The sequence below is a fragment of the Planococcus halocryophilus genome, from assembly GCF_022489025.1.
In the GTDB taxonomy this organism is placed as follows: domain Bacteria; phylum Bacillota; class Bacilli; order Bacillales_A; family Planococcaceae; genus Planococcus; species Planococcus halocryophilus_A.
Genome location: NZ_JAKVTG010000021.1, coordinates 1 through 40,474, shown reverse-complemented (window position 1 = coordinate 40,474; position 40,474 = coordinate 1). Strand labels below are relative to the sequence as shown.

Genomic DNA, 40,474 nt, shown 5'->3' with positions numbered 1-40,474 from the left:
CCAAGATCAAGTTCAACACAATGTCGCATTTAAATAAACTGGATGGGTGTTTCCCTATTTTATCTAAGCAGCACGGGCACAAGTTTCAAGTTGCCTGTGCTGTTTCATTTTCACTAAGAATTCCGGAATACCGGCAAGGAGGAAATACCCGCATGAATATGAAAATTGAAAAGAAATATATCCCTTTAGCAAATTATTTTTCAGCAACGAAAAATCCAACCGTTACTTTACAATTTACAGAAATCGAAAAAATTATGGGTCAAAGTCTTCCGAATGCTGCTTATTTGAGCTACAGTTGGTGGAAAAAAACTAAAGCACCAGCCAAGCATTACCTAGCCTGGACCGCTGCAGGATATGCCGTTAAGTACGTTGAGCCTAAACGCTATGTTGTTTTCGATAGAATAGAACCAACGAACGATAAAGGAAATGCTAAAGCTAATGAAAACATCTTATTAATTCGAACTGCCGCGCATGGTGATGCAAGTTCTCTTTCAAACTTGCAGAAAAAAATTGAAGGCGAATCAGATTTCTTTCTATACGGACATGGTGAACGATTATTGTCTACACAAAAAACAAGAAAACAAATCATTGAATGGAATCAAAGTGGGCATTCACTCATCCTTTTGGCTATTTTAAATGGACAGCATGTAGGTTATTTAATGATTGAAGGATATAAAGCTCATCGAGCCAGCCATCGTGCAACTTTGCGAATTGGCGTTAAAAAAGAGTCTCAACACAAAGGAATCGGATCTTTACTTCTGAAAAAAGCAGAGGCTTGGGCATCGGAGAAAGGCATACATCGCCTTGAAGTCACTGTACTAGAAACAAATTCACCCGCTCTAACTTTTTTACATGAGCATGGCTATGAATCTGAAGGTATTCGCCGTAAAGCGTTAATGATTCAACACAACGCTTATGATGAAGTTTACCTTGCTAAGATTTCAATCAACTAAAGTGACATGCACGCTATGTGTTTGCCGTTGGTCTTTTGGTCAATTTGCGATTACGTGATTCGCTTTATCAAAAGGTGAATAAACTTAATCAAACTGGCAAATGGAAGTAACAGCTCTGTTGACGAACAAAATCATGGAGAACGAGGGGTTTTACAACTCGTTTAAAGAATAACTGATTTATCATAGTTTCAAAAGATATTGATTTTATTATGAAATATCAGCAAAAAGATTTTACCAATGAGCTTCAGACGAATATTCAAGAGATGGAATTTGCCTTAAGGACATATCGGGATATTCTAGTAAAGGAGAATACATCCATTTTTGAAAATAGAAATCTTGAATTTTATGTTAAGTTTGATGGTTCGAATCATTTCCAGCCAGGTTACTGCTCTACAATTTATATCGGGATAACAGATAAAATCGATTCAGCTAAGGAACTGATAAATCTACATGTTATTACGATTTGGAAATGCGAACGAATCACCTTTGGCTTGCCTGTTTTGAAAAACATACTTAGGAGCAAAATTATAGGAGAACTTGTGGATAAATCCCTTAAAGAAATAAAAAAGGAATTTAAGGAAACCATCGAGGAATTTTTAAGCGAAGAGTACTGAATTTGAATGTAACTCAATTAGCATCAAGTTACATTTAGTTCCTGTTTTTTTCAAATCGTCCAGATCACGCTGAACTTGCTGGATTAAAGCTAAAAGTAGCTCTTCTCGTTACTGACTCTTTTTCAATTTTTTTTTAATAAACTACTTCCATATGTCCACGGGTTTTCTCTCCTAATTCTCCTATCACATATGCTAATTTTTCTTTTAATATTCAGTATAAAAAAATTGGTATGATGTATCTTGGACTACTAAAAACACCATATATCATACATACCCTGTATATAATTCAGCGTTTACAATTAGAAATCAAAAACCGTGGTATCAGAGCGCTACAGACAGTACAGAGCTTGTCTTTTAGGAAACGTCACCAGACTTGCAGGTATTAGCCTCTTTGTACCGTTGTTCTGGTGCCGTATCACATAGTGGTGGTATCATAATCTCAAGAGCTGACATAAAAGAAGAAGATGAAGCCCTATTTGATTAACAGAAAATTTTTTATAGGAGAGTTTATATGGATAAAACAGTTACTTTTTCAGTAGGTACAAATGGACCTGAATCTAAGGTTGAGAAGACATTTACACTTGAAGAATTAAATATTGAATCAAATCTTAGTAATGAGGTAATTGAGAAGAAAGTTAATGAACTTTTTAAGATATGGGTATGGAATACAATTTCTCATTCTATTACGATTGATAATATCCACTCGTCAAATGATAAATAAAATTAATTTAATCAACCGAGTATTACTTTAAAGTGATACTCGGCTTTGTTGTACTTTTTAAATTCCTTTAAGACACTTAATTCTCTTTTAAAGAGTTTCGACATTTGATTTCAAGAAAAGTAGAATGAAGGCATATCTGATTTTTTCTTTTATGTGTCAGGCTCTCGATCCTCGTTGTTGATGAACCACGAGGATCTTTGGATCGATTTCGAAACGGGCATCGTCCTGTCTCCTAATCGGAAATAAGGGATTTTTTCATGTCTTTTTTTAGTTGTTATATCGAATAATCCATGAACAAGACCTGCTGGTTTCCGTCGACTTCTTGAAGACCCTCTAAAAAAGAAACTGAATGTAACTTAATTACTATTAAGTTACATTCAGTACCCTTATTATTTAGAATTAGAAATTTTTCTGAGTAAAAATGGACCTTAGTCCATTTGAGTTCCCCTACAAATCAAATTTCACTTTCATAATAACCATCCTCATCATCTTTAACTTCTTTATAACCTTCGATGGCTACCTCGTCCGGAATGGCTAACCCCCATTCAGTTTGAATATTTCTGTTAGCAGAAAGAGGAATCCACTTGTAATAGTCACTATCCCTGTTAAAGAATTCGTTAAAATAATCCTCCCCCTTTGAAGATGATGATTTGTGAATTCCATAAACCAGGCAAGTCAATTAAGACAACTACACGATATTTCTCGTCATCATGTGGCTGCAATGCTTTCAGATGTTCTGAACGATCCAATAGCTTTTGAATGCACAGCCGTTGGACCTTCCGAGGAGTTTTATCTGAACTGATAAAGCCTTGTGCAACCGGTAAGCGCATATGCCAATAATCATTGTAAAATTCTGTTGGAAATACCATCGTGTATTCTTCAATCCGGTTGACCATATCCTCCGCTTTCCGTTTAATTCCTCGATTTTTTCCTCACGCATCTTTAATTTCTCCCCACTTTCCGTATCAAGCATAGTCATGTGCTAGAATTCATACGAACCAAATTTATTAGAACTGAATATAACTTATTTCATATTAAGTTACATTGTATTTAAATTTAAAATCTATTTTGAACATATAAATATAAAAAAATATTTTCATTCGTTTTTTAAAGTTAAGTTTTCTTTTTTACCATTCCATGTAATTTCTACTTCCATTTCTTCATCTTCTTGAGTTATTGCACAGCCTCTACAAGATCCTTTTGAAATAGTTGTACTACCTTCTTCCAAGGAAATATTTTTACCCGATTTTTCATCTGATTCCGACTTTATAATATAATTTATTTCTTTAGGAGAGGGTTCGGCCCCTTTGTACATAATTGAACCAAAGGTTTCTTCACTTGTTTCGTCATATATAATTGCTTCGTATTCAACTCGCCAATTTTCACTTTCACCTGAGAATACGAATCTGTCTCCATCCCCACAGCCACTCAAAGTAATTAATATAAATATAGATAACCCTATTATTTTCTTCATTTAAAAATCGCTCCTTTTATTGAATTTGATACTCATACATTAAATATACTCAGAACTAAAAACAATAGTTGGATAATTTTGTAAATTAAACCATTCGCAAAAGTAAACTTTCACAGACACAAAAAAAGAGAAAAAGCTGCTTTTCGCTTTTTCTCTTCCGATAATAGTTGCCATCTTAATCTAGAGGTTTTTCATACTTTTTCTAATATTAAACTTACAATCCTAGCTACTGATTGGGATCCGTCTATAATGAAGTCAGCATCTGGCTTGATTGTAGATAACATCTCTAGATATGCCTGTCTGCCTTGCGAGTTATAATGTGCCATAGCCTCAATAATATCTTCTTTAGAGCCGTCTTGAAAATCTCGGATTGTTCGACGTACTAATGCAATATCCAATGGCGTATCGATAAAGAAAGAAAAATTGATGAAAGAATGCGTTTGTGCATGTTGGTAGGAAAATGGAAAATCCAATAGAATGTAATCGATAGGTTTAGTCACTAATTTCTCTAAGTCTTTTACAATAGGAGTAAGACTCCATTCATTGTAATTAGCTCCTCGATTCATCCAATCAATTACATTTTCTGGGCCTTCCAAATCATACTCATCAAAGTAAAGCGCTTCAGAATTTGGTAGTTCTTCATTCAATTTTTCAACAATAGTTGTTTTTCCGCCACCTGAAATACTAGCAATTGCGATGACAATAGGTCTTTTCATTTTTTCCAATACATCACCCTCTTTTTAAGTTACTTTTGATGACTGACGATATATAAACCTAATATTGAATACGTGAGAGACTCGGAATAAAAAAATGGTTGTTCCGAGTCTTCCCCCCTAACCTGTACTTTAGTTATCTAGTAACGCTTTGTTTCTTAACCTAAAGGTAACTTAACCACACTTAAGTTACACTCACTTCCTAATCTTTTCCCTAAGTACTAATTATTTGAGGTCAATCTATCCTCAAAATATACTTTTCTTTTTTGGGGCATAACTGTCTGAAATGCCATAATCCCTAGCAACAAGAAAGTAAACGAACCTATTAAGCCTACAGGTCTTATTGAAGTCAATTCTGCTGCCAAACCAATTATTACAGTTAGAATGATGATAAATATTGCTTCTACCATACTGAATAAACTGCTAAACCTTCCCATCATGTTTACCGGCACGTTGTTCTGATAGAACGTCAAATAACCGGTATTGGCAAACGTAATGGCAAATCCAATCATAAAAGTTCCAATGGCAGCACTCGTAAAACCTTGCGAACTGTAAAGAGCGATATAACCGATTGCGGTAAAAACAGAACCGCTTCCTATTAGGAAGTTGACTGCTAATTGCTTGGAAAATATGGTATTGATGACTGAACCCAAAATAATTCCTGTTCCAAATACACTTAGCAAGAACCCATAATTGGTGTCGGATATCCCAATAACTTCTTTCGCAAAAGCAGCTTCTAATGAATCCAAGGCCGTCATAAATATTGTCATTCCAACAAACAATAAATAGACTTTTAACATAAACGTATGGGTTTGACTAAACTTGTAAACCATTTTAAAGTCATTTTTTATCAGTTTCCAAGAAAGCTTTTCCGTTTCGGATAAAACTGTTTGAGAATCCAGATTAGGCAACAACAGAATGATAAAAGCTGACAACATCAAAGCTACTGAGTTTATATAGATGGCCGTATAAGGTGTGCCCATCCAAAACAATAGACCCGCTATGGCAGGGCCGATTAATGTTCCGCAAGAATTGATAAAGCTTCTTAACGCATTGAATCGTTGACGATCCTTCTCTGGTATGAGTTTTGTCATGTACACCATTGACGTGGGTTCAAACATGGCACTTCCGATATTAATGAAAAATACGATGATATACACATAGAACAGTGAAGGAAGCACAGGGATTAATGCAATACAAAATGCGCGTGTAATATCTAACCCAATCATAAATTTCTTTGTATTAATGCGATCAATCAGGCTCCCTGCCCATGAGTTAGAACAAATAGTCGCGATCGGTCCTAAAATGTATAGCAAAGAGATTGCCAAAGGAGAACCTGTTTCATTCAGGATAATTAAATTCAAGGCAATCAGATAAACCCAGCTGCCTATATTCGAAATACCGATACCACCTAACAGTAATAAAGAATACTTCCAGCTTTTCATGGTAACCTCTCCCCACTGCATTTTAGCTAAATAAAAAATCCCACCCCCAAGACAGTTGTCTTGGGGACGAGATTACTAAAATCGTGGTGCCACCCCTGTTTGTTCTTACGTCACCGTAAGAACCTTATTTGGTACAGCCGTAATAAAGACGAATACCTTAGCTCTGTAACGGGAGCTCCCGTCCCAACATCCCCAAGATCAGGTTCCGTTGTGATGCTCAGAGGCTTGTTTCGATAACATACTCCTACTCCTTTCCACCAACCGGAGCTCTCTAGAAAAAGTGTTTGGTTATCTACTGTTCTCTTCAACGCTTTTATTTTTTTAATTCCCGTAACATTACCACAACTTAACAAATCTAGTAAATGACATTTTTTTGACAAGTAATCCTATCACTTAGTGGGTAGTTAAATATGAACGAACTTCACCCCAGCAATTTCAGATAGACCATAAAATACTTCAAAAGTTATAAACTATACTGTCAGATAGTATTCCACTCCTTCTTTATTTTTCACCAACAATCGTGCAGGTCGCATTTTCATCTGTCATTTCGGGGTGAATCCCAATCGCTTTAATTATCATAAATGAAACTTATTAACCATAACTTCGTTTAATAAAGTACTTATGAAAGAGATTTAATTATTTAGTTAGTAAGGAATCTTTCAATACAACCGGAAAGAGAACTAATGAAAAAAGATAAGAATACGAAGGGGATAATGATGACAGAAAGTTTCGGGAAACTCATTGAGCGAAAACTGAAGGCCGCGTTCCTTGCCACATTTATTGTTGCCATGGCCTGGGTCTGTTGGAATATCAATACAGACGAAGAAATTATTTATCACTTGGGAACTCATTTTTACAGTATGACATTGACTTACTTTTTCTACATCGGATTCTTTGTCTTGATTTATGGTCTCTTTGCATCCTTTATAGTCGAGTTTTTTCAACGGGAATGGTTTGAACGGGCGGACTGGTTATATGTGCTAATTCTCGGGGTATGTGGCTCAGCAATCGGGTTAGTGTTCCCATTCAAATCCTTCATCATTGCTGGAATATTGATTGCTGTCCTTTATGGCATTTTTGATAAATGGCTACAGAAAAGGTGGTTGCAAGACAAAGGAAGCAAAGCACTTTTCATCGCTCCGTTTCTTGCCTTCGTATTACTTGGAGGGTTCTTTCAATTCACTTCACCCTCCCTTCCTTCAGTTACTGCAGAAGATGCGGTCGAATTTGCCACTACCGATAAGGGGACAAAAATTGATGATTTCCCGAATAAAGCAGGAACTTGGGAAGGTAAGGTTGATGGGTACGAGGTGGAAAGAACAACAGCTGTCGAACAATTGGAGGAGAATTTATATCTTGTGACTTTTACGGAAAGTTGGCAAAACTCAATGGAGAATGGAACTTGGATGACTTCTTATCAAGTAGATCGAGGAAGTATGACGCTGTATGACGAAAAAGGCGATATGCCACCCTATGACATGATAGAAACGCCAAAGTGAATAACAGAAGCAAAAATACTTTGATTTCTTTAATATGGCATCTCATAAATTAGGGTATTAATGTATATGAAATATATGAAACGAGGAGAATTAACTCATGCCATTCCATTTAGGTTTACATCTTATGGAGAAATCAGGTGGATTAAAACTAACAAGAGAAAATTATATAAGAGCAAGCAATAAAAGCTCATTTGGTACAGGAGAAATTTACCCTGAATCATATATGAAGTTGCATACTAAAGACTGCTTTGAAAACTTTGACTTGAATATGGAGTATTATAATTTATTGTCTAAACAGGAATTTAACGAAGAGCTTACGCGGTTTCTTGATAAAACCAAAGTATTTAAAGAATTTACCAACCTTTCTCTTTTAAAAGGTTCTCCTGGATACTACGTCATGGTACTGGATGAATACTCTCAAGTATATATCGGTATAAGTGGAGATATAACAAGACGTCTCCGAGTGCATTGGAGTGCACAAAAGCAATTCGACCGTTTAATATTCGGAGGAATAGACGACTCAATTTTATCAATAGACAGTTTCAGAGCCTACGATACTACTAGAATATTTGCCTATGTAACTGATGACTTTCAAAGTTTCGAAAACGAGTACATCAACTATTTCGATCCAGAGTACATGTTAAACAGAACTGTCGGTGGAACATTAAGTGGTTTAACCGAGGCTATACTTCATAGAAAAACAAGAAAACTCCAATAAGTCGCTTCTGATTATGAGAGTCCGATCAATCATGTATTTTCTTTTTTACTTTCTTTTAGGACTGCCGATATTCATCCATTCTGCTATTTCTACATCGGTATGAATATAAATATTTGGTTCTATTTCTAAATCAATTGCTAGAAGAAAGATGATATTTTTATGTATTTCATCTTCAGTCGAAGACAATTGAAGTATATTGTCAAAGTTCTCTAGCCAACGGTATGCCCATAGGTTAAATTCTTCCCTAGACATACTTCGATTTAACACACTTTCCAATTTGTCTATATTATCACTTGGGTTGGTTGTTTTTCAGATGAGATCATAACCACCCCCGACTTTGGGGTGGTGTATAACTGGGCACTGCGGAACTTTTGCTCCTGGATTTTGTTGATACTTTCTTAAATTGGAATGAATACAAAACTCCAGGTTAAGGAAGTAATAATATAAACAAATGAGATCGTTGCCCATATCGTATTCTTTTGGGTACTTATTTTCTCATCTCGATTACCTTTTTTAATAATTGAAATCAAATTCAAACAAAAAATGACTGCAAGAATCGGATTTAGAAAAATTCCAATAACAATTATGAATTCCATAACACTTCACCTCTTCTTTTTTATATAACAAATAATACCAAATATCCAAGAATTAGCCTACTGTAAGTTAAAAGGGAATAAAAGAATTTTTTATCTTATTATTCTTTTTCTCCTTCTGTTTTCACGAAATGCATCAGGCTTTGAACAATAAGGATGACATAGAGCGTCACTGCAGAAAATACAACAAGTGCGCCCATCATGATTTTTATTCAGACGCCATTGTATATATCGACCCGGCATACAAAAATAATAAACGGTATAACGATAAAGAACATACCTAAAAAGTAGCCCAAGGGTGATAAGTACAACCAAATCCGACCGTCTCCCGGTTCTTCTTTTATACTCCAAAACAAAATTAAGCAAAATCCTGTTAAGGCAAAAACTATGATAAGAATTAAGGACAAATTAAACATACTGTATCACCCGCTTTCAAACGTAACCTTTCATCCTGTTTATAACTTTTGACATGCTCTTGAATTTTGTGACACTTTTTGCAGGTTCCTTCTAGAAGTCAAATAGGTTTTTAACTCATTATCACTTTTAATCAGTTGAACAAGGGATTCAGACTTTGAGATAAGTTGTTCAAATCTATACTTTATTCTCCCAAGAATTTACTTCAAAATCTTCCAAAGACTTTTGTACCAACATCTATGACCATTCTTATTTACCATTTTCTATTTATTTTCCTTAAATCTGAATGTAACTTAATTCAGAATAAGTTACATTCGAGTCAGAATAAATATCTTTAAGTGTCACATATAGAGCGCCTTTATTTTCTTTTAGAACTGCGCATTTTTCTAAAAAAATCAGTTACGTGGCTTTTTAAGTCATTGTGGTGTTGAAGCACAGGGAATTCTGACAGTACTTCATCTAATTCCTTAATTAATTGATTTAAATAGCTTTGATCCGAACCAAAGTCAAAAGTGAGAACAGCTCCGGTGCTAATTGGATACCGAGTGCTCACTTCCCAATAAATCCCTCCACAAGAATCCATCACGGCTTTTGCTTTGATAGCATTCTCTATTGAAATCAAGGAGGCTGTTCCTTCTAACTCTTGATTCATGGCAGCTAATTGATCACGAAATTCTTTGAATTCTTCAGCTCTTAAATCCGCAAGAAAATTAGCGGAATATCCCGGGATTTCAACTCTTATGTCCCCCTTAACCCAGTCGCCTTCCCATGAACCAATTGATTCTGGATAAAGCCTTCCCAATATTTTAATTTCAATTTTGGTTTCTGACCCTAATATATCTAGCTGTTTCATGTGACACCCTCTTTTTCTAAAGCGATGAAATGTTTCAGTCTTTATAAGAACTTAGAAACATACTTTCTAATTCAAGAACTATTAACCCGGTGATTTCAGTGAAACTATCTTCAAAATTTCGAGTTTCATCCACTGACTCGATAATTTTTTTAATCACTTCTTCCCCATATTCCATTGTTAGAAACTCGAAAGCATAATAGCTTTGCAAATATGGATCACCCATAAGGTTTTTCCGAGCTTCCTGCCATTGTTTGGTACTTTTTAGTTGCTCAAATGAAATCTTCTCAAAATATGGGAAGTGGACTTCTTTAGGGTCACTTCCTACGTATTCAGCTGCCCCTTCTATAAACCACATGGGATAATCAGCTGAATTTTTCACTTTCCGATCAAATACGTAATGTGTGTATTCATGCAACACCATTTTTTGAAAAGCGTATAAGGCATATTTGTCCTCTGCTAGTATCAAGTCCTTCTCAGAGTTGTGAAAAGCCAACACTTTGTGGAAATCAGAATAAAATCCATCTACATCATTAAGTTCAGAGAATCCTCTCAACTCCTTCAGATCCTCAAAGACCAGCAAATCTATCGGTTCCAAAATGGTTTCACCGAAGAGTTTTTCATTTTTTGAAATGGCCAAGTCCAGTGTTTCTTTGGTAATTGGCAAAAGGGGAGAGAAATTGTTTTCGTAATAGATGGAAATGTGTCGATAGTCTTCACGCATGGAAGATTCTTTTAATTCCTTTTCACTTTCTCCATTCGCATTTTGAGTTAGCAATGCCCTCACAGATTCAGTATATGTGAAGTTTGTATCAAGTGTTTCTTCTAAAAACTTATGTAAAAAGAAACTTCCACCTAGTAGCAATAGGAAAATGAAGATAAAAATAAGAGCCGTAATGAGAAAGAAAATTTTAATCGGTTTCTTCATTGAATCCCCCTTTGTATAATAATTATTTCACTTTTTCTTTTTTCTATTGTATTATACACTTGAGAAAAAATGGTGCTATTTGTAAATAATATTAACTCTCGAAATGACAAGGAATAGTCCAAGTGAAATTCATAAACTTTCTAAAGTATCCGTTCGTAAAAGTACACTTTCGCAAACAAAAAAGAGAAAAGATGCGCTACGTACAACCTCTTCTCTCCTTTTCACTATAAGTAGCTTCCGATAAATTTTCATATGTAAACTTTTATCAACTCATAAAAACGATCTTAAATCCCAATAACATAGCCTTTTAAATGTATCGTTTCCCCTCTTAATCACTTGCTGAATGCAACTTACTTAGTATTAAGCTATATTCAAAAAAACCACCCAAATTCCAGATGGTTTTCTTACATTTAAATAGGTTCGTTCATTTTCAAATCACTGATAAAAGCAAGGCTATTACAACAGCTTGCGCAAATATAATCGCCAGATTCTTTGTATTAATTATTTTCTTCTCAGGCAAGAGAAGTTTATAGGCAACATAAAAAATCACTAACAAAATTACAAAAGTAAAAAGTAGAGCTAATAGGAACTCAGTCACTAGATCCCTCCTTAAAAATCCGCATTAATTTTGACCTCATAAAAAGATCAATATGAAGAATTATATTCGTTTTGAGCGTAACATAATTAGGATTACGTTACACTCACTCTCATTGCTATCCTTGTCTGTTTATTTTTTGCTTTCTCTTATCAATTACAACCCAAGCATAGTAAATGCTTAATCCAACAATTAATAAGAGGGTTGAAATGAATTGAAATTCGAGTGGAAGAAAAATATATAGCAGCGCGACAAGTAAAGTTAGAGGTAAAACAAAGGCAAACCAAACCCTAACTTTTTTGTTTTGAAAGCTCATATCAAAACGGTCCATCTCTTACACCCTTTCTGAGAAACTGAAGTTTAGCTTCAAAAAATTTGGTTTCTTGTTTTACAGAGAACTTATAGAATGCTTTAGTTTATCCATTCCTCCAACATCTCTTCTGAAAGTTCTCCTTCGTGAACTTGTTCAATTATCCCGTCTTCATCTACTAAAAAAGAAGCCGGCAATTTACCTACGTGATAGGCTTCTTTAATCGATCCATCCTGATCGATTAAGACTGGAAAAGTCAGATTATACTGTTTCACAAATTGTTGTGTAACAAAATTGGATTGTCCCAAATTGATGGAGATTACGTTAAATCCGTCGGCTTTGTGATTAGAATAAGCCGTTTCTAGAGCTGGCATTTCGCGTTTACATGGCTCACACCAAGTTCCCCAGAAGTTGATTAAAGTCTTTTTTTGATTTTCATCTGTTAAAACAAATCGATCCCCTGTTAAGGTTTCCCCTGAGAAATTGGGAGCTTCCTCTTGTAGGGTTGTTAATGCAGTTTCAGGCTCATCATTTACACCTTGATAAACGGCATAGAGCACCATCACTGCCAAAACCCCTAAAATTGACGTTCGGTAAATTAATCGCTTTTTCTTTTTATCCATTTTTTGCCCACCTTGTTCATAATTTCGTAATATGAGTTGGAAATTATGGGAATATCCGTTAGTTCTCTATGCTAGAATATCATAGAGGTGTTACTAATGGAAAATGTATCCTTACTTATTGCGTTAGCTGGCGGTTTCTTAGCCTTTATTTCTCCCTGCTGCTTGCCCTTATATCCATCCTTTATTTCGTACATTACCGGCGTTTCCGTAAATGAATTAAAAGAAAACAAAGATGCTTCTTTTAGGAAAAAGGTACTGATTCACTCGATTTTCTTTTCTTTAGGGTTCTCTGTCATCTACTACATTCTCGGATTTTCGTTAAGCACAATTGGCGGTTTGTTTACGACCAACCAAAAGCTCATTCAAATGCTGGGTGGTATTTTTCTGGTGTTTATGGGATTATTTTTAATGGGCATCATCAAGCCTGAGTTCATGTTTAAAGAAAAAAGATTGAACTACAAGAAAAAATCAGCGACTTATCTCAATTCATTCGTAGTCGGTTTTATTTTTTCGGCTGGGTGGACCCCCTGCATCGGACCAATTTTCGGGGCGATAATCACTTATGGAAGCTTGGTGAATCCAGCTCAAACGATTGCTGTAGTGACGGCTTATTCGATCGGATTTTGTGTTCCTTTTATAATCATGGCGTTCTTTATTGGAAAAACAAAATTGATCTTAAAATATTCGGCTGGATTGATGAAGTTTGGCGGGGCTATAATCGTGGTTTTAGGCATCATGATTTATTTCGACAAGATGTATTATTTGAATATCTGGACAGCTGATCTTCAGTATTTAATTGAATCTTGGCTGACTTAAAAAGGAACCATGCGGAAGGATTTTTTATTCTTTCCGCATGGTTCTTTTACTGTTTTGAATGTAACTTAATTAGGATTAAGTTACATTCAAACAATCCGATATTCTCAAGCAATTACTCCAATAAATCTATAATTTATGGATGACTTCAAACCGTTCACATACTAGAAGCATGGTTTCTGAGTATGGTAAATTATGTACTTTTAGTTCGCTTTTAAAAAATTTTTCATGAGCATTCCACCAATAGGTGTAATCGCCTTCACCTTCTGCTAAGGCAAAGTCAATTGGAACTTCATTCATAGGTAAAATCGATACATCTGTCACTCTAATAATTGCAACGGGTAACTCCTTTGAATTTAATACAATGTTATATTGACCAACGTGTGGTAACGGTTCTTTCTCGAATTCATACCATACGTGAGCTGAACATGTAGCTGTTTTTTTCCCTTCGACTACTAAACTAGCTAACCAATCTGCATCAGCGCCGAATTGAAATGCTTCTACTTCTTTTGTTTGGATTTGGCCTTGGCTTGTCCAGTAATCATTCCAAAATTTCAACGTTTGTTCGTTCATCAAAAAAACCTCGATCCCTAAATAATTTTGTCATTCAATATCGTTAAAAACGCTGTAAACGAATGTAACTTAATTCACAATAAGTTACATTCAGATAAAGATCGCAAAATTTTTGAAACCTAACAACAGCTATTTTTTAGTCGTCAGTATTAATCTTTCTTGCTGGTTATCCCACATAATTTCCACTTCAAGCTCATCGTCTTCTTGAAAAGTTGTGCAACCTCCACAACCATTTCCAATTTCGGCTTTTCCGTCTGTTAATGTTGTTCCTGTGTTCCCCATTCTGGTTAATAAGGTTCTAACTTCATAATCAACTGTTTCTGGAATTGGTTCATCTCCAATATACTCAAGAAATCCTGTAACTTTTTGTTCATCATCGTTCGTAACATCTACCACATAAAAAACATCCCAATTTTCGCTAGTCCCTGAGAATTCATAGATCCCACCATTACTGCAACCGCCTAAATAAAGCAATAGAATCGTTAATAAAGCAACCTTTTTCATTTCTTTCCCCCCTTAATAAAATGATTTTGAATGTAACTTAACTGCACATAAGTTACATTCACTTAGGCAAATTTCTTAACCTCATATTGGTCTCAAACTTTTAATAAGCAGGTTCGAATCTGATTGAAACGTAAGACAGACTTTCTTAATTTTTTTTATAAATAGAGTAGCAATAAAATCGATTCATTCTCTTTTACAAACGAGGGGTTTCATTTTCCCACAAATAATGTATAAACTTCATTATTTCCCCGTTCATTTCGAATTCTTCATCGCCTACTCGAACTTGCTTAAACCCATTTCTTTCTAACACCTTTTGCGATGCATGGTTAACAGTCGTCGTTTTCCCACGTATTTGTTTCACACTTAAATCAGTGTTCAATAGTAGATTTAATGCCTGATTTCCGATTCCCTTTCCCGCGTATATTGCGCCTACTCTAAATCCTATGTCTGCTATGTTATCTTTTTTATCAACCAAGTTGATTCTTCCTACAATTTCTCCAGCATCATTAGTGATCAGATAAAAATAAGAAAGACCCTTCTTTTGTTCCTTCAGCAATTCTTGATGTCTTCTTAAAAATGTTTCGAAAGAATAGTAATCGTCACCGCGACTTGGAACCATTTTTTCAAAAAACCATCGATTTTCAGACTCAAACTTAAATAACGCTTCTGCATCGACTTCTTGTAATAGATTTAAAGATATCTCCATAAGTTGTCCAATCCTTTTCAAGTAGTAGATTTATTGATTTCTTTCATCATACCAATTATATCCATTATTTTTGATTATAAATAGAACTTTCTGAAATTCTACTTCGTTATATTGCTGTTATCAGATTTCCTTAGAAAACCGTTCGTAAAAGTACATTTTCGCAAACAAAAAGGAGAAAAGATGCGCTATGTACAGCCTCTTCTCTCCTTTTCACTTTAAGTAGCTTCTGATAAAGTTTCATATGAAAACCTGCATATTTACAACAAAAATCGCCTCTATAGAAAGTTCAATGGTTGTAGAATAGGTTAAACTGTTGCGATTACTCCATCTTTTCTACCTTGGATAAGAAATACACCCAAAAGGGTTATTAACCCTACCAATCCAAAGAAAAGCGAAAACAATTTGAAACCTGCTGTCGGAGAATCAAAGAGGATGCCGCACATTGTAAACGAAGCAATAGTTATCAATAGCAATAAGGTATTTCTAACAGCTCTGCGCCCCTTGAACAACCAAAATATCAGTTGAAAAACCATCCAAAGGAATGAACTGGCCATCAACAATGGAAAAAGAGGTTCAAATTTGGCAGCGTAAATAAAATGATCAATGACTAACAAATTTTCTGCATTCGTAAACCCGTCATTGACCCAATTTGAGAAAACCGCGGTATGTTCCCATTCCCAAGGGTAATCGCGCAGCTGACCCCCTTCGTACCAGCTAACAAGTGTCGCGAAAACAAACGTCACAAATGCCCCTACCAACAACACCATATTCCGAAACAACATAGAACACACTTCCTTTCTTTTTTAATTACCATTCGACGTAATAATAGCAATAAAGTTCCATATATAGAAATAATCATTCATGGCAAACCTCTTGGTGTATACTAGCAGACGAAGAACAAGGAAACAGTGGACTACTCCATTCTAACCTAATTGAATGAAGCAATTTTCTCCTTACTATACAATCTAAACTAGCTTTTATCTATGGAATTCATAAGTCCTTTTCAAAGATATCTAGCTAAATTGACAGCTTCGCGACTTGGCTTGAAACTTTAACCTATAAAAATTCCCGATAAGTGCGACCGATTTTTTCACATTGCGTCTAAGTAGTAGGAAAGGAGAGGACATCCCTTGAAAACCAGCGAAACCTTAGCCGATTGGTATGACGATCATGGAGAAGCTGTCTTAACCTACATCTACGTGATGGTGAGAGACTACCAATTGGCAGAAGATTTAACTCAGGAAACATTCGTAAAAGCCTACCGGCATTTCAACCAATTCCAACGCCAATCAAGCAGTCGAACCTGGCTCTTTCGTATCGCGCAAAATGCTACAAAAGATCATTTCCGAAAGAAAAACCCCTTAATTCGTTATTTTAGTTTGACATTAACCGAGCCTGACTCTTCTCCCCTTCCTTCAGAACTGATGGAAATGAGTGAACAACAGGAAGCTCTTTTTGGCTCCCTTCAGAACTTAAAACCTACATATCGTCAAGTGACGACTTTACGCATGTTGAAGGAATTCTCAACAAAAGAGACAGCTGAAATTTTAGGTTGGTCCGAAAGCAAAGTGAAAAGCACCTTAGCAAGGGCGTTAAAAGAACTGAAAACTGAACTGATCAAAGGGGGTTTTGACTATGACGCCATTACACGATAAGGAAATTAAAGGGTTGCTTAAAAACCTAGACGGTCAATTGCGTATGAAACCAGTACATCATGAAAAGTTACGAAATCGGATTCTCATCGAAAGTGAAGCCAATCAAGAGCACCACCGAAAAAGAAAACCAAGTCGAAACAGAACGTGGCTTGCGGTAGCAGTTGGTTTACTCCTGTTGATTGGGACTTCTCCATTTTATTCCCCTGCCATGGCTTCATTCATGGAAAGAATTATTCCGCTTGAAATAACACTTAATTCTAGTAAAACAGACAGTTTGCACGAGGAGATTCTGCAGATTGCCATGGATAATGGCTATTCCGTTTCTTCGGTCAGCACGACACCGGAACCATTTACTGTTCATCTTGCTTTTACTGAAGGAGAAGTGAGTCTTACAGAGATGGAACAAATCGTCGCCCCTCTCATCCGCGATTTCCTTTACGAACAAGGCATTGATCAATACCAGCTGGATATGACAGTGGTTGAAGAATCGGAATACCAACCTTCAAAAACAAGCCTATTGATGGATAAAGTGGAGGTGGTTCTCAGCGAAATTTACTTGAGCTATGGCTATACCGATTTGGCTGCCCATGCCACTTATGGCATTAAGGATGGGTGGTTTTCAAACACCTTGGAAGTGGATATGCCGGACCATGTGGAAGAATCGGAAGAAATAAAGCAACTTCTAATCGACATCATCGAAAAGGAACAGTGGGATATTCAGAAAGTCGAATTGCGCTCTTATAATGTAGCTCACCGAGGGCAGGAAGACCGTTGGGCCGTTATTTCTAGCGAAATCCACGATGCTTTAGCAGGAAAAGCTATTTATCGTACAACAGGAGTGAGCTATAAGGTAAAAGATGGTATGACCCAAGTAAAGATTAAAACCGCCTTACCCGAGAAGCCGGAACCTCAATTACTGTCAGAAGTGGAAGCTGCCATTCAGACATACCTGGCAACAAATGAAATTAATTCGATCATTCAGGAAGACCAATATCGGATTCAATTGTTAAGTGAAAAGAAAACAATTCTTCTTGAAGTGACAAAGGCATCCAAGTAATTTTCCACTGTTGCACCTTCTTATTGACACAGTCAACACCAGTCTGATTAAAGGTTACATTATGGATGACCCTAAGACATTTTAAACTACCTTTAAACTGAATAGATTTAAAAAATAGCAACAAAAACAAAATCAGAAGTTTGCCAGCAAAAGAGACCTAGAGTTGTAGTGTGAAGCTAGCATGCGGTCTCTTTTTCTATTTTTCTTTAAATTTGTTAAAAATGTTCTAAGACCAGTATCTTTCTAGTTAAAAGGCAGGCACATATACATAAACTTCTCGTCTTCCGGTAAGGTGTCATATGTTAACTTAATCAAAATCCTATTAATCTTTCCCTCTACTTATGCATAGAACCCCACTTTATTCTTAATTTCTTTCAGGAACGGCGAACTGACAGCTCTTGCTTTCTCTGCACCTTCTTTTAAAATTGCATCAATTCTTTCCGGAGAACTCATCAATTCATTATATTTTTCCCGTGGTTCTTCCAAAAAATTATTCATAACGTTAAATAGTTCCTTCTTCGCTTCTCCCCAGCCGATGCCGCTTAAGTATTGCAATTTCATTTGAGCGATTTCGTCCGGAGAAGCAAACTCTTTGTATAGAGTAAATAGAATAGACTCATCTGGATTTTTCGGTGCTTCCGGCGGCAATGAATCCGTCTTGATTTTGTTAATCAATTTCTGCAGATTTTTGGATTCTGCAAAAAGAGGAATGGTGTTGTGATAGCTTTTGCTCATTTTCCGGCCATCTAAGCCCGGTAAGACGGCGGTGTCTTCTTGAATCTGGTACTCGGGCAGAATGAATGTCTCTCCATAATTATTGTTGAAGTGCTCCGCAATATCCCGAGCAATTTCTACATGCTGGATTTGATCTTTTCCAACCGGAACGATATCCGTTTTAAACATGAGAATATCAGCAGCCATGAGGATCGGATAATTGAATAACCCCATATTTACACCTAAGTCTGCATCCTTTCCACTAGCTTGATTGCTGTCAACCATCGATTTATAAGCATGTGCCCTGTTCATCAGACCCTTCGGGGAGAAACAGCTCAACACCCAGTTCAATTCAAATATTTCCGGCACATCGGACTGTCTATAAAAAATCGCCTTTTCTGGATCAAGTCCTAACGCCAACCATGTCGCTGCAATTCCATAAGATAATTGCCGAAATTCCTCCGCATCATGCGTTTTTGTCAATGCGTGATAATCCGCTACAAAATAAGCAGCTTGATAATCCTGGACTTGGGCTAGTCCTAACGCCGGCTTTATCGCTCCCATATAATTTCCTAAGTGAACCTGTCCGGTAGGTTTGATACCGGTTAAAATTGTTTTCTTCATGATTAGCCTCCTAAATATAATTGAACGCAAAAAAGGGCTACTTGTCCTAAAAAAGGACGAGTAACCCGTGGTGCCACCTTCATTCGTTTACAAAGTAAACGCACTTATCCATACTGATCCAGCTAGACCGCATCAATACTTCGTCTCTTTTAACGGTGAGATTCTCCGCTAAACCTACTCTGCTTTCAGTCTAGAAGCTCAGAAGCCCATTCAACCATATGCCCGCACTGATTCTCACCATCCATCAGCTCTCTAAAGCGTTTATATAGCCTACTCTTCTTCGTCATTGCTCTTTTCATATATTGGATTAATTCTAGAATATAGATATTGAAAGGTCAAGAACAATTAAAATTTGCTTCACTAGTTTTGCACTTCCGATAAGCTGCGATTTGTAAACCTACATTTTTTGAGATTCAAATTTAAAACCTTACAGAAAAGCATTTTGAATGTATCATTTTTTCTAATGAAATTAGTTCGGAATATTTATCAGATGAAGTCAGTAGACTCAGGGTTCTGAATAGAAAAGCTTTAAAATTTATCCGATGTAGTAACTCCAAAAATGGTATTTTGTGTTAACATATTACTTAAGTTAAAATATTCCAAAAAGGAGATATTAAATGTGACTACGGGTATTATTCCTCTAGTATCGATAATTATCTGGATTGCAGTGTCCTATGAACTTAGTAAACCTTCAGAAAAGCAAAACAAACGAAATATCATAACGTTTACAGCTCTAGGTGCATTATCAACTGTAATTTTGACTATTTCACTTTTTCAAAACTTCATATCGTTTTAGAAAAGAATTCTTCACTTTTGAAGGGTTCTTTTTTTATTTTGAATGTAACTTAATTTACATTAAGTTACATTCAAAAGTTCCGTTATTTGGGAAATGATATCACGTATGTTATTGTGAATTTGAATCTAAGTTGTAAAACTATTACAAATTTCCTCTCAAAGGAGTTTTGAAAATGCCAACTTGCGATAATTGTCATAACAAGTGGAATTGGAAGCAGACGATTAAAAGAACAACGACATTAGATCCAGCAATGATATGTCCTTATTGTGGGGAAAAACAATATCAAACGAAAAAGTCCAGAACTAAAACCGGTTTTTTAATTATGATTGTCTTATTTCCACTTCTTCTTCAATTTTCCTTTGATATATCAGTAGTTATCTTATTGAGCTTATTTCCTATTTTGGCCGTAATTTTTTGTGTTTATATCCATTTTTCATTGAACTAAGTAGCAGAGAAGAACACATAAACTTTTTTGAAGATAAACGGTAAAAGAATGAATAAAGATACGTATGTATTTTTCGATTTTACTCTGATTCCACCAATGGACCACTCGATAAATTTACGGGTCTTATTAAAAGTCTTTCCAGATGGAGGGCTTTTTTGAATGTAACTTTCTTAGGATTAATTTACATTCAAATTTAACAAAAAATTTTCTTTAAATTCCTCTTTTTAAGAAACGAAACTTTACTGGGAATTAATTGGTATAGTAACCATGGTGATTTCATTAAGAGGGGAAAGAGGTATCTATGAGTACGATTTCAAATTCAATTCTAATGTTTTCGGTATTACTTATCAATTTTATATCTTGGGATTATCTTAGATCCGGAACTATTATGTGGGTAGAAAATATCTGGCAATCTTTGAGCTTTGTTATCTTATTTCGTATTTTTAACTGGCTTATAAACAGTACTAAAAATGATAAAAAAAGTAGAGATTCAAATTCTTAAGCGAATTTAAATCTCTGCTTTCAAAATTCGGTTCATACTTTAGAGTGAATGTAACTTAATTGCTATTAAGTTACATTCAATTCCTTTGAAATTTCTCCTTATTATAAACCAGCATGCATAGCTAAGGGTGTCGACTCACCGTTTACGAGTACATCAATTGTTTCCGTTTCCTCGTCTCCGATTAACTCAAATACATGCTGTTCAATATCGTTACTATCCTTTGGCTTAGTCACTAATTTTATGTTTAATTTATCCCCCTGCTTTTCAAGTGAAGCTGTTACAGAATCTGTTGACTGATAAATGACATAGGTTATGTTTCCTTTTTTTGTTACAGCCTGGAGTGAAAGGGAAGAAGTTGGATCTACTAGTTCAATTACCTCTTGAACATCTTTTGGTGTTGCTTCCAACTTTTCGATACTTGGCGAAGAATCAAATGAATTGCATCCCGATAGTAATGCAGAAATAAACACAAGTACTAGTAGTTTTTTCATGACCTTATCCTCCTCTAATCATTAAAAAATTTAAAGCCAATTTTGTCGGTATCCTCGCGATAGAATTTATAAAATTCAAAACCCCTAAGATATAAGTGACAAGCAAAACCGAATGTAACTTAATTCACAATAAGTTACATTCGGTTTATTAACTGTAGTCAACTTAAAAATTAAACGTTGGTGGAATTCTGAACCCCCATTCCCAAAACTTCGATCCCTGAGCCATGATGATATTTTCAAGAAAATCTTCAAAGTTCATACCGAGAAACATATCGTCTTCAAAGTCATTACCTGTCTCCATCCAAAAGAGATAACCTCTTCCTACCTTCTTATCGGTGATAATCAAATAGCATCCATCATACCCATAAGCAACTGGAAACCAGTTAGCAGGGTAGTCTTCGTATCCAGGGATAGCTCGGTATTCCAGTATTTCATCCACCGTAAGGAATTTCAGACCACCTCCCCCTTCGGGACTATTAAAAATAAGTCCACCGTGATGGAGCCGCAGAAACTCTTCATAATCTTTTGGCACACTAAATGGCAACTTTCGCAAATCATCTTCAGTTGCTGGAGGATTAAAAATCATCTCTACTTTTTCGATATAGCCGTCTTCTTGTTGGACTTCTAAAAGGTTATTTGAATCCAGCCTTTTTTTTAATGTTTCTAAAGTAGTTTTTATTTTAGACACCATTATTCCTCCTTTGATCGCTCCTGTTTCCCCTTAAAGTGAATGTAACTTAACTGCACTTAAGTTACATTCAAATGTGCTAAAAACCTATTGACTTCTATAAAGTTTTTGAGTTTCTCACTCTACAAAGAATTAGCTTTTTTCTTAGCAATTATCTCTTCGTATTCTGCCCAACCAATATAGACAATCCCAATCAATAAAGACAAGAAGCTCATTGTACTCAATGGGTTTCCGATGTAGGAAAGCATAGCTTTAAACAACTCTTCATCCCACGAGACAACATTACTCCCAAATATAGCTGCAGCTATATACTTTGAAGAAAATAACAATGCTGCAATTGCAATAAAACTAATTCCAGTTCCCCTTTTGTTCATTCTAAATACCTCCGCTTCTCCTAATTTTTAGTATATCAATTATTGAGGATGGCAGGTTCGAAGTTTTAATCTCACTATTCTTTTATTTGTTCCAGATTCTGGCCCATAAACTCCGCGTGTCTTTTTGGTGATATACGGTCTCAGTTGGACTTTCTTCCTCCTGTGAGGACGGTTCTGACGCATCTATCTTTGGTTTTTTGGGTGTTGGGTGCAACTAGCGGCTGATGATGTGCCTTTATCTGATCCAATTGATGCTTCATCTCTTCTAAGGCTTCTACAAACAAAGAATCGCGTTTTCGCATCTCTTCTTTTAAACTTCGATTCTCTTCTTCAATGTCTTCCGATTTTTTTCAAGATAACGGCTGTCGCGACGTCGTCATGACGCCGCGACCTCTCTGACGGTGTAAATTCGGCTATTACTTTTGTTTCCTTTAAAGAGAACCCCTTCCGATTCAAAACGAAGGCTGTACTTTCGTAACGTTGAAGTAGAAATATTGAATTTCTTAGAAACTTCACTGGGAGTCATCATCAATCGCTCACCACCTCTTTTATTTTCATGTTATAAAAGTTCCGTTATGCTTGCATCTCTTTTTCAAAATTGAATTCGTAGAAATGAAGAAATAGTTTAAGTACAGGAATTTTAGAATTGGAAGATTGAATATTCCATTTTTTATATTATTGATTGGTTTATTTTGGTATATTAATAAACGAACCCAGTACAATTTTTATTAATTCTTAGGAGGAAGATGAATGAAAAAATGTATTTCATTAATAATTTTACTATTTATTTTGAGTGGTTGTGGAAATGATAGTGATCGGTATAATTTTTCGGGCAGCAGTGAGAATTGGGATGTATTTTATGTTGTAAATGTTTCCAATGGTAATGCACAGGAAAAGACTGGCACTATTAAATTTACCGGTGAGGGAGAGGGTCCAGAAATCATAGATTACAAAATCGAAACTAATTCTGGAGGTTCAGAAGCCACTGGAATAACTTTAGATGACAAAGTCGCAAATCTTGGAAATAATATGTGTGAGGGTTGTGCTGTTGTTCAAGGAGATGAAGAAATAGAGGTAGAAGTTACATGGAACGGACAAACAGAAAAGTTAACATTAATTAATAAGAAGTAAAATTAAATGTTAAGTAAAACAGGGAAAAATATAAGGACTTTTTAAATATAATTAGACAAGTCTACATATCATAGGTTATCAAAAGCTAGCTGAAGAGAAAGAAGATGCCGAGTTACTAGCATCTTCTTTCTCCTTTTCTTATGGAACTTCCGATAATTCGAGATATGTAAACTCAATCCACTATTCACTTAATTAGTTGGTCAATAAATGGGGTTATGTAACTACGGTATTCCTCCGTCAATCCAACAGGTAATGAATCCAACTTAAAGAACTGCATTTCAACAGATTCGGATTCATCTACTTGAATTTTTCCTTTTACATCATTCGATAAAAAAACGGCTGTCACCGAATAAAATTCATCTCCGTTAGCCACTTTAAAAAAATAGTCGGGTCCTGAAAAAACTCCTAGCAGTCTTAAATCACCAATATCTAATCCAGTCTCTTCTTTTACTTCTCTTCTTGCTGTGTCTTCTAAACTTTCATCTAACTCCATTAATCCGCCAGGCAAGCCCCAACCACCATCATTTCGATGCTGCAGAAGCAACTCATTCTTTTGATTTATAACTAAGACAACCGAGCCCGACAAAATCAATGGTCTATGACCAACGAGTGCCCTTAGGTCTTTTACATAATCCATAAATATGCCCTCTCTTTCCTTTATGATAAAATAACCGAAAAGATAAAATAATTTTCAAGAGGTGCAAAATGAAATATCTCTTTTTGTCCATTTTTGTAGTCGTCATTATTTGGCCAGTATTGGGTCTAGTAACAGGAGACATAGATTTTGGTGGAATGGGTATCATGATTGTCGGAATATCATTAGGTTTCATCGTGAGAAAAGTAACTGAACCAGAACCCGATTCTGAATAAAAGAAACGAAAATACTCACTCCGTATATGGAGTTTTTTTATGGATTTTGAAAGTAACTTAATTAGGATTATGTCACTTTTAGTTTTCCCTTTATTCGGTAATAATTATTAGCTGTGTTATTCTGAATTTAAATTACTACTTCCCTTTGAAGGAGTTTTCTTATGAAAATTAATCGTCCTTTTTTCTACTTGCTATTGTTCATAGGAGGATTTGCTATTTTAGTTGGTTTCGATTATAGCAAATCAGGTTCATTTGATTGGTTTGACAATTTTATGCAGGCTGCATTCATTACTGTTTTCTATGCTTTCTTTATGAACAAATCCTTAAAAAAAGCGTCTGATACAAAAGCCTCTTGATCTTAAGATTGAACGGAAAATAAATATGTAACTTTAATCGCTTAGATGTGTTTTATCAATCATAAGGGGGGATTTCTTTGAAAAAATGGTCTCTGTTATTTATATTTGTAGTTTTTACTTTGTCTTTTATTGGCGGGTGTTCTTCAGAAAACATTGAGAAAGTAGATGTTTTCGAAATGGAAAGCTTTTCGGTAATCAAAAATGATGCATTAACTTCATACACAGACTCTAAGGTGGTTAGTGACTTCGTAAAAGCATTTAAAAAAGCTAAAAAAGAACCAGGGACAGTTGATATGATGGACCCTCGCTATAAAGTTGAAATCGGGGAAGAATCATATTATCTCTGGATCAGTAAAGAACAGGGAACGATAATGAATTTAGATGATACGCATACCATCTATACCCTTTCACAAAGTTCGGCCAAAAAAATTTACGAGCTATTAAATTAACAGGTAATTCAGTACAGTGAAATCAAAGGTCTGAATGTAACTTAATTGCTATTATGTTACATTCAAAAATCGTTTTTTGTTAATTTAAGATTATTTCTTCTACCCAAGAGATAGCTTATTGAACACAGTAAAGCAAAGATTGGAATAAATACGAAAGTGAATTCGGGTATTGGAAATCTAGAGGTTAGCCCATAGAAAGGACTAATTAAAAAAATTGAAGCAAGAATGAAATAATTATTTGAAAATGCCTCAACAGTGGTAGCAAGTAAGTATATGAGAAGCAGTATGCCCCAGTAAGCAACAACAAATACGATAAAGTGGTTGAGAAGCTTTTTTCCCAAAAAATAACTAAGTAAAATCCATAAAAGGATATAGCACAGGGTATTTAGTAATCCCATAAATCCTGCAGGTCCACCCATAATAAAGCCGGAGTAAGTACTAAAGATGATAAAAGGCGTTGAAAAAAATGCAGTCCATAAGGCGTAGATAAAGATACTTTTAAGCATCGACCAAATCTCCTCCTACAAAATTAACTAGTTTAACATTTTGAATGTAACTTAATTCACATTAAGTTACGTTCATAAAAAGACAGTAAACTTTAAAAATACCCTGATATCAACTATTTTATATCCGTCAGTATTAATTTTTCTGTCTGTCCATCCCACATAATTCCCATTTCAAGCTCATCATCTTTTTGAAAAGTTCCGCAACCTTCACAGCCACTACCAATTTCGGCTTTTCCGTCAGTTAACGGTGTTCCTGTTTGCCCCATTTTGGTTAATGTGGTTCCAATTTTATAATTTACTGTTTCTGACATTGGTCCATTTCCCACGTACTTAAGAGTTCCAGTCGCTTCTTGTTCATCTTCGTTAGTAACATCGACCATATAAAAAACTTCCCAATTATCGGTAGTCCCCGAAAATTCATAAATTCCGCCATTACTACAACCAGCTAAGCCAAGTAAAAGAATAATCAATAAAGAAATCTTTTTCATTCCTTTGCCCCCTTATAAAGTCATTTTCGAATGTAACTTAAGTGCACTTAAGTTACATTCGTATCACTGAAGCAACTGCTGTTTTGGCGTTAATACTCTTCCTTCATTAATCGAGATGAGGAGATTACACATCTTCCACATATAAGCCGTCGATCTTTCTAAGTTCCTCGATAATGTCCTCCGTCAGGCTTTTGCCAATAAAGTACATATAGTAATCGTAGCCGAAGTGGATCTCAAATTGATTTTTGGCAACAAGTCTCCCCCAGACCTCTTCCCTGAGAATCATCTTGACCAACTCCCTGACCAAGGTAATAGGAATGGTCTTGCCTTCGGACAAGTTTAATGCGGTTTTATGTGAATGATTTTCCAGATCCAGCAGTTTCAGCTGATTGACGCTAGTTTTTTGCATGAGTACTTCAACAGCTTGGATATATTTTTCTTCGGCCACTAGGTATTGCTCCATCGTAAAAATTTGGCCATGATACTTCTTTCCGACATCAGATATACTGGTCCATTCGTCCACTAAGGTGTAACGACCCTTCTCACCCCTGTTTTGAGGATTGTACTTTGTCACACGTATGGATTTCATTCTCGTCCTTCCTCTCACTAAAAATCATTTTCTTTCTTAACTAGACTCCATCGAGGAAAAACTAGTGCTTTACATCTGCTAATCCCTAAATTTTTATTATAGGTTATCACATTATACAGATACTTATTGTTAAATTATTGAATTTTAAACGCATCCTAATAAAGCGTCCCTAAAAGTACAGTTTCACGAACAAAAAAGAGAAAAGATGTGCTGGCTACAGCCTCTTTTCCCCTTTAAAATACACATAGCTTCTATAAGCTCAGATATATAAATTAGTATTATGCAAATTTCACATCAAATGTCAGCGACACTATCATTAAAACAAACTTTTATGCTATTGATTATAAGCCAATATCATTAGCATCATAATAATCAAGTTCATCAATTTCAATTCCTGTTACATTCTTAAAGCTACTTTCAAAATTGTTCGTAATGCTAGTTTCTGTCAAAATATCTAATATCACTTTCTCTCCATATGTATGTATCAAGAACCTGACTGCTATATACGATTGTAAATATATATTGTAATCTAAATTTTCATGGTGCTTTCTCCACTGGTCGGCCGTCGTTATTTCTTCTAAGGGCAAAAGTTCCTGTTCCATGACAGTAATACTATCTTCTTCAGCACCAATGTACTCTGCAAATCCCTCGGTGAACCAGTATGGGACCTCTTCCAGTGATATTCCCAAATCATTGAACTTATGTTCTAACACAAAATGCGTATACTCATGCTTCACTGTGCTCTTGTATGCCCAAATCATGGGTGGGGCACCGTTAGCTAAGGCTTCTCTGTCTTCAGGAAGTATTCCCGTCATATTCATATCAATAGAATGAAAACCACTTGACTGTTCTGATCCAACAATGTTTGCCAAGTCTTCTCGATTTTTTAGTAACACAAGATCAAGAGGTTCATTATAAGAACCGATAAACTTACTATTCAGTTCTATTCCACGGTCTATAGCATTTTGCGTAAGGGGTATTAGACTTTCATCTTGAGTTGTATAATACATAGTTAAATGTTTGTACTCCACTCTCTTGTTATACTCTTTTAGAATCTCTTTCTTCGTATCAGCAGCCACTTTTTCGACTACGAAAGAGAAAATTAAATTGGATGCCGGTTCGTTGTACTTTTGAACAGCGAATCCTAACACGCCTAAAGAAATCAAAAATACGATTGAAATGATTAGTACTCTTTTCCGCATTATATGCCTCCCGTACAAATGATATGGACTCCCTCTACTTCTCTTTCTGTACCTCCAAGTTTATTACTACTAAAATGCTTAGTTAAAAACACCAAATTAAAAGGATCTCATGAGCCTGTAAAAGCAAATCCCATAATATGATCTGTAAAAAGCGCATAACTTTCGTATTGGATCACGTTATCAGGATTCGCAAAAGGAATGATTTTAACATTATCTAAAATTACCATGCCATGAAAGTTAATGATATTCCCTTCGTTGATGATAGGGAATAGTGTATCTTCTGATTCAAGTATCGCACGACTCAACAAAGGTAGCTTTTCCTTATCTGGTTCTTGCAAGTTAAGAGAATCTGCCATAATCATTGCATTAGCGGTAGTAATTTGGACTTTACGTTTTTGCTGAATTTCTTTCTGCAATTCTTCAGCAACCGCTGATGCTAAGACAATAGATAATTTCTTTAAATCGTGAACTTTATTCAATTCGTGCCCTTTTAATGTGAATTCCATTATGAACGCCCCCATTTTTTGAAAATTAAATTTTCAATACAGTTGAACAAGTATATCATTTTAATTAGTAAGGAAGTAACAAGTATTCAATTAATAGGAATTTTAAAACAAAATACCTCTATAATAATTTATATTGAAATCCTCACCTTCTACCAAATCTTTATCCATAAGATTGAGAACCTATGTTACCTATCATATCTTAGCAATTTGATGTCGAATTCCTACACGAAAATATTCAGCGCTCAAAAAAAGAATTGGTTAATTTCGTAAAAGTACACTCACCTAGACACAAAAAAAGAAAAAGCCACAGATAGCTTTTTCTCTTCCCATATTCCGAAATATGTAAATTAAATTTTTGAAAAACAAATCACCATTCTCAACATCATTATAAGGTATGAGTTAGCGCTTAAAATTTTCTTCCAACCACCTTATTAAATCGTCAGTCATTTCTTCAGAAACTGTATGATTGATGTGTTCATATTTCAGAAATTCTATATCGTTTGCTTCAGTTCTGCCTGTCAAACAGGCATAATAGTTTTCCTGACCTTTAATCGAAACGACCGTATCTTCCTCACCATGCATTAATAACATAGGGGAGCAAGCTTTGGTCTTCGTCATTGGGTCGTAAGAAATCAATTTTTCTATTTCTTCGGATGATAATGGAGGACGACTATCGATTTCTCTAAAAATTTTCTCAGATAAAAGAAAAGAGCCAGAACCATTGATGTTGATTAAACCAGCTATCTCTGGATTATTCGCATATATCCCATTTGCAATAAAACCGCCCATGGAAACTCCTAAAAGAATACTATCTTTTTTAAGGATTTCTAATTCAGCAAAAAGACAATTAGCTTCATCTATACTGAAAAAAATAGTTTGCCAGAAGTATTCCTGAGTGATTTCTTCGCTAAAATGATTTTCTAGTTTATTTCTGCTGTCATGAAAAATAATTTCTGGAACTACCACCTGAAATCCTTGTAAGGAAAGGGACTCTGCAAACTTATCATATTTTTTTATACTGGATCCCCAACCATGGAATATTACAATGGTTTTTCCGGTGCTTAGTTTTTTTGGTGCATACATATGATTTACAAAAGAAAATTTTTCGGTTTTGCTCATTAAAGTCTATTCGCTCCTTTTTACTAGAATTCATTAAGCTCTACCAGTACTTCCAAACAAACGATTACTTAAATCTTCCCATTACTACAGTATTGTGGAACTTTCCATCCACAAATAGTTTATCGTTTTCTAGAAGGCCTTCCATTTTAAAACCAACATTCTCATATAGAGCGATTGCCGATTTATTTGATTCGAGTACATTTAACGTCATTTTTCTAATTCCATTAGAATCACACCATCCAACAGATTCTGTTAAAAGATTTTTGCCGATACCATATCCCCAATAGTCTTTTAATACTCCCACACCAAATTCTACTTTATGAGAAAATCGTTTTAATGAGTTTCCTTCACATCTTGAAAACCCAACAATTTGGTCCGCTACGACAGCCACTAGAAAAAGATTCTTTTCATTTATCGTATCTGTCTAAATTAATTCCTCAAATCCAGGTGTATCAATAAACGCTTCACCTTGTTCTCTATCCAAGTGTGAAGTCTCTCCATCAATTTGCCACCTGACTTCTGATAAATTCTGGGCATCTGTAACGACTGCAGCTCTTATTGTATAAGTTGTGCCTTTGACGCTGAATTCTTGATGTGTCATCTTCACTCCTCTTTCTCCCTTCGATATGTTAACTCAACAGATTAATACCGTAATTTATCCCACGCAAAATTGTTTGCTACTATTTAGTCATTTTCATTCTGAAGGCATCATCGAGTATAAATTCCAGGTTTTCACTTCGCTTGTCGATATAAAAACGCCAAAACTTTTCTCCCATTTCACTCAATTGCACGGAAGTGTATGTCTCCTCTTCAAACTTCCCCCAACAACCGTCTTCCGTTAATTTATCCCAATAGATATAATCTGCAAATTTTTTATTCGCTCTTGGTATATCTGATCCCATCGATTTTAATTCAACCAATTCAGGACAAAGCCACATTGCTGTACACACAGACAACAAACCTGCATGCATCTCATCTAACCCTTGTAATCCAGCGTGCTGCAAAGCATCTTCCCATGCCAAATGGCGATGGGTAGTAATTAAAATCAAATCAGGGTATTTGAAGTTTATTTGTTTAACAAATGCCGATTCCCAGTATGCTCCTCCGTGCCCGTTACACAGAACAAATTTAGTAAATCCTTGTTTTGTCAAATTCACAATGATTTCTTCTAGCATTGCAGTCAATACAGTTGGACTAACGGTAATAGTCCCCTTACAGTTTGCATGTTCTTCCGATGTATTGAAAGGAAGAGTCGGGAGTACATAGGCATGCAATACTTCTCCAAATGCATCCGCATATTTTTCAGCAATTAACGTGTCCAAATGCATCGGAAGATACGGACCAAATTGTTCTGTCGCCCCTACAGATATAATCGCAGTTTCCGTTCCGCTTGCTTCAATTTCTGCAGTAGAATTCGTGTAATTCAGCGTACTCTTCTTATTATTAAACATTGTCATTTCCCTTTCTACTTAAACTCTCTAGATTTCGAATTTTCTAACTTGTAATAATAGTATCATTATATCCCTTATTACATTTTGTGATTTTTATGGATTCACTGAGAACCTTTGGATTCATCAAAAGCGTTCGTAAAAATGCACTTTCGCAAACAAAAAGAGACTCCTGTTTGAGCCTCTTCTTCCGATAATGGATCATATATTAACTGCATAATAAGACTAATCTTTAATATTGTAATTTCTCTTTATATATATTTTCTGCAAGACAATATTCTGATTTAATTGAATTTATAATTCGAATATTATAAAATTAATTTACCAGAAAAATCTAGGAGGGATCCTGATGAAAATGTTAAATTCAGTCTCACCGATCGAAACCATTCAGTTGAAAGCCGAACAATCGCCAGTTTGGGAATTGATTCTAGGAATCGCAGGTTATACACACAAACAGCTACGGCACACGTTTGAAATGGATGAAGAATGGACAACCGAACAAGGTGCAATGCCCTCTTCACTAGTTCAGCTGTTAGAAGAAATTGAAGAAACGAATCTCTGGTACGGTATGATTTTGCTACAGAACCAGCTTGGTGCAACTTCAGTTGAAGAATTTTCGAACTTTCTTACCACTGCTCCAACGACTGATTTTTACGAATGGCTACTTCCCTACCACAACCGCCAATTTGAGCCGCTACGAATAGAAGCAGCCCGAGAACCTGACCAAGCGGAACTATGGGAAAGGTATGCCAGTTTTTTTAAAGAACATGATTATTTAGAAGGTTATGTTCATCAGCTTCACCGGTTTTCCCCTTTAGAAATAAGTAGTCTAATGACTCGTGTCTTAACCGAATGGGAAAAATGGGTGTCAAAGAAACAGGAATGGGAGAAATGGTTACAGGCACTTGCCTTTGAACAGAAACAGCATCGCCAACTGGATGCACTGAGTTCGGTAGCTGAAATCGAGCGGGTAACTGGCGGAGTCGAGTACCTGCCGGAACCAGCGGTTTGGTCGGTCAAACTGATTCCACAAGTTTCCTATCGTCCCTGGGTGTTAACGATTCGCACTGTAGACACCAAACTCTTCTTTTATCCAGTTAAAGAAGAACATCTGCTCGAACCGGGCATTCCCTCAAAAGAACTGATTCGCGGCCATAAAGCTTTAGGGGATGAACTACGATTAAAGCTATTGTTTAAACTTCAGAAAAATCCTTTGTCGCTTCAAGAGTTGAGTAGTCAATTCAATACGTCAAAAACAACCCTTCACCATCAACTATCCTTATTGAAAGCAGCTAAATTTATTCGGGTAGAGAAAGGAATCTATTCGATAAACCTTGAAAAACTAGAAGAGTTCTCCAACCAATTGACACGTTACATGAAAACTGAACTATGAAGAAGTATTCCAAGTCCTTTAAATCGTTATGGATAGGTGAAATCGTCTCCGAATTTGGCGGTGCTGCCGGTGCCATTATCAATGGGTTGCTGCTATACGAACTGACCGGTTCACGGGAGTGGATGGGTATCCTTTGGCTTGTATACTTTATACCTTCTTTGGTGTTGCAAGGTATTAGTTCACCTTTTCTTAATCATGTGATCAAAGAGAAAATGTTGAAAAATATACAGCTAATCAGAGGCGCTGCCTATCTACTGCCTTTAGTGGGATTCTGGATGGGAACGGAAACAGGAATCGTCATCGGTTTGGGGGTACTACAACTTATTTTAGGCTTACTTCAGCCTATCTTTGCCAGTCTTTCGTTTTCCTTGCTACCAGAAATTTGTAACGACGAAGAATTGGCTGAGGCTAACGGCTTGATGGATGGAACACTACGGCTGATGGGATTTCTAGCGCCAGGAGTGATATCACTCTTATTGTTGCTAGTACCAATGCAGTGGATTTATAGCATCTCGGCACTCTTGTTCTTCATTAGTTTCCTGGCACTTTCACGCATCCCGCAATCCAGTAAACAAAAAACAGCAGTTTGGACCAAGAAGTTCTGGTGGTCCGAGACGAAGGTAGGCTACCGGAGTTTTTTCAGTTACCCGCAACTCCTACGACTAACGCTCCTGTCTTCAACTGTTCAGTTTGCAGTTGGAGCAACGCTCGTTTTGAGTGTCCCCTTCATTCGCGGAGAACTGGGAGGTGAAACGTGGGAATACGGCATCTTCAAAGGGGCCTTTCCCATTGGATATGTGCTAGGAATGATCCTTCTAACCAAATTGCCGAAAAATCCTCAAACGATGTACATCGGTTTGATTGGAGGTGGCTCTTCCTTTTTACTGCTGTACTTTGTCCACTCAGTTCCTTTCGCTTGGATATGTGAACTAATGGGCGGTATCTTATTCCCACTGTTCAATGCCCAAAGTTCCGCCATTTTTCAACGGGAAGCTCCGAGAGACCGGCTCGCGCAATTGAGTGCCGTCCGGCTGCTGTTTCTCCGAATCACCATGCCTCTAGGAATACTGTTCGCCTCGTTACCTTTTTTAGATTTGAATATTCGCCATGTCTATCTCGGAATCGGGTCAATTATTATATTGCCGGGCCTGTATTACCTGATTGTTTCTCTAAAGCTCAAGAAAACTTTGATACCCTCTAAAGAAAAACTTTGAGGATATTGAGAGCACCCTATTTTTATAACTTTTCCTTCAAAAAACTAACCAATTAAAAGAAGCAAAAACAGCACTGGACTGTTTTTGCTTCTTAAATTTCTGTATTTAACTTCCGATGAGTTTTGATATGTAAACCTATGTTATTAGGCATATTGACTGCAGGTACTGATTAAAAATTTTCTCTTTATATGAAAAGGGAATTTACAGTTTTTTTTAGACAGAGCTGATTTTCAAAACAGTAAAATGTCAATATACTAAAATTGTAGAAACTGTTCATATCCTTCTGCAAAAAAATTAAATTTGCCTTCTTCGATGTATTCGGGAAGCATAAAAGTCAAAAAGTATTCTTCATTATATTTATAGGTGATTTTAAAAAGCCAATTTTCTTCAACTTTTTCATTATTTTTGTAGACAGTCATACGATGCTTTGATATTATTTCGAGATCACCTACGTAATCAGCTTGCAATTCATCTTTAGCTTGGATTTGATTGATAGCCTGCCCATCATCATCCATTAATTCCAAACCCTCCTCTATAATCACATATTGGTCTGCATACTCCTTACCTTTTTCTAAATACTGCTCCACGATGTAAATGCTGTCTTTATTGTAAAAACAATAGTTCCTTGGAGTTAGTAGATAGGATCCCTCAACCTCACCGAATTTCTTAAGATCTTTCGCGCTTACCATTTCTTCAACATTGTTTTTACTAGGAGTGGGTTCATAATAAAACACGAACAGGAATATGAGGTAACCTGTAGTAACTAAAGCAATTAGTGAAGAAAAGAAAATAAATAATCTCTTTTTCATAGCATCTCTCCTTTAAAGCTTCGTATTTCAGCACCTCTTCTTCTTCCCAACATACCATATAAACCCATTAAAAAAACAGAAATTTCTCATAACAAATTCTAGTCTTTCTTATTTGCCATATATTTATTAAACGCTCTTAAAAGTACATGTTTACGAACAAAAAATGAATTTCAGTACTCAAAAAGACCAACCATAATGATTGGTCTTACTTTCTTTACCCTATAAAAGTAATGGCATCGATAATAGCCTTGCATTCTTCAATCAACTCTTGATCGGCCTCGTCTGTTAATCTTGCAGCTCTGGCCAATGGATCAATTGTCTTTATCTTTTCACACAATACATATCCAGTTGTCTGATTGCTTGCTACGTTGTTCTTGTTATTCTTGGTTCTTCCATTTACCGGTACATGAGTTGGATAGCCTTTATTCTTATTGGTGATTGGCAAGACCCAAATCAAGTCGGTCTCTTTATGTACATTTTCTTCTGAAACTACGATGGCTGGACGATAACCTTGCTGTTCGTGCCCTTTTGCCGGCGACATATCGACTTTTATAATATCCCCCACTTTAAAAAATCTTGTCATCACTACTCCTCCAATTAAATAGTGCCTGTACTTTTCCATTGAGGATTAAGTACAGGCAAACGATTTTTGAGCCTATTAATTGCTTACCAATCTTCTTTTCCGACTGGTTCTACTTCATCCCAAAGTGCTTCAGGCTCAGGTTTTTCACCATTATAACCATCAAATAACTTTTGAAACGGAGTTAACTGGCTTTTTCGAACTAATGAAATTCGATTTGGTTCAATCTCTACATCAAATACAGCATCATCAGTTGCATTGAATCCGGCCTCTTCAAGGATATCTTTTGTAAGCCGAACTGCCTTACTGTTACCCCAATTCTGAAGTTTAGCCTCTCGGCGACTAACTTTCTGCTTGATTTGTGGCATGTGAATCAACTCCTTAGAGTGCTATTTATACACTAAGTATATACAATGTATCTACATTCAACAAGCAATAGCTCCTTTAAGATTCTTTCTATAATGGAACTCGATTAAAAATAGTCACCCTTCGCAACAGGCTTTATTAATTAATCTAGCTGTTTATTTTACTTATGATAATCCGGATTATGTAAACTAATTCGGATTATTTTCACCATGTAATTCAAAAAGTTCTCCGGATTCATATAATTCAAGAGCTGTTTCTGCTTCAAAGCTAGTCAATTTAATATCCATATCTGCTACTTTTTCCAGTATCTTAATGGCATCGTTTCTTCGATAGTTTAATACAATTGCATAAACACTACATGCATATAAAACAAAGGGATTTTCGTTATGGAATAGTTCATCAAAGACTTCCTTTGCTAGTTTCGGATGTTGCTTTAAATGATCTCGGATAGAAAGATGTATTTCGTGAGACTTATTCCCTTTTTTATAATCGCCAGAGAGTTGAGTTTTTTCCATGATCAGTGCGTGTTTGATAAACTCTTCTGCCAATAGATTTCCTTTAGTCATTTGACTCCTCCCAGATTAATACGATTTCGTATTTATATTCGATAGGTAACTTTTTTGAATTTATGAAATCATAACATTCTTGAAGAAAGTTTATGCTTTTAATTCTCTTCTGACTTTAAACTGAATAGATTTAAAAATAGCAACAAAAACAAAATCAAAAGTTTGCCAGCAAAAGAAACCTAGAGTTGTAGTGTGAAGCTAGCATGCGATCTCTTTGTCTATTTTTCTTTAAATTTGTTGGAAATGTTCTAAGACCAGTATCTTTCTAGTAAAAAGGCAAGGAACTAATACATAAACTTCTCGCCTTCCGATTCGATTTTGTGGCTTTTCTTTAAAAATCAGCTCACATGTTCTATATGAAAGAGCCTATCCAATTTCTTCAAGGAACTCATCGAATGGAGGAAGTTTTTTCTTCAATTTCCGGTTTGGCAGAAGAATCTCTTGCCGGAATTTTTCGAATAGGGTGGAGTCTATTTCCGGGAATTCCTTATCCAGTCCCAATTTACTTCTTTCATCAATTGCGCCTAGAGAATCGATCGTATAGGCTGTCATGATTGGAAACTCTTGCTGAAGATTATTGAAATTGGAATAAAAAGCATTGATATAGCCATTTAGCTCAAAATGAGGTTCAAGTGGATTGTAATCACCAGAATACTTTCGTTCGTGCTGCGGCATAAACGATTGAGCGCTCCCAGTTTCCCAAATACCGACCATGATAGCAAAGGCCGCGACTGCTGCTCGCCGAGTTTCATTATTCGAATCCGTGAAATGAAGGTCATATCGATCAAACTCGAATACCCACGCGCCGTGGAAATAGGTCGGTTCAAAAACTTTCAATACCGCATCAACTTTTTCTATAATCGTTTTCCTATTTTCTGCGATTTCAACTTTATTAGCAATATTGAGATCAAGACTGCCACCCGGATTTTGAATATCCAGATTGCTTCCGACATAACCAATCACTCGTTGATTCAAGAAGATTTCCTGATTCTCGGTGGAATCCAAAAGAGCATGTGTCATCCAACGCATCGCCTCTCCTGGTTTCCCCAAGTCGTACATGATAAACGCATAGAAGACTTTCAGAAGACCAACTTCCCAAAATTGCAGCATCCCTTCCATTAAAATCTTTTCAGATTCTGCAAATTGGCCGAGCTGCCGGTACAATGAGCCGGTTTGAACATAAGCATTTATCGCTTCCTTTTTGGGTAACCCAAGCTTGAGTGCCCGTTGGTATAAAGAAATTGCATCCTCTTCTTGCTTTAAAATATCGCAGCTCCATGCGCACTCATAATGCAGCATTGCATGTTCCGGATGCTGTGAAATGAGTTCATCCAGTAGCCGCTTTGACTCCAAGAGATTCCCATCCCGACGAAGCTCCAAAGCAGCTTTCAGCGATTCTTCCATGCGACTCAATCCCTTCATCGTATCTGAGAACTTCTGTATATTATACACAACTTCCACTGTAATCTTAATTAGTAAAAGTACACGATTACAGACAAAATGGAGATCAGAAAGGCATTGATCAACCTCTCTTCTCTCCATTCTTATATGAATTGCTCCCGATAACTCATGATATGTAAACTGAAATTTTGGTATGGTTTTCTTAGTTTCATTTATACAATATATTTATACTCTCTTTGCAAAATAAAATAATTGATGGTCTCACTTTTTGCGGTTATACGCTATTACTAAAGTGGCGGACATTATCAATTCAACGATAAAAACTAAAAATACAATCCAACTCAAATTTAATTGCAAGTACCCATCTCTACCTATATAAACAGCTAACCCAATGCACCCATTGAACCATGCGTGACTTAAAACAGTGAGAAGTAAGCTCTTAGTGTATTTATAAATGGCTGTGAATGAGAAAGACAAGACTATTCCTAAGAACGCATACAATTCAAAAGGAATAGCACTTTGAGGTGTACCTAATATCAACCATAGCGGTAAGTGCCATATACTCCATATGATTCCCACAATTATGACAGAAGGAAAATAGCTAACTACCCTTTCTAATCGAGATTGCAAAAACCCACGCCAACCTAATTCCTCAAGTCCGCCACCTATTATGAAAAGTGGTAAGTTTAGAAACATATATAGAATCGCAATAGGCTCGTTTATTCCAAATGCAATCCAGATCATAAGAAAACGCCAAGTTATAAAAAATCCAAATATCAGCCATGCTTTTCTGTTTATTTTTTTTCCAAAAACAAACTTAAAAAAAGATGTTTTCCCAAACTCCTTATTGTACTTCCGATAAATAATATAAGAACCAAAGGCGGGCCCTAACCCGCCAATTAACATAGGCAGCCAAAATAATGGTTCTCCATACCAAAGAGCATCAAAATACCTATTCCCTATGATAATAGTTAACCAAGATAACCATGTTATAGAAAAAGTACAAAAAAGAAAAAAGCCAATTTGCCTTAGCGAGTGATTCTCTTTTTTCATATCTTCATCTCACCTTAACTCTCCCTAATATTCTACAGATATTTTTTGTCAACCGATCTTATTATCCATAGTATAACCGATACAGTTGTGTCCATTTTAAAAAATATTAATAACAGTCAGAAAAACTACTTCGTCAATTTCGAAAGCTCAAAATAACTGAAAACATCACCAATACTTTCTATTTCATCTGCTTTTCATTTGTTCTCACTTTCTCTACAGAATACATAGAACATTTTTTGCATAGTATCTTTTAAAAAAAGCACTTTATATCTTCGTAGTCGCATTTGATTCCATCAATAATAAGGGTAGTAAAATTTCGAATTGTGAAAGTTAAGGCGTTCGTAAAAGTACACTTTCTCAAACTAAAGGCAAGGAGTTCATACTTGAACTTCTTGCCTTCCGATAAGCTGCGATATGTAAACCTACATTTTTTGAGATTCAAGTTTTAAAACCTTACAGAACAGCATTCTGAATGTATCATTTTTTCTAATAAAATTAGTTCTGAATGATTTTCTGGTGAAGCCAGTAGAATCAGGGTTGTGAATGTAACTTACTTAGAGTTATGTTACATTCACATTCAATAAAATAAAACCTATTTCATCTGGTTGAAGAATCCAATGAAATAGGTTTTCTGTACGACTAAAACTATTTATTTTGTAAAAAGTGTTTCTAAAATGCCTGGAATGCCGTAAATAGGAGCGTCAGTTTGTTGAAGATAAATACCAAGAGCAACAACTAAAATTATTACTAGAATTGATAAACTCAATTTCACACTTTCTCGTGACACCAGATCCTCGCTCCTTAACTGTACTGTAACCAGAAAACTCATTCGCCAAAGTCATGAATTTAATATTTCAAAACTAGTATTATAATACCACCAGAAATTGGTAAGTAAATATCTCTTTTGAAAATATTTCAATATGGCTAAATCAGTTTAGACTTACAGATTTGAATGTAACTTAATTAGCATTAAGTTACATTCAGATAAAGTCGCAAAATTTTAAAAACCTGATATTCACTTTTTTTCATTCTTCAGTATTAATTTTTCTTGTTGGTCACCCCACCTAATTTCCACTTCAAGCTCATCATCTTCTTGAAAAGTTTCACAACCTTTACAGCTATTACCCATAGTGGCTTTCCCGTCTATTAGTGGTGTGTCTGTTTCTCCCATTTTGGTGAATGTGGTTGCAACTTCATAATCAACTGTTTCTGGCATTATTTGATTTCCAACATATTCAAGAGTTCCTGTAACATCTTGTTCATCATCGTTAGTAACATCTACTACATAAAAAACATCCCAATTTTCGCTAGTCCCTGAAAATTCATAGATTCCACCATTACTACAACCGCCTAAAGACAGTAATAGGATCATCAATAAAGAAAGCTTTTTCATGTCTTTCCCCCCTTTATAAAGTGATTTTGAATGTAACTTAATTCACATTATGTTACATTCAGTTTCTTAGAGTTCAATAAAGTCCGAATACCGGATAGCGAACCTCTTAACTAAAACCTCTTCTAATTCAGCTAGATATCGATCCACTGCTCCCAGTAAAACCTCAGAGGATATTGTATCTTCGTGTTTAAATTCTTGCCAAATTGAAAAGAGATACCACTCAGTTTCGTTTTTTTGGATAAAAGCTAGGATAGGTCCTTCCCTTTCATCGTGCTCCATCGTGACGTGATAAAAGTTGGTTGCACCTCTTGAATCTCTGATTCTCCACTTTTTCAAATTAACTCCCAGTTCAAGCAATGCTAAGGACGGCTCCTGGAAAAAAACTGCTTGGTCAATATTAATTTTCAATTCTCCCTCTACATCAATCAATAATTTTGCGTCTTTCTGTCGAAGCAAACTTTTTTCCAATTTTAAAGACGGGTCCAATTCAAAATTGATAGACAGATTTACCATTCATTCACTTCCTTAATCCATTTCTATTTAGACTTTTTTCTGAATGTAACTTAACTGCACATAAGTTACATTCAAACTAACCTAAATACACGCTTTTTATGTCTTCCCAAAGTTTATCTAGCGGACTGTT

Annotated in this window: 47 protein-coding genes, 2 pseudogenes and 2 other annotated features; of the genes and pseudogenes, 15 read left to right on the top strand and 34 right to left on the bottom strand. The window is 35.8% G+C overall.

Going from position 1 to position 40,474, the window contains the following annotated elements; all coding sequences use genetic code 11:
• The first annotated feature begins 152 nt into the window (after positions 1-152).
• The 3 genes from MLE13_RS16710 to MLE13_RS16700 all read left to right on the top strand — a co-directional run bounded on the left by MLE13_RS16710 (position 153) and on the right by MLE13_RS16700 (position 2,288).
• The gene (locus MLE13_RS16710; RefSeq protein WP_240750901.1) at positions 153-953 is read left to right on the top strand and encodes a GNAT family N-acetyltransferase; all 801 of its coding nucleotides are present in this window, start codon (positions 153-155) and stop codon (positions 951-953) included.
• A gap of 209 nt (positions 954-1,162) precedes the next feature.
• The gene (locus MLE13_RS16705) at positions 1,163-1,567 is read left to right on the top strand and encodes a hypothetical protein (protein WP_240750899.1); all 405 of its coding nucleotides are present in this window, start codon (positions 1,163-1,165) and stop codon (positions 1,565-1,567) included.
• A 511-nt stretch (positions 1,568-2,078) separates the two neighbouring features.
• Positions 2,079-2,288, top strand: a complete 210-nt coding sequence (locus tag MLE13_RS16700) for a hypothetical protein (RefSeq protein WP_240750897.1) — start codon at positions 2,079-2,081, stop codon at positions 2,286-2,288.
• A 454-nt stretch (positions 2,289-2,742) separates the two neighbouring features.
• Here the strand turns inward: MLE13_RS16700 and MLE13_RS16695 are convergent.
• The 4 genes and pseudogenes from MLE13_RS16695 to MLE13_RS16680 all read right to left on the bottom strand — a co-directional run bounded on the left by MLE13_RS16695 (position 2,743) and on the right by MLE13_RS16680 (position 5,920).
• Positions 2,743-3,184 (bottom strand): annotated as a pseudogene (locus MLE13_RS16695) (DUF3916 domain-containing protein).
• A gap of 200 nt (positions 3,185-3,384) precedes the next feature.
• Positions 3,385-3,762 (bottom strand): hypothetical protein, encoded by a 378-nt coding sequence (locus tag MLE13_RS16690; RefSeq protein ID WP_240750895.1) that lies wholly within the window; start codon positions 3,760-3,762, stop codon positions 3,385-3,387.
• A 191-nt stretch (positions 3,763-3,953) separates the two neighbouring features.
• Entirely contained in the window at positions 3,954-4,478 is a 525-nt protein-coding gene (locus tag MLE13_RS16685; protein ID WP_240750902.1) for a hypothetical protein, read from the bottom strand.
• A 218-nt stretch (positions 4,479-4,696) separates the two neighbouring features.
• Positions 4,697-5,920 (bottom strand): MFS transporter, encoded by a 1,224-nt coding sequence (locus MLE13_RS16680; RefSeq protein ID WP_240750893.1) that lies wholly within the window; start codon positions 5,918-5,920, stop codon positions 4,697-4,699.
• Between the two features lie 59 nt (positions 5,921-5,979).
• Positions 5,980-6,237 (bottom strand) — a binding site (T-box leader).
• A gap of 366 nt (positions 6,238-6,603) precedes the next feature.
• Between MLE13_RS16680 and MLE13_RS16675 the strand changes: the two genes are divergently transcribed.
• Both MLE13_RS16675 and MLE13_RS16670 read left to right on the top strand, forming a co-directional pair.
• A complete protein-coding gene (locus tag MLE13_RS16675) occupies positions 6,604-7,419 on the top strand; it encodes a hypothetical protein (protein ID WP_240750892.1) in 816 nt (271 codons plus the stop codon).
• Positions 7,420-7,516: 97 nt separating this feature from the next.
• On the top strand, positions 7,517-8,137 hold the full coding sequence (locus MLE13_RS16670; protein WP_240750891.1) for a hypothetical protein: 621 nt from the start codon (positions 7,517-7,519) through the stop codon (positions 8,135-8,137).
• A gap of 1,365 nt (positions 8,138-9,502) precedes the next feature.
• Here MLE13_RS16670 and MLE13_RS16665 read toward each other — a convergent pair.
• The 4 genes from MLE13_RS16665 to resA all read right to left on the bottom strand — a co-directional run bounded on the left by MLE13_RS16665 (position 9,503) and on the right by resA (position 12,450).
• On the bottom strand, positions 9,503-9,997 hold the full coding sequence (locus MLE13_RS16665; protein ID WP_240750890.1) for a WapI family immunity protein: 495 nt from the start codon (positions 9,995-9,997) through the stop codon (positions 9,503-9,505).
• Between the two features lie 34 nt (positions 9,998-10,031).
• Entirely contained in the window at positions 10,032-10,922 is an 891-nt protein-coding gene (locus MLE13_RS16660) for a hypothetical protein (protein WP_240750889.1), read from the bottom strand.
• A 430-nt stretch (positions 10,923-11,352) separates the two neighbouring features.
• Positions 11,353-11,520: a hypothetical protein gene (locus tag MLE13_RS16655; RefSeq protein WP_240750887.1), complete on the bottom strand. Its 168-nt coding sequence runs from the start codon at positions 11,518-11,520 to the stop codon at positions 11,353-11,355.
• Positions 11,521-11,928: 408 nt separating this feature from the next.
• Positions 11,929-12,450 carry a thiol-disulfide oxidoreductase ResA gene (resA, locus tag MLE13_RS16650; RefSeq protein ID WP_240750885.1) on the bottom strand — a complete coding sequence of 174 codons (522 nt, stop codon included), beginning with the start codon at positions 12,448-12,450 and terminating at the stop codon, positions 11,929-11,931.
• Between the two features lie 96 nt (positions 12,451-12,546).
• On the opposite strand from resA, the gene MLE13_RS16645 reads away from it, so the two are divergent.
• Complete coding sequence (locus tag MLE13_RS16645; protein ID WP_240750884.1) at positions 12,547-13,266, top strand: cytochrome c biogenesis CcdA family protein; 720 nt, start codon at positions 12,547-12,549, stop codon at positions 13,264-13,266.
• A gap of 126 nt (positions 13,267-13,392) precedes the next feature.
• Here the strand turns inward: MLE13_RS16645 and MLE13_RS16640 are convergent, their stop codons facing one another.
• From MLE13_RS16640 to MLE13_RS16625, 4 genes are all read right to left on the bottom strand, one after another.
• A complete protein-coding gene (locus MLE13_RS16640; RefSeq protein ID WP_240750883.1) occupies positions 13,393-13,836 on the bottom strand; it encodes an ASCH domain-containing protein in 444 nt (147 codons plus the stop codon).
• Between the two features lie 129 nt (positions 13,837-13,965).
• Positions 13,966-14,340 carry a hypothetical protein gene (locus MLE13_RS16635; RefSeq protein WP_240750882.1) on the bottom strand — a complete coding sequence of 125 codons (375 nt, stop codon included), beginning with the start codon at positions 14,338-14,340 and terminating at the stop codon, positions 13,966-13,968.
• Positions 14,341-14,533: 193 nt separating this feature from the next.
• Positions 14,534-15,046, bottom strand: a complete 513-nt coding sequence (locus MLE13_RS16630; RefSeq protein WP_240750881.1) for a GNAT family N-acetyltransferase — start codon at positions 15,044-15,046, stop codon at positions 14,534-14,536.
• 305 nt (positions 15,047-15,351) lie between these two features.
• Complete coding sequence (locus MLE13_RS16625) at positions 15,352-15,828, bottom strand: DUF4306 domain-containing protein (protein ID WP_240750879.1); 477 nt, start codon at positions 15,826-15,828, stop codon at positions 15,352-15,354.
• Between the two features lie 348 nt (positions 15,829-16,176).
• Between MLE13_RS16625 and MLE13_RS16620 the strand changes: the two genes are divergently transcribed.
• Complete coding sequence (locus tag MLE13_RS16620) at positions 16,177-16,701, top strand: RNA polymerase sigma factor (protein ID WP_240750877.1); 525 nt, start codon at positions 16,177-16,179, stop codon at positions 16,699-16,701.
• Positions 16,682-17,758 carry a hypothetical protein gene (locus MLE13_RS16615; RefSeq protein WP_240750876.1) on the top strand — a complete coding sequence of 359 codons (1,077 nt, stop codon included), beginning with the start codon at positions 16,682-16,684 and terminating at the stop codon, positions 17,756-17,758. The genes MLE13_RS16620 and MLE13_RS16615 overlap by 20 nt, the downstream gene beginning before the upstream one ends.
• Positions 17,759-18,097: 339 nt before the next feature.
• Here the strand turns inward: MLE13_RS16615 and MLE13_RS16610 are convergent, their stop codons facing one another.
• Positions 18,098-19,096 (bottom strand): tryptophan--tRNA ligase, encoded by a 999-nt coding sequence (locus MLE13_RS16610; protein WP_240750875.1) that lies wholly within the window; start codon positions 19,094-19,096, stop codon positions 18,098-18,100.
• 49 nt (positions 19,097-19,145) lie between these two features.
• Positions 19,146-19,392, bottom strand: a binding site (T-box leader).
• 672 nt (positions 19,393-20,064) lie between these two features.
• Here MLE13_RS16610 and MLE13_RS16605 point away from each other — a divergent pair.
• Entirely contained in the window at positions 20,065-20,337 is a 273-nt protein-coding gene (locus tag MLE13_RS16605; RefSeq protein ID WP_240750873.1) for a TIGR04104 family putative zinc finger protein, read from the top strand.
• A gap of 603 nt (positions 20,338-20,940) precedes the next feature.
• On the opposite strand, the gene MLE13_RS16600 is transcribed toward MLE13_RS16605, so the two are convergent.
• From MLE13_RS16600 to MLE13_RS16590, 3 genes are all read right to left on the bottom strand, one after another.
• Positions 20,941-21,330, bottom strand: a complete 390-nt coding sequence (locus MLE13_RS16600) for a peptidylprolyl isomerase (protein ID WP_240750872.1) — start codon at positions 21,328-21,330, stop codon at positions 20,941-20,943.
• Positions 21,331-21,493: 163 nt separating this feature from the next.
• Complete coding sequence (locus tag MLE13_RS16595) at positions 21,494-22,018, bottom strand: SMI1/KNR4 family protein (protein WP_240750870.1); 525 nt, start codon at positions 22,016-22,018, stop codon at positions 21,494-21,496.
• Between the two features lie 122 nt (positions 22,019-22,140).
• Positions 22,141-22,392, bottom strand: a complete 252-nt coding sequence (locus tag MLE13_RS16590) for a hypothetical protein (protein WP_240750868.1) — start codon at positions 22,390-22,392, stop codon at positions 22,141-22,143.
• A gap of 750 nt (positions 22,393-23,142) precedes the next feature.
• Here MLE13_RS16590 and MLE13_RS16585 point away from each other — a divergent pair.
• Positions 23,143-23,523, top strand: coding sequence for a hypothetical protein (locus tag MLE13_RS16585; RefSeq protein ID WP_240750867.1), 381 nt, complete (start codon positions 23,143-23,145; stop codon positions 23,521-23,523).
• A gap of 184 nt (positions 23,524-23,707) precedes the next feature.
• Here MLE13_RS16585 and MLE13_RS16580 read toward each other — a convergent pair whose 3' ends face one another.
• Positions 23,708-24,160: an NUDIX hydrolase gene (locus MLE13_RS16580; protein ID WP_240750866.1), complete on the bottom strand. Its 453-nt coding sequence runs from the start codon at positions 24,158-24,160 to the stop codon at positions 23,708-23,710.
• 68 nt (positions 24,161-24,228) lie between these two features.
• Here MLE13_RS16580 and MLE13_RS16575 point away from each other — a divergent pair, with 68 nt between their 5' ends.
• The 3 genes from MLE13_RS16575 (at position 24,229) to MLE13_RS16565 (ending at position 25,198) form a co-directional block, all read left to right on the top strand.
• Positions 24,229-24,393: a hypothetical protein gene (locus MLE13_RS16575; protein WP_240750865.1), complete on the top strand. Its 165-nt coding sequence runs from the start codon at positions 24,229-24,231 to the stop codon at positions 24,391-24,393.
• Positions 24,394-24,554: 161 nt separating this feature from the next.
• Positions 24,555-24,749, top strand: coding sequence for a hypothetical protein (locus tag MLE13_RS16570; RefSeq protein WP_240750864.1), 195 nt, complete (start codon positions 24,555-24,557; stop codon positions 24,747-24,749).
• 77 nt (positions 24,750-24,826) lie between these two features.
• Positions 24,827-25,198 carry a hypothetical protein gene (locus MLE13_RS16565; protein ID WP_240750863.1) on the top strand — a complete coding sequence of 124 codons (372 nt, stop codon included), beginning with the start codon at positions 24,827-24,829 and terminating at the stop codon, positions 25,196-25,198.
• Between the two features lie 62 nt (positions 25,199-25,260).
• Here MLE13_RS16565 and MLE13_RS16560 read toward each other — a convergent pair whose 3' ends face one another.
• The 8 genes and pseudogenes from MLE13_RS16560 to MLE13_RS16525 all read right to left on the bottom strand — a co-directional run bounded on the left by MLE13_RS16560 (position 25,261) and on the right by MLE13_RS16525 (position 31,059).
• Entirely contained in the window at positions 25,261-25,704 is a 444-nt protein-coding gene (locus tag MLE13_RS16560) for a hypothetical protein (protein WP_240750862.1), read from the bottom strand.
• A gap of 113 nt (positions 25,705-25,817) precedes the next feature.
• Entirely contained in the window at positions 25,818-26,192 is a 375-nt protein-coding gene (locus MLE13_RS16555; RefSeq protein ID WP_240750861.1) for a hypothetical protein, read from the bottom strand.
• 124 nt (positions 26,193-26,316) lie between these two features.
• Complete coding sequence (locus MLE13_RS16550; protein ID WP_240750860.1) at positions 26,317-26,781, bottom strand: hypothetical protein; 465 nt, start codon at positions 26,779-26,781, stop codon at positions 26,317-26,319.
• A gap of 341 nt (positions 26,782-27,122) precedes the next feature.
• Positions 27,123-27,983 (bottom strand): peptidase MA family metallohydrolase, encoded by an 861-nt coding sequence (locus MLE13_RS16545; protein ID WP_240750859.1) that lies wholly within the window; start codon positions 27,981-27,983, stop codon positions 27,123-27,125.
• Between the two features lie 107 nt (positions 27,984-28,090).
• Positions 28,091-28,489, bottom strand: coding sequence for a hypothetical protein (locus MLE13_RS16540; RefSeq protein WP_240750858.1), 399 nt, complete (start codon positions 28,487-28,489; stop codon positions 28,091-28,093).
• 399 nt (positions 28,490-28,888) lie between these two features.
• The gene (locus MLE13_RS16535; RefSeq protein ID WP_240750856.1) at positions 28,889-29,608 is read right to left on the bottom strand and encodes an alpha/beta hydrolase; all 720 of its coding nucleotides are present in this window, start codon (positions 29,606-29,608) and stop codon (positions 28,889-28,891) included.
• Between the two features lie 64 nt (positions 29,609-29,672).
• A pseudogene (locus tag MLE13_RS16530) lies at positions 29,673-30,215 on the bottom strand (GNAT family N-acetyltransferase).
• A gap of 73 nt (positions 30,216-30,288) precedes the next feature.
• On the bottom strand, positions 30,289-31,059 hold the full coding sequence (locus MLE13_RS16525; RefSeq protein ID WP_240750855.1) for a creatininase family protein: 771 nt from the start codon (positions 31,057-31,059) through the stop codon (positions 30,289-30,291).
• A gap of 346 nt (positions 31,060-31,405) precedes the next feature.
• On the opposite strand from MLE13_RS16525, the gene MLE13_RS16520 reads away from it, so the two are divergent.
• Positions 31,406-32,449 (top strand): ArsR/SmtB family transcription factor, encoded by a 1,044-nt coding sequence (locus MLE13_RS16520; protein ID WP_240750854.1) that lies wholly within the window; start codon positions 31,406-31,408, stop codon positions 32,447-32,449.
• Positions 32,446-33,663: an MFS transporter gene (locus MLE13_RS16515; protein WP_240750852.1), complete on the top strand. Its 1,218-nt coding sequence runs from the start codon at positions 32,446-32,448 to the stop codon at positions 33,661-33,663. Before MLE13_RS16520 ends, MLE13_RS16515 begins: the two co-directional genes overlap by 4 nt.
• A 254-nt stretch (positions 33,664-33,917) precedes the next feature.
• Here the strand turns inward: MLE13_RS16515 and MLE13_RS16510 are convergent, their stop codons facing one another.
• From MLE13_RS16510 to MLE13_RS16470, 9 genes are all read right to left on the bottom strand, one after another.
• On the bottom strand, positions 33,918-34,472 hold the full coding sequence (locus MLE13_RS16510) for a hypothetical protein (protein WP_240750850.1): 555 nt from the start codon (positions 34,470-34,472) through the stop codon (positions 33,918-33,920).
• Between the two features lie 214 nt (positions 34,473-34,686).
• Positions 34,687-35,037 carry a type II toxin-antitoxin system PemK/MazF family toxin gene (locus MLE13_RS16505; protein ID WP_240750849.1) on the bottom strand — a complete coding sequence of 117 codons (351 nt, stop codon included), beginning with the start codon at positions 35,035-35,037 and terminating at the stop codon, positions 34,687-34,689.
• A 101-nt stretch (positions 35,038-35,138) separates the two neighbouring features.
• A complete protein-coding gene (locus MLE13_RS16500; protein ID WP_240750848.1) occupies positions 35,139-35,420 on the bottom strand; it encodes an AbrB/MazE/SpoVT family DNA-binding domain-containing protein in 282 nt (93 codons plus the stop codon).
• 186 nt (positions 35,421-35,606) lie between these two features.
• Complete coding sequence (locus MLE13_RS16495) at positions 35,607-35,984, bottom strand: hypothetical protein (RefSeq protein WP_240750847.1); 378 nt, start codon at positions 35,982-35,984, stop codon at positions 35,607-35,609.
• A gap of 366 nt (positions 35,985-36,350) precedes the next feature.
• Positions 36,351-37,388 carry a tetratricopeptide repeat protein gene (locus MLE13_RS16490; protein WP_240750845.1) on the bottom strand — a complete coding sequence of 346 codons (1,038 nt, stop codon included), beginning with the start codon at positions 37,386-37,388 and terminating at the stop codon, positions 36,351-36,353.
• 258 nt (positions 37,389-37,646) lie between these two features.
• Positions 37,647-38,438, bottom strand: a complete 792-nt coding sequence (locus MLE13_RS16485) for a CPBP family intramembrane glutamic endopeptidase (RefSeq protein WP_240750844.1) — start codon at positions 38,436-38,438, stop codon at positions 37,647-37,649.
• A 649-nt stretch (positions 38,439-39,087) separates the two neighbouring features.
• The gene (locus MLE13_RS16480) at positions 39,088-39,225 is read right to left on the bottom strand and encodes a hypothetical protein (protein WP_240750843.1); all 138 of its coding nucleotides are present in this window, start codon (positions 39,223-39,225) and stop codon (positions 39,088-39,090) included.
• A gap of 228 nt (positions 39,226-39,453) precedes the next feature.
• The gene (locus MLE13_RS16475; RefSeq protein ID WP_240750842.1) at positions 39,454-39,831 is read right to left on the bottom strand and encodes a hypothetical protein; all 378 of its coding nucleotides are present in this window, start codon (positions 39,829-39,831) and stop codon (positions 39,454-39,456) included.
• Positions 39,832-39,897: 66 nt separating this feature from the next.
• A complete protein-coding gene (locus MLE13_RS16470; protein WP_240750841.1) occupies positions 39,898-40,344 on the bottom strand; it encodes a hypothetical protein in 447 nt (148 codons plus the stop codon).
• Positions 40,345-40,474 lie beyond the last annotated feature (130 nt).

Excerpts from the sequence above, each read along its gene's own strand:
- resA (WP_240750885.1), bottom strand. The coding sequence starts at position 12,450 with ATGGATAAAAAGAAAAAGCGATTAATTTACCGAACGTCAATTTTAGGG.
- MLE13_RS16555 (WP_240750861.1), bottom strand. The coding sequence starts at position 26,192 with ATGAAAAAGATTTCTTTATTGATTATTCTTTTACTTGGCTTAGCTGGT.
- MLE13_RS16550 (WP_240750860.1), bottom strand. The coding sequence starts at position 26,781 with ATGAAATCCATACGTGTGACAAAGTACAATCCTCAAAACAGGGGTGAG.
- MLE13_RS16605 (WP_240750873.1), top strand. The coding sequence starts at position 20,065 with ATGCCAACTTGCGATAATTGTCATAACAAGTGGAATTGGAAGCAGACG.
- MLE13_RS16490 (WP_240750845.1), bottom strand. The coding sequence starts at position 37,388 with ATGGAAGAATCGCTGAAAGCTGCTTTGGAGCTTCGTCGGGATGGGAAT.
- MLE13_RS16600 (WP_240750872.1), bottom strand. The coding sequence starts at position 21,330 with ATGAAAAAACTACTAGTACTTGTGTTTATTTCTGCATTACTATCGGGA.
- MLE13_RS16475 (WP_240750842.1), bottom strand. The coding sequence starts at position 39,831 with ATGAAAAAGCTTTCTTTATTGATGATCCTATTACTGTCTTTAGGCGGT.
- MLE13_RS16580 (WP_240750866.1), bottom strand. The coding sequence starts at position 24,160 with ATGGATTATGTAAAAGACCTAAGGGCACTCGTTGGTCATAGACCATTG.
- MLE13_RS16710 (WP_240750901.1), top strand. The coding sequence starts at position 153 with ATGAATATGAAAATTGAAAAGAAATATATCCCTTTAGCAAATTATTTT.
- MLE13_RS16660 (WP_240750889.1), bottom strand. The coding sequence starts at position 10,922 with ATGAAGAAACCGATTAAAATTTTCTTTCTCATTACGGCTCTTATTTTT.
- MLE13_RS16545 (WP_240750859.1), bottom strand. The coding sequence starts at position 27,983 with ATGCGGAAAAGAGTACTAATCATTTCAATCGTATTTTTGATTTCTTTA.
- MLE13_RS16685 (WP_240750902.1), bottom strand. The coding sequence starts at position 4,478 with ATGAAAAGACCTATTGTCATCGCAATTGCTAGTATTTCAGGTGGCGGA.
- MLE13_RS16495 (WP_240750847.1), bottom strand. The coding sequence starts at position 35,984 with ATGACTAAAGGAAATCTATTGGCAGAAGAGTTTATCAAACACGCACTG.
- MLE13_RS16575 (WP_240750865.1), top strand. The coding sequence starts at position 24,229 with ATGAAATATCTCTTTTTGTCCATTTTTGTAGTCGTCATTATTTGGCCA.
- MLE13_RS16610 (WP_240750875.1), bottom strand. The coding sequence starts at position 19,096 with ATGAAGAAAACAATTTTAACCGGTATCAAACCTACCGGACAGGTTCAC.
- MLE13_RS16560 (WP_240750862.1), bottom strand. The coding sequence starts at position 25,704 with ATGCTTAAAAGTATCTTTATCTACGCCTTATGGACTGCATTTTTTTCA.
- MLE13_RS16625 (WP_240750879.1), bottom strand. The coding sequence starts at position 15,828 with ATGTTGTTTCGGAATATGGTGTTGTTGGTAGGGGCATTTGTGACGTTT.
- MLE13_RS16635 (WP_240750882.1), bottom strand. The coding sequence starts at position 14,340 with ATGAAAAAGGTTGCTTTATTAACGATTCTATTGCTTTATTTAGGCGGT.
- MLE13_RS16690 (WP_240750895.1), bottom strand. The coding sequence starts at position 3,762 with ATGAAGAAAATAATAGGGTTATCTATATTTATATTAATTACTTTGAGT.
- MLE13_RS16585 (WP_240750867.1), top strand. The coding sequence starts at position 23,143 with ATGAAAAAATGTATTTCATTAATAATTTTACTATTTATTTTGAGTGGT.
- MLE13_RS16680 (WP_240750893.1), bottom strand. The coding sequence starts at position 5,920 with ATGAAAAGCTGGAAGTATTCTTTATTACTGTTAGGTGGTATCGGTATT.
- MLE13_RS16670 (WP_240750891.1), top strand. The coding sequence starts at position 7,517 with ATGCCATTCCATTTAGGTTTACATCTTATGGAGAAATCAGGTGGATTA.
- MLE13_RS16525 (WP_240750855.1), bottom strand. The coding sequence starts at position 31,059 with ATGTTTAATAATAAGAAGAGTACGCTGAATTACACGAATTCTACTGCA.
- MLE13_RS16675 (WP_240750892.1), top strand. The coding sequence starts at position 6,604 with ATGAAAAAAGATAAGAATACGAAGGGGATAATGATGACAGAAAGTTTC.
- MLE13_RS16630 (WP_240750881.1), bottom strand. The coding sequence starts at position 15,046 with ATGGAGATATCTTTAAATCTATTACAAGAAGTCGATGCAGAAGCGTTA.
- MLE13_RS16500 (WP_240750848.1), bottom strand. The coding sequence starts at position 35,420 with ATGCCACAAATCAAGCAGAAAGTTAGTCGCCGAGAGGCTAAACTTCAG.
- MLE13_RS16510 (WP_240750850.1), bottom strand. The coding sequence starts at position 34,472 with ATGAAAAAGAGATTATTTATTTTCTTTTCTTCACTAATTGCTTTAGTT.
- MLE13_RS16640 (WP_240750883.1), bottom strand. The coding sequence starts at position 13,836 with ATGAACGAACAAACGTTGAAATTTTGGAATGATTACTGGACAAGCCAA.
- MLE13_RS16520 (WP_240750854.1), top strand. The coding sequence starts at position 31,406 with ATGAAAATGTTAAATTCAGTCTCACCGATCGAAACCATTCAGTTGAAA.
- MLE13_RS16705 (WP_240750899.1), top strand. The coding sequence starts at position 1,163 with ATGAAATATCAGCAAAAAGATTTTACCAATGAGCTTCAGACGAATATT.
- MLE13_RS16485 (WP_240750844.1), bottom strand. The coding sequence starts at position 38,438 with ATGAAAAAAGAGAATCACTCGCTAAGGCAAATTGGCTTTTTTCTTTTT.
- MLE13_RS16700 (WP_240750897.1), top strand. The coding sequence starts at position 2,079 with ATGGATAAAACAGTTACTTTTTCAGTAGGTACAAATGGACCTGAATCT.
- MLE13_RS16615 (WP_240750876.1), top strand. The coding sequence starts at position 16,682 with ATGACGCCATTACACGATAAGGAAATTAAAGGGTTGCTTAAAAACCTA.
- MLE13_RS16590 (WP_240750868.1), bottom strand. The coding sequence starts at position 22,392 with ATGAACAAAAGGGGAACTGGAATTAGTTTTATTGCAATTGCAGCATTG.
- MLE13_RS16665 (WP_240750890.1), bottom strand. The coding sequence starts at position 9,997 with ATGAAACAGCTAGATATATTAGGGTCAGAAACCAAAATTGAAATTAAA.
- MLE13_RS16535 (WP_240750856.1), bottom strand. The coding sequence starts at position 29,608 with ATGAGCAAAACCGAAAAATTTTCTTTTGTAAATCATATGTATGCACCA.
- MLE13_RS16515 (WP_240750852.1), top strand. The coding sequence starts at position 32,446 with ATGAAGAAGTATTCCAAGTCCTTTAAATCGTTATGGATAGGTGAAATC.
- MLE13_RS16570 (WP_240750864.1), top strand. The coding sequence starts at position 24,555 with ATGAAAATTAATCGTCCTTTTTTCTACTTGCTATTGTTCATAGGAGGA.
- MLE13_RS16540 (WP_240750858.1), bottom strand. The coding sequence starts at position 28,489 with ATGGAATTCACATTAAAAGGGCACGAATTGAATAAAGTTCACGATTTA.
- MLE13_RS16470 (WP_240750841.1), bottom strand. The coding sequence starts at position 40,344 with ATGGTAAATCTGTCTATCAATTTTGAATTGGACCCGTCTTTAAAATTG.
- MLE13_RS16645 (WP_240750884.1), top strand. The coding sequence starts at position 12,547 with ATGGAAAATGTATCCTTACTTATTGCGTTAGCTGGCGGTTTCTTAGCC.